Origin of the sequence: Neptunitalea chrysea (assembly GCF_027924145.1) — a bacterium.
GTDB lineage: Bacteria > Bacteroidota > Bacteroidia > Flavobacteriales > Flavobacteriaceae > Neptunitalea > Neptunitalea chrysea.
The window spans coordinates 1-45,585 of record NZ_BRVP01000024.1 but is presented as its reverse complement, the minus strand read 5'-3'; the positions used below and the strand labels follow the sequence as shown (position 1 = coordinate 45,585).

At 34.5% G+C, this 45,585-nt stretch carries 39 protein-coding genes, 1 tRNA gene and 2 CRISPR repeat arrays; of the genes, 15 read left to right on the top strand and 25 right to left on the bottom strand.

What is annotated here, in order from left to right; translation table 11 throughout:
- The 5 genes from NBRC110019_RS14455 to surE form a co-directional block, all read right to left on the bottom strand.
- Positions 1-183 (bottom strand): hypothetical protein (locus NBRC110019_RS14455; RefSeq protein ID WP_281756033.1); only part of this gene is annotated, 183 nt, incomplete at its 3' end.
- 159 nt (positions 184-342) lie between these two features.
- The gene (locus tag NBRC110019_RS14450; protein ID WP_281756031.1) at positions 343-945 is read right to left on the bottom strand and encodes a C40 family peptidase; all 603 of its coding nucleotides are present in this window, start codon (positions 943-945) and stop codon (positions 343-345) included.
- A gap of 32 nt (positions 946-977) precedes the next feature.
- Positions 978-2,090 carry a lipid-A-disaccharide synthase gene (gene lpxB / locus NBRC110019_RS14445; RefSeq protein ID WP_281756029.1) on the bottom strand — a complete coding sequence of 371 codons (1,113 nt, stop codon included), beginning with the start codon at positions 2,088-2,090 and terminating at the stop codon, positions 978-980.
- Positions 2,091-2,093: 3 nt separating this feature from the next.
- Entirely contained in the window at positions 2,094-2,387 is a 294-nt protein-coding gene (locus tag NBRC110019_RS14440) for a hypothetical protein (RefSeq protein ID WP_281756027.1), read from the bottom strand.
- Entirely contained in the window at positions 2,380-3,162 is a 783-nt protein-coding gene (surE, locus tag NBRC110019_RS14435) for a 5'/3'-nucleotidase SurE (protein WP_281756025.1), read from the bottom strand. The genes NBRC110019_RS14440 and surE overlap by 8 nt, the downstream gene beginning before the upstream one ends.
- A gap of 281 nt (positions 3,163-3,443) precedes the next feature.
- On the opposite strand from surE, the gene NBRC110019_RS14430 reads away from it, so the two are divergent.
- From NBRC110019_RS14430 to NBRC110019_RS14415, 4 genes are all read left to right on the top strand, one after another.
- Entirely contained in the window at positions 3,444-5,618 is a 2,175-nt protein-coding gene (locus tag NBRC110019_RS14430) for a carboxy terminal-processing peptidase (RefSeq protein ID WP_281756037.1), read from the top strand.
- A 15-nt stretch (positions 5,619-5,633) separates the two neighbouring features.
- Entirely contained in the window at positions 5,634-6,743 is a 1,110-nt protein-coding gene (locus tag NBRC110019_RS14425) for an ABC transporter permease (RefSeq protein WP_281756023.1), read from the top strand.
- 494 nt (positions 6,744-7,237) lie between these two features.
- Positions 7,238-7,600: direct repeats of the CRISPR family, unit length 36 nt; unit sequence GTTGTCACTGGTCTAATTTTGTAGACTATTCACAAC.
- A gap of 162 nt (positions 7,601-7,762) precedes the next feature.
- The gene (gene cas13b, locus NBRC110019_RS14420) at positions 7,763-11,230 is read left to right on the top strand and encodes a type VI-B CRISPR-associated RNA-guided ribonuclease Cas13b (RefSeq protein WP_281756021.1); all 3,468 of its coding nucleotides are present in this window, start codon (positions 7,763-7,765) and stop codon (positions 11,228-11,230) included.
- Positions 11,231-11,433: 203 nt separating this feature from the next.
- Entirely contained in the window at positions 11,434-11,661 is a 228-nt protein-coding gene (locus NBRC110019_RS14415; RefSeq protein WP_281756019.1) for a hypothetical protein, read from the top strand.
- Positions 11,662-12,105: 444 nt separating this feature from the next.
- Here NBRC110019_RS14415 and rimK read toward each other — a convergent pair whose 3' ends face one another.
- From rimK to NBRC110019_RS14375, 8 genes are read right to left on the bottom strand one after another with little or no spacing between them, the layout of a single operon-like run.
- Positions 12,106-13,476, bottom strand: coding sequence for a 30S ribosomal protein S6--L-glutamate ligase (gene rimK / locus NBRC110019_RS14410; protein ID WP_281756017.1), 1,371 nt, complete (start codon positions 13,474-13,476; stop codon positions 12,106-12,108).
- A 5-nt stretch (positions 13,477-13,481) separates the two neighbouring features.
- Complete coding sequence (locus NBRC110019_RS14405; protein ID WP_281756015.1) at positions 13,482-14,270, bottom strand: RMD1 family protein; 789 nt, start codon at positions 14,268-14,270, stop codon at positions 13,482-13,484.
- A gap of 4 nt (positions 14,271-14,274) precedes the next feature.
- The gene (locus NBRC110019_RS14400; RefSeq protein ID WP_281756013.1) at positions 14,275-14,688 is read right to left on the bottom strand and encodes a VOC family protein; all 414 of its coding nucleotides are present in this window, start codon (positions 14,686-14,688) and stop codon (positions 14,275-14,277) included.
- An 11-nt stretch (positions 14,689-14,699) separates the two neighbouring features.
- Entirely contained in the window at positions 14,700-15,113 is a 414-nt protein-coding gene (locus NBRC110019_RS14395; protein ID WP_281756011.1) for an NUDIX domain-containing protein, read from the bottom strand.
- A 2-nt stretch (positions 15,114-15,115) separates the two neighbouring features.
- On the bottom strand, positions 15,116-15,409 hold the full coding sequence (locus tag NBRC110019_RS14390; RefSeq protein ID WP_281756010.1) for a hypothetical protein: 294 nt from the start codon (positions 15,407-15,409) through the stop codon (positions 15,116-15,118).
- Between the two features lie 11 nt (positions 15,410-15,420).
- Entirely contained in the window at positions 15,421-16,395 is a 975-nt protein-coding gene (locus NBRC110019_RS14385; protein ID WP_281756008.1) for a deoxyhypusine synthase family protein, read from the bottom strand.
- Positions 16,385-17,323 (bottom strand): agmatinase, encoded by a 939-nt coding sequence (gene speB, locus NBRC110019_RS14380; RefSeq protein WP_281756006.1) that lies wholly within the window; start codon positions 17,321-17,323, stop codon positions 16,385-16,387. Before speB ends, NBRC110019_RS14385 begins: the two co-directional genes overlap by 11 nt.
- 2 nt (positions 17,324-17,325) lie before the next feature.
- Positions 17,326-18,780, bottom strand: coding sequence for a type III PLP-dependent enzyme domain-containing protein (locus NBRC110019_RS14375; RefSeq protein WP_281756005.1), 1,455 nt, complete (start codon positions 18,778-18,780; stop codon positions 17,326-17,328).
- A gap of 302 nt (positions 18,781-19,082) precedes the next feature.
- On the opposite strand from NBRC110019_RS14375, the gene cas13b (NBRC110019_RS14370) reads away from it, so the two are divergent.
- Positions 19,083-20,087 (top strand): type VI-B CRISPR-associated RNA-guided ribonuclease Cas13b, encoded by a 1,005-nt coding sequence (cas13b, locus tag NBRC110019_RS14370; protein WP_309297653.1) that lies wholly within the window; start codon positions 19,083-19,085, stop codon positions 20,085-20,087.
- 203 nt (positions 20,088-20,290) lie between these two features.
- The gene (locus NBRC110019_RS14365; RefSeq protein WP_281756003.1) at positions 20,291-20,653 is read left to right on the top strand and encodes a hypothetical protein; all 363 of its coding nucleotides are present in this window, start codon (positions 20,291-20,293) and stop codon (positions 20,651-20,653) included.
- Between the two features lie 121 nt (positions 20,654-20,774).
- Here the strand turns inward: NBRC110019_RS14365 and NBRC110019_RS14360 are convergent, their stop codons facing one another.
- Together NBRC110019_RS14360 and NBRC110019_RS14355 are read right to left on the bottom strand one after the other, a co-directional pair.
- Positions 20,775-21,131, bottom strand: coding sequence for a hypothetical protein (locus NBRC110019_RS14360; RefSeq protein ID WP_281756002.1), 357 nt, complete (start codon positions 21,129-21,131; stop codon positions 20,775-20,777).
- A 169-nt stretch (positions 21,132-21,300) separates the two neighbouring features.
- Positions 21,301-21,666 carry a hypothetical protein gene (locus NBRC110019_RS14355; protein ID WP_281756001.1) on the bottom strand — a complete coding sequence of 122 codons (366 nt, stop codon included), beginning with the start codon at positions 21,664-21,666 and terminating at the stop codon, positions 21,301-21,303.
- A 330-nt stretch (positions 21,667-21,996) separates the two neighbouring features.
- Between NBRC110019_RS14355 and NBRC110019_RS14350 the strand changes: the two genes are divergently transcribed.
- A complete protein-coding gene (locus tag NBRC110019_RS14350) occupies positions 21,997-22,545 on the top strand; it encodes a DUF4833 domain-containing protein (RefSeq protein ID WP_281755999.1) in 549 nt (182 codons plus the stop codon).
- A 93-nt stretch (positions 22,546-22,638) separates the two neighbouring features.
- The gene (locus NBRC110019_RS14345; RefSeq protein ID WP_281755998.1) at positions 22,639-24,627 is read left to right on the top strand and encodes a ComEC/Rec2 family competence protein; all 1,989 of its coding nucleotides are present in this window, start codon (positions 22,639-22,641) and stop codon (positions 24,625-24,627) included.
- Positions 24,628-24,803: 176 nt separating this feature from the next.
- Here the strand turns inward: NBRC110019_RS14345 and NBRC110019_RS14340 are convergent, their stop codons facing one another.
- The 4 genes from NBRC110019_RS14340 to NBRC110019_RS14325 are packed head-to-tail and all read right to left on the bottom strand — an operon-like array spanning position 24,804 to position 31,217.
- Positions 24,804-25,289, bottom strand: coding sequence for a thioredoxin family protein (locus NBRC110019_RS14340; protein WP_281755996.1), 486 nt, complete (start codon positions 25,287-25,289; stop codon positions 24,804-24,806).
- A gap of 41 nt (positions 25,290-25,330) precedes the next feature.
- Positions 25,331-27,442, bottom strand: coding sequence for a peptide MFS transporter (locus tag NBRC110019_RS14335; protein WP_281755994.1), 2,112 nt, complete (start codon positions 27,440-27,442; stop codon positions 25,331-25,333).
- 30 nt (positions 27,443-27,472) lie between these two features.
- Positions 27,473-29,032 (bottom strand): peptide MFS transporter, encoded by a 1,560-nt coding sequence (locus NBRC110019_RS14330; protein ID WP_281755992.1) that lies wholly within the window; start codon positions 29,030-29,032, stop codon positions 27,473-27,475.
- 19 nt (positions 29,033-29,051) lie between these two features.
- Positions 29,052-31,217, bottom strand: coding sequence for a S9 family peptidase (locus NBRC110019_RS14325; protein WP_281755990.1), 2,166 nt, complete (start codon positions 31,215-31,217; stop codon positions 29,052-29,054).
- 295 nt (positions 31,218-31,512) lie between these two features.
- Positions 31,513-33,713: direct repeats of the CRISPR family, unit length 30 nt; unit sequence GTTTCAATTCCAATATGGTGCGATTAATAG.
- Positions 33,714-34,303: 590 nt separating this feature from the next.
- Here NBRC110019_RS14325 and NBRC110019_RS14320 point away from each other — a divergent pair.
- The 4 genes from NBRC110019_RS14320 (at position 34,304) to NBRC110019_RS14305 (ending at position 37,189) form a co-directional block, all read left to right on the top strand.
- On the top strand, positions 34,304-34,513 hold the full coding sequence (locus tag NBRC110019_RS14320; RefSeq protein WP_373877005.1) for a GNAT family N-acetyltransferase: 210 nt from the start codon (positions 34,304-34,306) through the stop codon (positions 34,511-34,513).
- Between the two features lie 107 nt (positions 34,514-34,620).
- Positions 34,621-35,484, top strand: coding sequence for an SDR family oxidoreductase (locus tag NBRC110019_RS14315; RefSeq protein ID WP_281755989.1), 864 nt, complete (start codon positions 34,621-34,623; stop codon positions 35,482-35,484).
- Positions 35,485-35,495: 11 nt separating this feature from the next.
- On the top strand, positions 35,496-36,407 hold the full coding sequence (locus tag NBRC110019_RS14310) for a helix-turn-helix domain-containing protein (protein ID WP_281755987.1): 912 nt from the start codon (positions 35,496-35,498) through the stop codon (positions 36,405-36,407).
- A gap of 197 nt (positions 36,408-36,604) precedes the next feature.
- Positions 36,605-37,189, top strand: coding sequence for a CHAP domain-containing protein (locus tag NBRC110019_RS14305; protein ID WP_281755986.1), 585 nt, complete (start codon positions 36,605-36,607; stop codon positions 37,187-37,189).
- A 165-nt stretch (positions 37,190-37,354) separates the two neighbouring features.
- On the opposite strand, the gene NBRC110019_RS14300 is transcribed toward NBRC110019_RS14305, so the two are convergent.
- Genes NBRC110019_RS14300 through NBRC110019_RS14290 form a run of 3 tightly spaced genes read right to left on the bottom strand, consistent with a single transcriptional unit; the run spans position 37,355 to position 40,335 of the window.
- Entirely contained in the window at positions 37,355-37,987 is a 633-nt protein-coding gene (locus NBRC110019_RS14300) for a response regulator (protein WP_281755984.1), read from the bottom strand.
- A gap of 8 nt (positions 37,988-37,995) precedes the next feature.
- The gene (locus NBRC110019_RS14295; RefSeq protein WP_281755982.1) at positions 37,996-39,867 is read right to left on the bottom strand and encodes a tetratricopeptide repeat-containing sensor histidine kinase; all 1,872 of its coding nucleotides are present in this window, start codon (positions 39,865-39,867) and stop codon (positions 37,996-37,998) included.
- 6 nt (positions 39,868-39,873) lie between these two features.
- Complete coding sequence (locus NBRC110019_RS14290) at positions 39,874-40,335, bottom strand: hypothetical protein (protein ID WP_281755981.1); 462 nt, start codon at positions 40,333-40,335, stop codon at positions 39,874-39,876.
- A gap of 280 nt (positions 40,336-40,615) precedes the next feature.
- Between NBRC110019_RS14290 and NBRC110019_RS14285 the strand changes: the two genes are divergently transcribed.
- Positions 40,616-41,653: an alpha/beta hydrolase family protein gene (locus NBRC110019_RS14285; protein WP_281755980.1), complete on the top strand. Its 1,038-nt coding sequence runs from the start codon at positions 40,616-40,618 to the stop codon at positions 41,651-41,653.
- Positions 41,654-41,890: 237 nt separating this feature from the next.
- On the opposite strand, the gene NBRC110019_RS14280 is transcribed toward NBRC110019_RS14285, so the two are convergent.
- Entirely contained in the window at positions 41,891-42,409 is a 519-nt protein-coding gene (locus NBRC110019_RS14280; RefSeq protein ID WP_281755979.1) for a PepSY-associated transmembrane domain-containing protein, read from the bottom strand.
- Between the two features lie 455 nt (positions 42,410-42,864).
- Here NBRC110019_RS14280 and NBRC110019_RS14275 point away from each other — a divergent pair, with 455 nt between their 5' ends.
- The gene (locus tag NBRC110019_RS14275) at positions 42,865-43,278 is read left to right on the top strand and encodes a glycoside hydrolase family 3 protein (protein WP_281755978.1); all 414 of its coding nucleotides are present in this window, start codon (positions 42,865-42,867) and stop codon (positions 43,276-43,278) included.
- 150 nt (positions 43,279-43,428) lie between these two features.
- Complete coding sequence (locus NBRC110019_RS14270) at positions 43,429-43,830, top strand: fibronectin type III-like domain-contianing protein (RefSeq protein ID WP_281755976.1); 402 nt, start codon at positions 43,429-43,431, stop codon at positions 43,828-43,830.
- Between the two features lie 219 nt (positions 43,831-44,049).
- Here NBRC110019_RS14270 and NBRC110019_RS14265 read toward each other — a convergent pair.
- Positions 44,050-44,122, bottom strand: a tRNA-Phe gene (locus NBRC110019_RS14265).
- A 712-nt stretch (positions 44,123-44,834) separates the two neighbouring features.
- Positions 44,835-45,323, bottom strand: a complete 489-nt coding sequence (locus NBRC110019_RS14260; RefSeq protein WP_281755974.1) for a hypothetical protein — start codon at positions 45,321-45,323, stop codon at positions 44,835-44,837.
- Positions 45,324-45,585 lie beyond the last annotated feature (262 nt).

Below are 45,585 nucleotides of genomic sequence, written 5' to 3'. Positions count from 1 at the left end.
GTCAAACAATGATTTTGAAAACACCTTAGTAAAGGCATCGGTAAATTTGGCATTGGTTGCCAACTCATTTAAAGAATGGTGCCTAATTTTTACATTGGCATCTTCACCACTTTGCTCAGAATTGGCAAATACGGCATCATCTCTTTCGCAACTTGCTATACCTATAAGAGACAGTACTCCCAATAAGCAATACGCAATTTCTGTTTTCTCATAAAAACAATTAATATTTTGGTTAAATTTCGTACGAACATACCAAATAAAAATAACATTATTTTACTAGAAACCGTAATCACATACAATTTACGTATAAATACGTAATCCTACAAAATAATTTAAATAATCTTACAAATCCATTCTACGAGCAAACTTAAAGGCACTGCTCCAGTACCCTTCGTGTATAGACGATATAATAACCCCACGAGATGTGGTGCTATGAATAAACTTTACATCGGTTGGTGAGGCTTCTATAACCATAGCTACATGGTTAATACGTTTTCCTTTTCCGGTGATAAAAAATAGCAAGTCGCCAGGGAGTACTTTTTTAATAGAAACAGCAACACCTTCATTAGACATCCCATAAGAGGTACGCTCTAGCAGCACCTCCTGACTTAAAAAGGAGGTATACACCAAGCCCGAGCAGTCCATTCCTCTACTACTGGTTCCGCCATACTTATAACGGGTTCCTAAGTAGCCAAGCGCCTCATTAATCACCTTGTCTAAACGAAGTAACTCGGTGGTAGTACGTTCCCCTTTGGGGTTACCCCGGCCTTTAACCACTTTCATATCTGACGCCCCTACCGATACCGAATACGGATGCTTAGTAGTAGGTTTGTTTACCGTGCTGGTTGCGGGTGTTTTGATTCGTTTTTTGGCTGCCGCTTTTTTGGCAGAATGACAACTTGTTACTAAGCCAATAATTAAAAGTAAGTATGCTAATTTCTTCATGTAGGTTTCAGTTGCGCACTAAAATAGTAAACCTAACTGATTTTTGAAAATATCAGTTGTGCTGTTTTTTTGCTGGCTCCTTTGCCCCCAAGTTTTTGCTCCAACTCGTAATAGTCTAAAAACACCTTTTCTCTATGTACAGGATCTAAAATTTTCTTCAATTCAGCTTTTAAATTGTTGGTATTTAAATCACCTTGAATCAATTCTTTCACCACCTCCTTATCCATAATAAGGTTTACTAACGATATGTAGCTAAGGGTAATCACACGCTTTGCTATATGATACGATATCCAGTTACCCTTATAACACACTACCTCGGGTACTTTAAACAAAGCTGTTTCTAACGTTGCGGTACCACTGGTTACCAAGGCTGCATCTGCTATACTTAACAAATCATATGTTTTACCGGTAACAAAATGCACATTGGCATTGCCAATAAACTGCTGGTAAAACTCCGTATCTTGCCCCGGTGCTCCGGCAATTACAAATTGATAATCTTTAAAATCGTCTATAACGCTAAGCATTACCGTAAGCTTTTTGGTAATCTCTTGCTTACGGCTTCCCGGTAATAAGGCAATCACCGGTTTATCATCTAGTCCGTTTTCTTTTCTAAAGGTTTCAGGGGCTACCTGCTTTCTATGGCTAATTGCATCAATAAGCGGATGCCCTACAAAATGTACGGGAAACTGATGTTTCTGCTCGTAAAAATCCTTCTCAAAAGGCAATATTACATACATTTCATCTACATCGCGCTTAATTGCTTTAATACGGTTTTCTTTCCATGCCCATATTTGGGGCGATATGTAGTAATGGGTTCTATAGCCTTTAAGGCGTGCCCATTTCATAATTCTAAAGTTAAACCCAGGATAGTCAACAAAAATCAACACATCCGGATTATACGTTTCAATATCGGTTTTACACCGTTTAATATTGCCCAGAATGGTTCGTAAATTGGCAGCCACCTCAGCAAATCCCATAAAGGCAAGCTCTCTGTAGTGTTTTACCAAAGTACCGCCTACCTGCTGCATAAGGTCGCCCCCCCAAAACCTAAAATCGGCTTTCGGATCTTCTTCCAACAACGCTTTCATTAAATTAGAAGCATGTAAGTCGCCCGATGCCTCTCCGGCAATAATGTAGTATTTCATTACTTAAAATATAAACTGTTCAAAAAACGTTGCAATGGCAATAAAAATAACCGAAAAAATAACCCCTCGTGCTCTGTACTCTCGCCTCACCTTTAAAAATCCAAAAAAGGCGGCAATATTAAGTACTGCTCCCAAGGCTATAATTTTAGATAAACTCCCTTGTGCTCTGGCGCGTAACAAGGTTTCTTCTACCCCTGTATGGTACATAGAATATACTACCAAGCAATACAATAACACCCCCATAACATTGGCAATTACCCCTACCAAAAAACCAATAAAAAACTCTTTCTTAATCATTTAAGTTCCATGTATTAAGTCGTTGTATGGCATGGTGCGCCGTAAGGTCAAACTGTACCGGTACTACCGAAATATAATCATTGGCTAACGCCCACTCATCGGTATCATGACCTTTATCTTCGTTCACAAATTTTCCGGTAAGCCAGTAATAGTTACGGCCCTGTGGATTGGTACGCTTATCAAATTCTTCTTTCCAATATGCCTTTGCTTGTCGGCATACTTTAATCCCTTTAATTTTTTCCTTCTTAAGCTTTGGTATATTTACATTAAGTACCACATCAGAAGGCAATCCTTCCTCTAATACGGTTTGTACAATACGTTTTATATGCGCTTCCGCCTGACTAAAGTCGGCCTCCCAATTATAATCTAGTAATGAAAATCCTATCGCCGGAATTCCTTCTATACCCGCTTCTACTGCAGCACTCATGGTACCACTATAAATTACGTTGATAGACGAGTTAGAGCCGTGGTTAATTCCGCTTACACATAGGTCGGGCTTACGGTTTAAAATCTCGTTTACGGCAAGCTTTACACAATCGGCTGGAGTACCACTACAACTGTACTCAATTTGCATACCGTCATCTATAGTTAACGGACTGCAATACAGGGTAGAATTAATAGTTACGGCATGCCCCATTCCGCTCTGCGGACTATCGGGTGCTACCACAACCACATCTCCTAAGGTATTCATTATTTCAATTAACTTTCTGATTCCTGGTGCTGTAATACCATCATCGTTGGTTACTAAAATCAGTGGTCTCTCTTGTTCTTTCATGTGTATGTATGCGTTTTTTACAAAAATACGCTTTTCTTTAATGGTGCAAAGAGGAAATATTTTAATTCAGTATTAAGGTTTAAGGTTCAACTAAATAACGTAACTGAGTAAGCACTCCCCCTTTGTGGATTAGGGGGCTAACTTTGCATAATCTTCCCGCTTTTAACAAAAAATTAGTAGCACTATGCAAGGCTGGCATAGTTTTTTATGTAATTTCGAAGAATCTACAAAAATAATATGTAGATTACATGTTAGATTTTAAAAACAGAATATACGGAATGATGAAAAAGAATTTGTATTACTTGCTACTTGCTGTACTTATTTCTGCAGCATCGTGTAGCTTTACGGCAACGAAGTTTGATACTGATAGTACTGATAAAGATCAGGTTTTATTAGACCTAATCACTTATATATTAACACGTACGCATTACGATCCAAAGGATATAAACGATCAGTTTTCTGAAGATGTGTATGATACACATATCATGAACTTAGACCCTCAGAAACGTTACTTTTTACAAAGTGACATCGAAGAATTTAGTCAGTACAGAGATCTCATTGATGATCAGTTAAAGAATAGGAATATCGACTTCTTTAATCTTACCAACGAACGTTTATTACAACGTATGGAAGAAGCGAAAAGTTTCTATAAAGAAGTTTTAGCCAAGCCTTTTGACTTTACCGTTAATGAAGACATTAACGTAGATTTTGATAACATACCGTATGCTAAAAACAAAAAAGAGTTAAAAGAGCACTGGAGAAAATTACTTAAGTTTTCTACCATTGTAGGGTATATTTCACGTATGGAAGACAAAAAGGCTGCTTTAAAGGCAATAAGCGAAAAGACTGCTAAAGACCTTGATGAAATCACTATTAAAAATGCTGGTAAAACAGCGGCGCAAAACGAAGAGGAAGCGCGTGCTGCAACCCTTAAAAATTTAAATGAGTACTTTGATGTAATAAGCGATATGCAGCGTAAAGATTGGTTTACGATGTACTTAAATGTAATTATTGAAGAGTTTGATCCGCACTCATTCTATTTTGCTCCTGAAGACAAAGAAAAATTTGACACCCGTATGAGTGGTAAATTTGAAGGTATTGGTGCCCGTTTACAAAAGAAAAGAGATAACATTAGCATTGTAGAGGTTATTAGCGGAGGTCCGGTATGGAAAGATAAGTTACTGGAAGTTGGTGACGAAATTTTAAAAGTAGCTCAGGGAGACGAAACCCCTGTTGATATTGTTGGTATGCGTATAAATGATGCTGTAAAACTAATTAAAGGCCCTAAAGGTACCGAAGTGCGTTTAACTGTAAAACGTGTAGATGGTAGTATTGAAGTAGTGCCTATTATTAGAGACGAAGTAATGCTGGAAGAAAGCTATGCTAAAACGGCTCTTATTGAGAAAAATGGAAGACGTTTTGGTATTGTAAACCTACCGCAGTTTTATGTAGATTTTGACGACTATAAGAACAGTAGAAATGCGGCTTCTGATATGGCTAAAGAAATTGAACGTCTTAAGAAAGAAGGTATGGAAGGTTTAGTAATAGACCTTAGAGATAACGGCGGGGGATCTTTACAAACCGCTATAGATATGGCAGGATTGTTTATTAAGAAAGGTCCTGTTGTACAGGTAAAAAGTGCCGACGGACAACGAGAAGTGTATAAGGATACCGATGCTTCTATTGAATGGAATGGACCGTTGGTGATTTTAGTGAACGAATTGTCGGCTTCGGCTTCTGAAATTTTAGCGGCTGCTATGCAAGACTATGAGCGTGCTATTATTATTGGTAGTAAACAAACTTATGGAAAAGGTACCGTACAACGTTTCTTTGATTTAAATAAGTATATAGAAAATAAAACTTTTGGAGAAATGGGAGCTTTAAAAGTTACCTTCCAGAAATTCTACCGTATTAATGGTGAGTCTACCCAATTAGAAGGGGTGAAGAGCGATGTGGTTGTACCAGACAGATATAGCTATATTGAAATTGGTGAAAAAGATCAGCACAACCCACTGCCTTATGACAAAATTGCAAAAGCAACATACGAGGTTTGGGATGGGTATATTGATTATGATGAAACCATTGCTAACAGTAAAAAACGAATGGCTAACAATACACAATTACAGCTTATTGATGCCAATGCTAAATGGTTAAAAGAACAACAAGAAGATTATGAGTTTCCGTTAAATGCAGAAGCCTATGAAAATGAAATTGATATTGATAAAGCTTTTGCTAAACAGTTTGATGTTTTAAAAGAATATAAAAGTGATTTAACGTTTTCTGCTCTGCCATACGAAGTTGCAGAGTTTAAAAACGATAGCGAACTTAAAGAGAAAAGAACGCGTTGGTATAAGAGTATGACCAAAGATGTGTATATAGACGAGGCTGTAAATGTGTTAGAAGATTTACACATGTCTGTTGGTAAAAAAAATAAAATGGCCAAAAACCAGCAATAATCGTATTTTTCCCGTATGAATAACACGCAGGGATCATTAACAACATTGGCGCTCCAAAAGTTTAAAAAGAACTTTTGGGGCGTTTTTAGTTTGTCTATTGTAGCACTTTGCGGACTTATAGCGGTGTTTGCGTATGTGTTGGCTCCCGATAATTCGGAGAATGCCAACCAAATGCACTTGAGCATTCACTCTAAAAAACCGGGCTTTACCGTAACCATGCTTACCCTGCCCGATGCGGCTGCTACTAACGAATCGTTCTTTAAAAAAATGTTTTCGGGGGTGCATACCGCTGCTACCGAAATACCTGTAAACAGGTACCGCTTTACAGCCGATAGTTTACTGTATACCGAATACAACCCCGAACCAGCTATGGCTTTAGAAAAAGCTATTGCCCTGCAACCTGCTTTTAATACAGCTCAAAAAAAGGCTATTGAAAAAAGGTACATTAAACAACAAACCTTTATACTAGGCACCGACAAGTATGGGCGCGACTTGCTAAGCCGATTGTTAATTGGTACGCGTATTTCGTTTTCTATTGGGTTTGTAGCGGTGTTTATATCGTTAGTGGTAGGTGTTACCCTGGGTAGTATTGCGGGTTATTTTGGGGGGAAGGTAGATGCTTTTATCATGTGGATTATTAATGTTACTTGGAGCATACCAACCTTACTCTTGGTAATTGGTATTACCCTAGCCTTAGGAAAAGGATTTTGGCAGGTGTTTATAGCGGTAGGACTTACCATGTGGGTAGAAGTAGCCCGTGTGGTACGCGGACAAATGGTAAGCGCCAAACAAATGCAATATGTAACGGCAGCCCGTGCCTTAGGGTACTCTAATTTTAGAATTATTAGCAAACATATATTGCCCAATATTATGGCTCCGGTAATTGTAATTGCCGCCGCTAACTTTGCCGCTGCCATATTAGTAGAAAGCGGACTAAGTTTTCTGGGCATTGGCGCACAACCCCCTATACCTAGTTGGGGCGCTATGATTAAAGATCATTACAACTACATTATACTAGGCAAAGCCTATTTGGCACTTATTCCGGGGTTTGCTATTATGTTATTAGTGATGGCGTTTATGCTTGTAGGCAATGCCCTCCGCGATGCTTTTGATGTGAAGAATTAAAAGCCCCCTAACCCCCAATGGGGGAATTCTCACTCAAATGAGACCCTGAAATGAGTTTAAGGTTATTATCGTCATGCTGAATTTAGTTCAGCATCGCACAAGTAGCTCAAGTGCTGTTTGGCTCACTCAGATGAGACCCTGAACAGATTTCAGGGTGACGGCACGGGCGTTAAACCCGTCATGCTGAACTAGTTTCAGCATCTCACAAGTAGCTCACGTGCTATTTGGCTTACTCAGATGAGACCCTGAACAGATTTCAGGGTGACGGTACGGGCGTTAAACACGTCAGTTCTATGAATTTCGATAGCATTTTGTATCGAGAACGGGGAGTTTTCGTTGTCTTATTCCCCCATTGGGGGTTAGGGAGTGCTAATAGAAACAAAAAAATGCCGTACTTTGCACACACAAGTGTACTAATTGTTTCATTTTTTAAATGGTAAGAAGTTATGAAAACCCTTGTAAACACTAAAAATTTAAGACCTATTTTTAAGTGTGTTGTCACTGGTCTAATTTTGTAGACTATTCACAACCAACGTCCAAGTGTAGAATTCGATTTCGATGTTGTCACTGGTCTAATTTTGTAGACTATTCACAACAAAGAACAGGGGAACCCGTTTGCAGATAATGTTGTCACTGGTCTAATTTTGTAGACTATTCACAACAAGCGTAAAAAAAGTAAAATTTAACATTTAGTTGTCACTGGTCTAATTTTGTAGACTATTCACAACATGCTTGAAAAAGGGTCTCCCCTGTTAGAGTTGTCACTGGTCTAATTTTGTAGACTATTCACAACTGCACCCTCTAGGTCTGCACCCCTTAGGGTTGTCACTGGTCTAATTTTGTAGACTATTCACAACAAAAAATGCCTAGCTGTTTAGAGCAGCTAGGCATTTTTATTTTTTACACACTACGTTATTTACATAAAAAGTTAGTATCTTTAAGTTTCATACGGTTGGTAACTGCTGTAGTTAATACAGCCACCTACAGTTACTAACGGTAGCTAAAACAAAAAACGACTTATGGAACATACTATCCAGCCTGTTGGAAAAGGCATTTATTATACGTATACCAGTATTGCCGATAAACATTATTTTGCAGGTTTTTTAAACTTGGCACAAAATAATATAGATGCTGTTTTTACGGCTTTTGAAGAGCGTTTTAACCCTGAAAATAAAGGTGATCAAAAACAGAAAAAACATATAAGAATATTTGACCTTTATCTTACCGAGCAAAAAACCATTACCGATTATGAAATTGGGGTTGATTTTTTAAAACAACACCTACCGGTGGTACAGTACCTGTATTTACCTATACATCACAAAAAGTTTATTGAAGAAAAAGACCCAGATAAAGCGCGTAGAGCACATTTTAAAAACAGCATGCTTAACCTCTTAAGAGCTATAGAGAGTTTACGTAATTTCTACACCCACCATTACCGTGCGCCTATACACTTAAACCCCGACGTATACACCCTTTTAGACGAACTGTTTTTAAAAACCATTGCCGATGTAAAAAAGTACAAGGTAAAATCGGACGGTTCTAGGCATTTGCTTAAAAAAGAATTGGGTAAGGAGTTAGAAACCCTTGAAAAACTAAAACTAGCTACGTTAAAAGAACAGAAAGCAAAAGGTGAAAAAGTAAACTTAGAACCCTTGGCTATTAAAAACGGGGTACTAAACGATGCCTTTTGGCACCTTACGTATAAAGATGGCGTGAATGCCCATTACCAGTCGGCTTACAATAGTGAAACCCCTGCCGAAAACGGTATTGCTATTTCTGAGAGTGGCTTGCTGTTTTTGCTAGGGTTGTTTTTAACCCGCAAACAAGGAGAAGATCTACGCAGTAACATAAAAGGGTTTAAAGGCAAAGTAGTTAAAAATGAAGATAAAGAAATTGACCGTAACAATAATAGCTTAAAATACATGGCTACCCATTGGGTGTTTAGGCATTTAAGCTTTAAAGGGGTTAAAAACAGGTTAACCACCGGATTCTCTCAAGAAACCCTTTTGGTACAAATTATAGATGAATTAAGCAAAGTACCCGATGCTTTATACCAAACCTTTACACAAGCACAAAAAGACCAATTTGTAGAAGATATAAACGAATACCTAACAGAAGGGAAAAAGATAAATAATTTACAGGACGCTACGGTAATACATCCGGTGATTAGAAAACGATACGAGAATAAATTTGCCTATTTGGTATTGCGCTATTTAGATGAATTTGCCGATTTCCCTACCCTAAAATTTCAATTGCATTTAGGGAATTACATGCACGATGCCCGTACCAAAAAAATTGAGGGTACCAAGTATAGTACAGAACGGGTTATTAAAGAAAAAATAAAGGTGTTTGGTAAGCTATCGGAAGTAACCAACTTAAAAACCGACTATTTTTTAAAAGACCAAGCGCCAGCAGATACCGGTTGGGAACTGTTTCCTAATCCGTCATATAACTTTGTAGCAGATAACATTCCTATTTATATAGACCTTAGTCATAAAGTCTTTCCAGGGGAGTCCAAACGGTTAAATAATCGATTAAAAAATCACATTAAAACGTATAAAGAAAATAACCGTGCCGAAGAATACAAAGTTAAACAATCAGGTAAAAAAAGTCCATCGGAAGCAATAAAACTAATGGACATGGAAGCTTTAGCACCCACTGCCATGCTTTCGCTTAACGAACTCCCTGCTTTGTTATATGAATTATTGGTACACAAAAAAACAGGAACAGAAATTGAGACCATTTTGGTAAAAAAACTTGATACACGATATGATACCATTCGTAATTACAAAAATACCGATGCGCTTTCTTCTTCCGAGATTACCAAAAATTTACGAAGAGCCAAGGCACAAGAAACCATAGATACTAACAAACTGATAGCTGCTATACAAACCGAAATAAACGTTACCCAAGAGAAACTTACTCTTATTGACAATAATACGAAAGCGTTTAGAGATAAAAAAAATACAAGAAAGGTAATTTTTACCAACCGGGAATTGGGGCAGGAAGCCACCTGGCTGGCAGACGACCTTAAACGGTTTATGCCGCCATCGGGCAGAAGTCAATGGAAAGGGTATCACCATAGTCAGCTACAGGAATTGTTAGCCTATTACCAGCAAAAACCGAAAGAAGCGTTACATCTGCTAGAACAGTTTTGGAATTTTAAACAAGACCAACATATATGGAGCGTAGGTATTTATAAAGCATTTGAACAACGTTTCTTTGATGTTTTTTATAAAGCCTACCTTAGCAACCGAGAAAAAACCTTAAGCCATCTATTAACCCAGATTAAAGGTTTTAAAAATGAAAACAAACGTTTAAAACAGTTTATAAAACAACAACACATTTGGGATATTTTCTATAAACGCCTGTATACCATTGACAGTTTAGAAAATCAGAAAAAAAAATTACTAGCAAAGCCTTTGGTGTTTCCGAGAGGCATTTTTGATGCCAAACCCACTTACATACGTGGAGTACACATTGCCGATAACCCAGAGCAGTATGCCAACTGGTACAGCCATTTTTACCAACACACCAATTACCAACGGTTTTATAGCTACCCAAGAGATTACCAAGATGTTTCTCTAACCCAAGACAACCCCAATTGTAAGTCTTTCAAGCAAAAGCAAGACCTTAAAATTAAAAAAACACAAATACAAGATGTCTTTTTACTTATGGTAGCCAATGCGCTATTTGAAAAAAGTTTTAGGTCTGCTGCCAATATAACGCTAGAGCAATTGTACTTAACACAAGAAGAACGTTTAGCCGAAGAAAAGAAAGCCAGAAAACAAAGCAAGCGCGAAGATGGCGACAAAAGCGACAATATTGTAAAGTCTAATTTTGTGTGGAACATGACGGTTCCGTATGAACATGGACAAATAAAAGAACCTGCGGTTAAGATTAAAGAACTGGGAAAATTTAAAAGGTATCTGCAAGACGAAAAAGTACAAACACTATTGTCTTATGACACCTCTAAAACTTGGGAAAAGATAGCACTAGAAGAAGAGCTGGAAATAAAAGACTACTCGTATGAGGTAATCCGCAGGAATATATTATTTAAAGAAATTCAAGAGTTTGAACAATGGATTTTACAAAAGTGGGGATTTAACGGTACAAACCACCCCACCGAATTAGAACAGGATGGCAACCCTAATTTCAAAAAATATTTGTCTCAAGGTATTTTAAAAAAATATCAGCTTGCTAACTACGATGAAATTACTTGGTTGGATAGCCTTGGAGAATACTCAATCAACAACATGAGCGTTTCAGAAGTCGAAAGTAAATCAACTCTTGTCCAGAAAATGTTTTTAATAGTACTCATTCGGAACAAGTTTGCACACAATCAACTCCCTAAAAAAGAGTTCTATCATTTAATACAAATGCATTTAACGGAGCTTAATTTACCATCCCCTAGTGCTGTAATTCTTTCTTTCCTTAAACAAAGCATTAAAGAAATAAAAGAGACGGTAACTTCTAAGCTAGAGTAATCAACTTAAAAAACTGCCTATAAATTAGTTATTTTATCTACTAACTTTTGGGGTACCCTCATTAACTTTTTGCTTTTCCCCCTCTAATTTCACGTTAAAAAACACCATTCAAAACACTGTTAAACAACTAGTTAAACAAAATATCATTTCTTTGGCACGGTTGTTGAATTTTATGGGGTGTATAAAACTTAAAACTAAAGTATATGAAAAAGATGTTATTTATGTTAGTAGCTTTCGCCGGGATGGGAGTAGCTATGGCGCAACAAAACCCGCAACAGGGACAATATCAACAGCAAAATAATGATGGATACAACCATCAGCCAACGCAGGTGTACACATACCAACAAAACCACAACGGACACCCACAAGAACACAGTCAGGTACAAGGTAAGCAACCTCACCTGTTGTCGCTTAATGACGAAAAAGATTGACCTAAATAATGAATTATTCGTCTAAATTTTATAAGTTCATCTATTGTGAGTTCTGATTTTAGATGATTACTTAGAAATGAGTTTTCTTTGGTGACAGACTCAGCCCTCTTGTTTTTATAAGGCACTGTTTTTTAGTATTTTGTATCAATATTTTCAAATATGCACACCTCTTTTCTCACTAAAACCATGAAAAGAACTTTAAGACATAATTTGCTCTTCTTCTACATCATAAAAGTACAAAATAGGATAAATATTAATGAGCCTTTCTTAGCATAAGATAAATTATAGTACAAGTGTTGTCTCTAAACTAATTAGCGGTTTGCTTCTCAACGTTTTTTAAAAACAAAAGGAACTTTCAGATTTGCTCGATTTGGATGATGGTTCATAATGTATCTGATTTATTCAAGTTTCCTGAGGTCTTATGACTCTTATTTCAATCCCATATTAAGACTTGAACTTGAGCTTCTTTTCAATAGCTTCAATCATTACGTTGGCAATATCTAGTCCAGTTGCATTTTCAATACCTTCAAGCCCAGGAGAGGAATTAACCTCTAATAACAAAGGTCCTTTATTAGACCGAATAATATCTACACCAGCGACTGGCAAATCTAAAATCTTAGCTGCCTTAATAGCTAGCTTACGTTCTTCTAAAGTAATCTTAATTTTAGATGCAGAACCACCTTGATGGATATTTGCTCTAAATTCCCCTTTAGCAGCTTGTCGTTGCATTGAAGCAACCACTTTGCCATTAACAACAAAACAACGTATATCTTGTCCATTAGCTTCTTTTATAAACTCTTGAACCAAAATATTAGTTTTTACACTTTTAAAAGCATTAATAACGCTTTCCGCTGCCTTAGTAGTTTCAGCTAATACAACACCTTTCCCTTGCGTACTTTCTAATAATTTGATAATTAGTGGAGCACCATTAACCATCTTTATTAAGTCTTTTGTGTCTAATGGAGAATTTGCAAACCCGGTAATGGGTATATGTATATCATTTTTAGCAAATAACTGGGTTGCCAATAACTTATCTCTTGATTGTGTTATAGCATCTGCTGAGTTTAAACAATAGGTATTCATAGCATCAAACTGTCTTAATAAAGCACAGGCATAAAAGGTTACAGATGGTTTTATTCTTGGGATAATAGCATCAAACTCATCTATAACGTTTCCACCACGATAGCGTATTTGAGGCTCTTTAGCATCAAATTTCATATAAGCTTGTTGCACATTAAGAAAAATCACTTCATGTCCTCTTGCTTGTCCTGCTTCAATAAGACGTTTATTACTAAATAACTCTGGGTTGCTTGCCAATAAGGCAATCTTCAAACCTGTCTTTTCTTTGCGAAAAGCCACATACTTTTCATCTAAATCTTCTTGTGAGAATTCAGGTAAAAGATAAGTTGTCGATGGATTTACCAAATAGCGATTGTGTAATGCTTCTCGACCAAGTAGCATTCTAAATTCCATAGAATCTCGGTTAGCTAGTGTTAATTCAATATCAAAAATATCATCATCCAAGGTTATTGGGGCTTTTATAACAAGACGTTCTTCAGATATACCCATTGAACTCTTTACAGAACGTTTTGCATGAATCTTTGCCTCACAAATTATATCTATACTTCTATTGTTTTGAAGAGGATTGACATGAAAGCGCACCCATTCTTCAGTATCTTTATAGAAAACTTTAATCTTATTTGCTTGTATAGATGATGTTTTGGCACCTGAATCTACCCGTGCTTTTATGGCAGAAATACCAAAGGTTTCAAATGAACACCATTCTTCGCTTCCAATTATTTTTAAATCGTTCAATGTATTTATTTTATAATTTTTAAAATGACTAAATCAATTACCTCTATAACTATTAAAATGATGATAATCCATTCCAGTTTACTACTTTCCTTATGGAACATTATATCCTTAAAGAGGTCTAGGTTTTCTTTTACAATATTTACTTGTTGATTGATGATTTGGTATCTATCTTTTAAATCGAATTTTTTCTTTAATTCTGAATTTAGCTTATTGAGGTTTTCATCATCCCAAGCTGCGTCATGGGAATCGAAAATATATAGGTTTTCAGAAATCTTATTTTTTACATTTAAAACCTTGCCTATATATCGTTTTAATTTTTTCCCACCAATATTTAATCTACCATGATTCTCTAGATAACTTGTATGTCTTCTAGTATCTTCTAATAGCTGTTCTGCAATACTAGCGTAATAATCTAGTGCCACAGAATGCGATAGATTAAGCATCACCAAACGAAGTTTTTCCGCATCCTTATCTGGTAAGGTTACAGTATCAAAATCTGTACTAAAACATTCTCCTCCTGTAACTATTTGAAGTGTTTCAGAGATTACCGAATTAATAACAACATCTCCTTTTAAAGTTGGTTTAATTTTCTTTTTTAGAACATTAATTTCAGTTGAAGTGAAATTATAAACACAGATAATCCCGTATTTAAATGCATATAAATATTTGTCTTGGTCTAGGCAAAAAAATATTTCATCATTATCTGAAAATAAAGGACGTTGATTAAAAACCGTCTTTAATGATTTAATCTCAATGGATTCTGCTATTTGAATAGCAATAGTTGTTGTTTTCATTACTTTATGAGGTAAAAACCTCACCTTTGTCTTTAAAACTTTTAAATTCTATCATGTATCCATTCGGGTCTGTGATAAAAAAGGAAAGATGCTCTCCAACTTTATTTTCCATAAAAGTTGCCTTAGTTGTTACTTCTTGGTTAGATTGTAATAGTTTTTTATATAATGTCCCCCAAATTTCTATGCTCACAATAACACCAAAGTGAAAGGAAGGCAGAATGTTATCATCAAGTTTGTAATTTTTGAATTTAAAGTTAAAAGAACCTGATTCTGTAAAAGTAAGTTGATGGTTGAATAAATTTATATCAATCCATTTATTTGTCTGTCTGCCTTGAGTAGCGCCTATAGTGTTTATATAAAAAGCTTTTGTTGCTTCTATTCTCTCACAAGGCAATGCTAAGTGAAATTGTGCTTCCATAATTTCTGTTTTTAATTTATTTGTTTCCTAAACTGGTCAAAATATAATGTTATTGTACTTCGGTCATCTTTATCCAAATACTCAAGAGCATCATACCAAGGAATCCATAATGCTTTTTTAAACTTGTGAAGCTCTAATACTTCAATATTTTTAACAGGTTTTATCGTTATAAAGTAATGCTTGTATATCTCTTGTCGCTCCTTGTTAGTATTCTTTCTTGATAGAAAATAAGTCAAGTCTTTCTTTTTTAACTCTAATCCTATTTCTTCAAAAGTTTCTCTTATTAATGATTGATAATCTGTTTCCTTTTTCTTCTTCACTCCTCCAGCAAGAGAGTATTTTTTCTTAATACCTATCTTTTCAAGAACAAGAATCTTGTCCTTTTTAACTGCAATGAGTCTAGATTTATCAATTTTGTTTAACATGTTTAATCTAAGCCTTCTCCATTTAAAGTATCAATATCAACACTATCATTAGTAGAATTATCATCATCCAAATCATCATCATCTTCGTGTTCTTCCATAGCTCTCACTAATTTCATACCTACTTTAACAAGGTAAATAGTATCATCTGTTCTAACTTCAACAGCTTCAATAAGTTCATTATTAGCATTTCTGAATGAAATAATGTCGTCATCCTCTAAACCATAATGATCTTTATCCACTAATAGGTTTAAAATGTCCTCATTCAACTTTTGATAATCTACAATTTTACGTATCATTTCTTTAAGTGTTACATGCCTAACAAATAGGCAAAGATTAATGGAGCAACAATCGTAGCATCACTCTCTATTATAAATTTTGGTGTATTAATATCTAATTTTCCCCAAGTTATTTTTTCATTAGGAACTGCTCCAGAATACGAGCCATAACTTGTAGTAGAATCACTTATTTGGCAGAAATAGCTCCAAAAGGGTGTATCTGTACGCTCCATATCTTGATATAGCATTGGAACAACACATATTGGAAAATCTCCTGCTATTCCACCTCCTATTTGAAAGAATCCTATACCATTATCCGAATTATCAGAATACCAATCTGCAAGAAAGGTCATATACTCAATTCCAGATTTCATAGTACTTGCTTTTAGCTCTCCTTTTAGGACATAACTTGCAAAAATATTCCCCATAGTACTATCTTCCCACCCCGGGCAAATTATAGGTAGATTTTTTTCTGCTGCCGCATACACCCATGAATCTTTTAAATCTATTTCGTAGTATTCTTCTAAGACGCCAGATAATAACATTTTATACATATACTCATGTGGTAGATAGCGTTCTCCTTTATCATCTGCCTCTTTCCATATTTTATAAATATGCTGTTGCAATCTTCTAAACGCTTCTTCTTCAGGAATGCAGGTATCAGTCACACGATTTAGCCCCTGTTCTAATAAATCCCATTCTTTTTCTGGTGTTAAGTCTCTGTAGTCAGGGATACGTTTATAATGAGAATGTGCCACTAAATTCATAATATCCTCTTCTAAATTTGCTCCTGTACAAGAAATGATTTGCACTTTATCTTGTCGTATCATTTCTGCAAAAATCTTTCCTATTTCTGCTGTACTCATTGCTCCTGCCAAAGACACTAACATCTTTGAGCCTTTATTTAATTGCTCTTCATAAGATTTTGCTGCGTCTACAACTGTAGCCGCATTGAAATGCAAATAATATGTTTCTATAAAGTTTGAAATTGCACCTTTAGTAGTCATCTTCTTCTTTGAATTTTGATAAATTATTAGTTAGTGGTTTATTATTATAAGCATTGTCATAATCGTCTACTGTTGCATCCTTTTGAAACTTATAACTTAACATTTTGTAATACAGTTTTGCAGCAAGAAAATCTGAAGATTTATCTATTTCATTAGGGCATAATTCAACAATATCAAAACCAACAACATTTTTTTCTGTAAATACTTGCTTTAGAAAATCCATAGTTTCATACCAAAGCAATCCCCCTGGTTCTGGTGTGCCTGTACTTGGTAGTATTGAAGGGTCGAAAGCATCTAAATCGAATGTTATAAACACATTATCTGTCATCTGGTCAATAGCTGAATCCATCCAAGAATCATCTATTGCCATATCGTGAGCAAAATAAGTTTTGTCTAAATTCATAATAGATTTCTCTTTTATGTCCATAGAACGAATACCCACTTGAATTAAATTAGTGTTCTGATTAGCTTCATAAACGGCACAAGCATGATTGCAAGAACTACCATCATAACTTTTTCGCAAATCGGCATGTGCATCTATATGCAATACTGTTAAGTTTGAAAACATCTCATTAAATGCTCTAATAGTCCCAATCGAGATAGAATGCTCTCCTCCAAAAATGGTTACAAACTTATTTTTCTTAATGTATTTTTTTGTGACTTCATGTACTGCATCCACCATACTTTCTGGAGAGGTGTTTTCAGTAACTGCATCAGTTAAATAAACGCCTTGTTTATAAACTTCTGAACCAGTCTCAATATCGTAAAGCTCCATGTTTTCAGAAGCCTCTAAAAAGGCTTTTGGTCCTTTATCAGCACCTTTTTGCCATGTACTTGTTCCATCATAAGGAACTTGAATTAGTACAATCTTCGCATGCTCTAATTTTGCATATTCTTCTGATATTCCAGCGTAAGTTTTAGTTCCCATCTTTATTTATCTGCTAATTGTAATTCTGTATCTGTATTTTGAATTGTATTTGTTTCAAGCTTTTTATCGTAGCCTAAAATTTCAAGCAACTCTTCACTTTTTTGTTGTCCTCTAAATAATTGTGTTGTGATATTCCCATGGACATCTTTATCTATTAAAATATGCTTAGGAGCAGGAATTAAACAATGCTGTAAACCTCCATAACCACCTATAGATTCCTGATAAGCTCCAATATTAAAAAAGCCAATGTATAAGGGTTTATCTTTATTATATTTTGGTAAATAGATAGCGTTCATGTGTTGTTCACTATTATAATAATCATCACTATCACAAGTTAATCCTCCAAGTAAAACACGCTCATAAGAATCATTCCAACGATTTATTGGTAACATGATAAAGCGTTTGTTAATAGCCCAAGTATCTGGAAGTGTCGTGATAAATGAAGAATTTATCATATTCCATTTTTCTCTATCGTTTTGTTGTTTTTGATACAACACTTCATAAATTGCTCCACCACTCTCTCCAACTGTAAAACTTCCAAACTCAGTGAAAATATTAGGAACATCCACACCTTCCTCTTCACAGATAAGCTTAATTTGATTAATGATTTCATCAATGATGTATTCATAATCAAAATCAAATGCTAATGAATTTTTAATAGGGAAACCTCCTCCAATATTTAAACTATCAAGAGATTGACATATCTTTTTTAAACTTGTATATACTTTAAGACATTTTAAGAGCTCATTCCAATAGTAAGCATTATCTCTAATACCTGTGTTAATAAAGAAATGAAGCATTTTAAGCTCTACTTTGGGATTGTCTTTAACTTGTTTATTGTAAAAAGGCACGATATTTTTATAACCTATTCCTAATCGAGAGGTATAAAATTCAAATTTGGGTTCTTCCTCCGAAGCAATACGAATGCCAATATTATAGTTTCCATGTATTTCATTAGAGAGTAAATCAATCTCCTCATAGTTATCTATAATTGGAATGCAATTTTTATGTCCATTATTGATTAACCTCGCAATATTTGTTATGTATTGAGCACGCTTGAAACCATTACTGATAACAAATGTATTGTCATTTATTTTTCCTTCTTCTTTTAAAGTCTCAATAATATCTATATCAAAAGCTGAAGAGGTTTCAATATGGATGTCATTCTTCAAAGCTTCATTTAAAACATGCTTAAAATGTGAACTTTTTGTACAATAGCAATAGTTATAATTCCCATTATAGCTATGCTTCTTAATGGCATGTTCAAACCATACTTTCGCTTTTTTTATATTATCAGAAATTTTAGGTAAGTATGTGAATTTTAAAGGTGTTCCATAAGTTTCAACCAATTTCTTTAGGTCTATATCATGAAAGCGCAAGTGGTCTTTATCAAGAAGAAATTCTTCTTGAGGAAAATCAAAAGTTTGATTGACTAAATCAATATATTTTGTGTTCATTATGGATGTGATAAAAGTTATTAGAATACGAAAGCATCAAGGCCTTCCTAAAAAGAATTAATAACTAAAATCAAATCATAATTTGATACTGCATTTTGGGGACAAAACACAATTTATACTGAGTAGACATATTTGTTACAACGGAAGTTAGCTTTAAATTTCGATTACTCACTCCGTAAGCTTCTTTTGAATATGACTTCCTAATTTTCAAAAGACCGAACTTATAAACATGTTTCAATTTGTTCAGCTAAAAGCTCCTATGATAAAAGCTTTAGTATTACAAATAAAACATAAAAATTTGAATAATTAACCCAGAGCAGTATGCCAACTGGTACAGCCATTTTTACCAACACACCAATTACCAACGGTTTTATAGCTACCCAAGAGATTACCAAGATGTTTCTCTAACCCAAGACAACCCCAATTGTAAGTCTTTCAAGCAAAAGCAAGACCTTAAAATTAAAAAAACACAAATACAAGATGTCTTTTTACTTATGGTAGCCAATGCGCTATTTGAAAAAAGTTTTAGGTCTGCTGCCAATATAACGCTAGAGCAATTGTACTTAACACAAGAAGAACGTTTAGCCGAAGAAAAGAAAGCCAGAAAACAAAGCAAGCGCGAAGATGGCGACAAAAGCGACAATATTGTAAAGTCTAATTTTGTGTGGAACATGACGGTTCCGTATGAACATGGACAAATAAAAGAACCTGCGGTTAAGATTAAAGAACTGGGAAAATTTAAAAGGTATCTGCAAGACGAAAAAGTACAAACACTATTGTCTTATGACACCTCTAAAACTTGGGAAAAGATAGCACTAGAAGAAGAGCTGGAAATAAAAGACTACTCGTATGAGGTAATCCGCAGGAATATATTATTTAAAGAAATTCAAGAGTTTGAACAATGGATTTTACAAAAGTGGGGATTTAACGGTACAAACCACCCCACCGAATTAGAACAGGATGGCAACCCTAATTTCAAAAAATATTTGTCTCAAGGTATTTTAAAAAAATATCAGCTTGCTAACTACGATGAAATTACTTGGTTGGATAGCCTTGGAGAATACTCAATCAACAACATGAGCGTTTCAGAAGTCGAAAGTAAATCAACTCTTGTCCAGAAAATGTTTTTAATAGTACTCATTCGGAACAAGTTTGCACACAATCAACTCCCTAAAAAAGAGTTCTATCATTTAATACAAATGCATTTAACGGAGCTTAATTTACCATCCCCTAGTGCTGTAATTCTTTCTTTCCTTAAACAAAGCATTAAAGAAATAAAAGAGACGGTAACTTCTAAGCTAGAGTAATCAACTTAAAAAACTGCCTATAAATTAGTTATTTTATCTACTAACTTTTGGGGTACCCTCATTAACTTTTTGCTTTTCCCCCTCTAATTTCACGTTAAAAAACACCATTCAAAACACTGTTAAACAACTAGTTAAACAAAATATCATTTCTTTGGCACGGTTGTTGAATTTTATGGGGTGTATAAAACTTAAAACTAAAGTATATGAAAAAGATGTTATTTATGTTAGTAGCTTTCGCCGGGATGGGAGTAGCTATGGCGCAACAAAACCCGCAACAGGGACAATATCAACAGCAAAATAATGATGGATACAACCATCAGCCAACGCAGGTGTACACATACCAACAAAACCACAACGGACACCCACAAGAACACAGTCAGGTACAAGGTAACCACCAGCAAGCGCAACAACCTCAGGAGCATAGAGGAGGCAACGGACTACACCAACCTCAACACCAACATGCACCAAAAACCATAAAAGGTGGTAATAGTGGTAATAATGTACACCCTAGATGTCCGGAACAAAAACAACCAACCACCAGAAGAACTGCTGCCGTAAGAAGATAAATTGTATTGTATTTGATTTTAATTAGAATGAAGTTATGAGATCTCATAGTATTAATCACAAATAAGGCTGTCTAAAAAAGGCAGTCTTTTTGTTTGTAAAATGAGGGTAACTATACGAAAATTAAACAGCAGACATGCGTTTTTTTACGTTGGTAGTTGTTAAGTTTTTAGAATCTACCTCTTCTTTTTTACGTAACTGATCTACCGGAGAAGCACCATTCCAAATAATGTTTTCTACATCACCAATGGTAAAACAAGCCGTATATGTTACCATATTTTTACTAACAAACAGCATGTAATGATTGGGATACACCAATACTTTTTCAAAAACAAAACCATGTATTTCGCTATATTCCTTTACCATACCAATGGCCCTTTTGTCTAACAGATGCACCAACAACTTAATCCCCACCATTACTATTAGTACCAAACCAAAAAGTCCTAATAAAAGATATACTGCTATTGCTAATATAGTCATAACAACTCGTTATATATCCCAAATTTCTTTGCTTATATAACCGCTACAACAACTTCTAAAAGCGGGGGTGTTCTCTAACAGTAGTGCTTACATAAGCATATAAATATAACAAAATAATTTATACCCTGTAACAAATAAACTCTATTTTGCTTTATACCTTACATCAAAACTATCCTATTTTCTTTAAAATAGGATTCGGTGCATGTACGTTTAAACCGCGACGTACCTTTGTTTCTCTATAGTTTTCAAGAAACTCTCTAACCTCTTTTTCAGGGGTTGTTTGTATCCATCTAATGCGTTTGCCTTTATCCACATTAAACCCAACCATAAATAATTGTTTATGTGCTTTAAAGTGCAATACATACTCTTCTGGAGACACTGCTAATCTCACAAACTTATAACCGTGATCTTCACAATACTCCTTAGCCAATTTGTTGGTTACCTTATCCGTTACTAGAATAAGCAACTTTATACCAGCAAATAGCACCGCTACTAAACCAGTAAGTCCTAAAATAACAAGTAATGTTGTATCCATTATATTCTCTATTTATTTAACTTAATGCTTTATAGTACTGCTTGTAGGGGGGATATTAATGCATATAACAGTATTATATATAGGCCAAAAGTAATGTATCCGCCCGAAATATAAAATAAGTATTTATAGGTATTTTTAAACTTTAGGTACTAAAATAAACGTCTGCTTACAATTCAAAAGTAATTTTCAATTTAAAAAATATAATTATTTCAAAATAAAATCATTACACCTATACCTAGTTAACAAAATATAAATTTAGCACCATTAACCTCTCAATAAAAGTCGCTTTTATACATAAAATGGTTACCTTTCTACTGTTAAAATCTAGTTATGTTTACAACTACCTTGCACACAAACAAATTAAAAGCCCTGTTTACCCTGTTTTTACTATTGGTTAGTTCTATAACCATAGCTCAGAAAGGGTATCCGGTACCCAAGAAAGAGGCGCACCATTTGTTTTACATTCAGCACAGCAACAATCATAACACTTATGTCTATAACGCTAACATTACAAATGGAAATATAGATGCAGAAGATCCGGTAGAGGCTTATAGGGTAGTCTACACAGAAGGCGGAATTAGAAAATCGTTAAGTGCCATACAACAACGCTTGGCCTACGGAATGGTAGCTACCTATGTTTCGCCTAATAAATTTAAAATGCATTTAGCAGCTTCTAAAAAGCTTACTTTTCATTTAACTATGGTAGATGGTAAAGCGCAGGTATACGCAACAATCAACAACAAAAAGATGTACTTAACCCACATATTTATAGAACTAAAAAGTACAGGTATAGGTGCTAAAGCCAAACATGCCATTTTTTATGGGAACGACTATACTACTCACCAATTGGTTACTGAAAAAGTTTTTGTAGAAGATTAGTTTAGCTACGGTTTTCCGTTGGGTTAACCAAAACAACGGCGGTAGATTGCTTTTGTGAACGCTACCTTTCATTTTACACTTAGCAAACTCTGCTTGCTGCTTATTTTAGGAATCTGCTGTGGTTATTTTTGCCCTGCTCCTATCACTTATATTGCTACTGCCTTACTTGTTGTATTAATAGCCACATGGGTTTTATATAAAAAAACGAAACACCATTTTACGCAACAACCTTACTTTGCTATTGGCTGTTATTTGGCTACTTTCTTGTTAGGATGGTATGCCTATTTAGCCCATCAAGACACCTTATATGCTAGTCATTACACCCACTATAAAGAGGCTTACCACACCCCACAAAAGATACTAATTACGCTAACCGAAAATTTAAAAACTACTCCCTCCTATCAAAGTTATTTAGGTACCGTACAACAAATAGACACTACCCAAACCATGGGTACGGTGCTTATCTATAAAAAAGTAGGTGCCTCTGCAAATAACCTTACTGGTAAACAACTATGGTGCTACACCACCCTCAATACCATTAAAGCGCCTCTTAATCCTTTTCAGTTTAACTATGCCGCTTATATGCAAAAGAAGCAAGTATATGCTCAGATTAATTTAAAAGAAGGACATTATAGCATAAATAACACTCCTGCTACTGGTTTAAGATACCAAGCACAGCAGATTAGAAATACTATTACAGAAAACCTATACCACAACGGACTAAAAGAACAGGAGCTAGCGGTAACCACTGCCCTCTTTTTAGGAGAACGACAAGAAGTGTCTCCCGAACTCTATACAAATTATATAAACGCTGGAAGTATACACCTGTTGGCTATTTCGGGTTTACATGTTAGTTTATTAGCCATGCTTTTATATTACCTGTTTTTACCCTTACGCAATTATAAAGCAGGCATCTATATAAGTGCTGTACTCATACTGGTTATACTATGGTTCTTTGCATTTATAACTGGTTTGTCGGCTTCGGTTACTAGGGCAGTTCTTATGTTTAGTTTGGTTACCATAGCCATGCATATAAAACGACCACAAAACTCCTTACATATTATTTTTAGCGCTGCCTTTATACTCTTATTAATAGCTCCCAATACGCTTTTTACTGTTGGGTTTCAACTTAGCTACTTGGCGGTTATAGGTATTGTAGTACTTCAGCCTAAATTGGCCAATCTAATCACAGTGAAAAACAAATTGCTGAACTACTTCTATACCAGTCTTACCGTAATGCTTTCGGCTCAGGTGTTTATTATTCCGGTAAGTTTGTATTACTTTCATCAATACCCTTTATTGTTTTTTGTGGGAAATCTTGTTATTGTTCCCTTATTCCCTGTATTACTCGGGTACGGATTCATACTTATTACTCTTGCGTATTTTAATATACTATCGCCTGTTTTCGTAGAACCTTTTGCATATGGTATACGTACCATGAATATCTTTATAAACCAACTAGGCACCATAAAACACAGTGTAGTAACGTATGTATATTTTGATACCCCTATGCTAATTAGTATCTATCTTATTATACTTATAGGCTTCTATGCTCTTATAAAAAAACACGCCAAAGTATTACGCATAGCGCTTATTGGTATTGCATTAGTTCAACTATATGTAGGAGGTCGCTTTTTAAAAAATACCAAAACCGAAAGTCTAATTATTTTCAACAACTATGGCAGCCACCTCTTAGGCATACAAAAAGGCACCCAATTACATGTATTTACTAACGATAGCCTAAGTACGCATAACTATGTACTAGATAGTTATACCACCCATACACAAACAACCGTAGTACCGCACAAACCTCAGCACTATTACCAATACAATCAGTTTGGCATATTGGTTATAGATAAAAAGGCTACATATAAACTACCCCTTGCTAAAGTTGATTATGTGGTACTCACCGAATCTCCCTCCATAAATCCTGAAAGGGTATTTAAAACCTTACAACCAAAGGTTATAATAGCCGATGGATCTAATTACCCCAACGAAATTGCGCTATGGAAATCGGCATGTAATAAGCACCATATTCCGTTTTATGACACTACCAAAGAAGGAGCCTTTATACTCCCCTAAACAACTTTAATCTCTTTCGTATTTACATCATTAAAAATATGCTTTACCGTACACCATCATAAAAATATAATTTTGGCTCAGATTACCTATTACAAAACCGTATAAAGCAAAAAAGCGGAATAAGGAGTACCTTATTCCGCTTTTTGCTTTTGTTAATCCCTATACTTATAGGAAATTTATTTTTTGTCGTTCGCTAAAATTTTGTTAGCCTCTCCAATCCATTTGGTAGCACCTCCACTAAGATATCCTACTTTTCCTAAAGCTGCCAATTTAGCTTCCGTTTTTCCATTTTCGGTTTCGTTTTTAACACTAGTAAACCAAATAGTAGGGTATCCACGTACCTGAAAACGTTGTGCTAAATAATAATTCTGAGTTCTGGTAGCATCGTCAAGTTGTTTCGTTCTAGGAAAATCTAACTCAACTAACACTACATTCTTTTTAGCCCAAGTTGCGAACTCATCTTTTTTAAATACTTCCTTTTGCAATCTCTTACACCATCCACACCAATCGCTTCCTGTAAAAAATAACAACATAGGCTTATTTTGCTTTTGCGATATTTCTTTAGCCTTAGCAAAACTAGTATGCCATACAAGCTCATTATCCTGAGCTTGGCCTAGAGAAACCGCTCCAACAAACAGTAATAATAACAGATATTTTTTCATAAATAAGAGTTTTATAGTAAATAGAAACGGTATAAAGGCAATTACCTTACACCATGCATTAATTTTTTAAGTACCGGATTTAAAGCCATTATTAACAATCCGGCTGCAATAGGTACAATAGTAAATATTAAAAAGAATACCGATAACGAATACTCCTCTGTAATTTTTTCAATTTTACCACCTAATACCGCAGCAAACTTATTACCAATAGCAATAGCTAGGTACCACATACCAAACATTAAAGCAATCATACGTGGCGGTACCAACTTACTTACATACGATAACCCTACCGGAGATAAACAAAGTTCTCCCATGGTATGGAATAGATATGCTAAAATTAACCAAACCATACTTACCTTAACACCTTCTTCTACATTAGCACCATACGCTAACAGACCAAACCCAACGGCCATAATAATAAGTCCTAAAGCATATTTCATAGCGGCAGACGGATTGTATTTACTATCCCACCATTTAGAGAACATACTAGCCAACGCAATAATAAAGAACGAGTTTAAGATACTAAACCAAGATGTGGTAATTTCTACCTCATTAGAATTAATCTGAGCTACAGAAGCCTTAATTAAACCGTTGTCTCTATTTAATTCTGCCCCATGCGCACGGAAACCTTCAACTTCTTCTGTTCCAACATACGCAAAGTTTTCTTTATCTTTATCCTTATTAATAATTAAAACTTCGCTTCCCACGTTTAAAGCATCTAACTCGGTAATACCAGCAGTTTTATCTACCACCATAGCATCTACCGGAACCTCCATTGCTTCGGTTATTGGAATAAACTTATATGTAGGATTATTTTCTTCATCTAAAACAGGTTTCCCTTTATCATTCATCACCTGCTCCTTAATAGCTTTATAGGTAACGTCATAAGATGTAGAACTAAAGTCTCTGTTCAGCATCCAAATTACAATAGCCCAAATACCTGCAAAACACAACGATAATACGATATTAGAAGAAGCTATTTTATGGCGTGTTTGCTTAAATAAACGTACCAAAACATAGGTAATAATACCCAAAGGCACTACCGTTAATAAGGTATTTACAATATTGAATATTACAGCCGAATTACCACTAAGGGTACGGTCTACCGTATCACGGGCAAATAATACCAATGAAGTAGCTCCTTGCTCAAAACTCATCCAGAAGAATACGGTAAAGAATGCAAAAACAATAAACGCCAACATACGATCTCTAACCACGCGTGCATAACGTACTATTCTAGAAATAACCAATATTAAGAACACCAATAGCCCTATTAATACCACGGTATACTGCCCTTCCAAATCGCCTATCTTGGCAAACGAAAAGAGATCTACCCCTCCAATTTCAGAAAGCGGATCGTTAAACGCATACAATACCCCAATAATAGCACTTATAACAATTAAGATATAATCTAATTTTGTAAACGGATTTGGTTTTGCAATTTCTTTTTCCTTTTCCGTTAATTCAGCTGCATGTGCAATTTCTTCTTCTTTTTCTTCTTCGGCTCCTGGTTTATCACCTATACTACCAAACAATGGTTTTGCCAACCAAAACTGTAAGGTACCCAATAACATAAATATACCGGCTAAACCAAATCCCCAAGACCAACCAATTCTTTCGGCAAGGTATCCGCAAAGCATCATTCCAAAAAACGCTCCTGCATTTACCCCCATATAGAAAATGGTGTACGCACCATCTTTCTTTTCTGGCAAATCTTTATACATTTCAGAAATAATAGACGTAATATTTGGTTTAAAGAAACCTGTACCAATTACCAACAATGCGAGTCCTAGGTATAAAGAAACCTCGGTATCTAATGCCATAGAAGCATGCCCCAAGGTCATAATAGCAGCACCAATAACCACCGCTATACGGTATCCTGTATACTTATCGGCAATAATACCACCTAAAATAGGCGTTACATACAATAGCATGGCATACGTACCATACAATGCTGCAGCCTTTTCTGGCGACCACTCCCAACCAGGGTTAAACCCAATAAGGGTCATGGTTAAAAAGTTTACTAATAAAACACGCATTCCGTAGAACGAAAAACGCTCCCACATCTCTGTAAAGAACAACACAAACAAACCTGCCGGATGTCCTAATACTTTAGTTTTAAAAAACTCTGCTCTTGTATCTGCACTTGTCATTTTATATGATCTTATTATAGTAGTAATAGATTAAGCTTCTTCAAATTTTTCTATTTCCGGACCTTTGTTGTCATCGTGTACCAAATCACGTTCGTTATCCTCTGCACCGTGAGTAAGACGTTTAAGTGGTTTCATAATAGCCACGAAAAGGCCACCTATAACCACTGTAAATACAAAAATCCCTAAAAATATAGTATACTCTCCATATTCTGAAGCCGACTCACCAATAATACCAGCTACTTTATTACCAAGTCCTGTAGCTGCAAAATACACTCCCATCATTAAAGACGCATATTTAATTGGAGTTAATTTAGTAATAAAAGAAAGAGCCACAGGAGAAATACATAACTCTCCTAGTGTATGGAATAAATAAGCAAACACCAACCATAACATATTAGAACTTCCCGTTTGTTGATATTCTAATGCTGCAAATACCATAAACAAAAACCCAAATCCCATAATAATGATACCAAGTGCCATCTTAAATAAAGATCCTGCTTCTCTACCTTTTAGTTTACGTTTTGCCCAAATACCAGCTACAATGGTGGCAAAAATAATTATAAACGCGGCATTTAAACTCTGAAACATCACGGTAGGTATTTCCATCCCTAATAACATCCGATTTGTTTTTTCATCGGTATATAAATTCATCAAACCTCCCGCTTGCTCAAATGCTCCCCAAAAGATAATTACCATAATAAACGATAGCAATAACACCATAAATCTATCTTGGTACACTTTATTAGGAAGTTCTTTGTAAATCATCATCATTAAAGCTGCAATACCAGTAATAAACAAGAACAGCATACCGTAACCCCATCCCATAAAATACCATCCTAAACCACTTGCCAGCACTAACAATAATGTTATGAGAAACTGTGGTTTAGACGTTAATAAATCACCATATAATTGACCATAGGAAACCTCTTCATCTTTATTTACAGAAACTTCATGATTACCTACATGGGTAAGAAATTGTTGTCCCCAAATATAAACTACCAGACCAAGTACCATAGCAATTCCAGCTAAGCCAAAACCAGCATGCCATCCCTTTTTAGCAACTACAAGCGCAACAAATATGGTAGCTAATAAAGAACCTAAATTAATACCGATATAAAAAATACTAAACCCTTTATCTCTTCTAATATCTCCTTGTTTATATAAACCTCCTACCATAGTAGAAATGTTAGGTTTTAACAAACCTACTCCTAAAATCACAAGTCCTAAACCTGTATAAAATGCCCAAGTATCTGTTAAAACCAAAACACCGTGCCCTAAACACAAAACAATGGCACCAATTAATACCGATTTTTTCTGACCTATAAGTTTATCTGCAATCATTCCTCCAGGAATAGACATTACATATACTAGCATGGTATACCAACCATATAAAGCCAATGCATCTGTTTCAGACCATCCTAGTCCAGGCCCTCTATCATCACCTATTGTAGCAGTTGTCATGTACAATGTAAGTAACGCACGCATCCCATAGTATGAGAAGCGCTCCCACATCTCGGTAAAAAATAGTATATACAACCCTACCGGATGTCCGAAGAGTTCCTTTTCATGTTTATCAATAGTCTGACTCATATAGTTTAGTTAGTTGATTTTATAAATTTTCTTTAATAAAATTGGTTAGCTTCGTGTATAAATGTAGTCGGGTATTACCACCGTAAATACCGTGGTTTTTATCGGGGTAAATAGCCCAGTCAAATTGTTTGTTGGCTTGTACCAACGCCTCTATCATGCGCATAGAGTTTTGTAGGTGTACGTTATCATCTGCAGAACCGTGTACTAATAAAAATTTACCTGTTAACTGGTCTGCAAAAAACAATGGTGAGTTATCGTCATACCCTTCAGGGTTTTCCTGTGGGGTAGTCATATATCTTTCAGTATAAATAGAATCGTAAAATCTCCAGCTGGTTACCGGTGCTACTGCAATTGCCATGCTAAATACATCGTTCCCTTTTAACAAACAGTTGCTACTCATAAAACCACCATAGCTCCATCCCCAAATACCAATTCTACCAGCATCTATATAACTTCTTTTTCCTAATAATTTAGCCGCTTCAATTTGGTCTTCCACTTCGTATTTACCCAATTGCTTTTGCGTCACTTTTTTAAAGGCTGCCCCTTTAAAGCCAGTACCTCTGCCATCTACACAAGCTACTACATAACCTTGTTGTGCCAACATAAAGAACCAATAATCATTAATACCGTACCAAGCGTTAGCTACCTGTTGAGAACCAGGACCACTATACTGATACATAAATAATGGATACTTTTTATTAGGATCGAAATTCGCTGGCTTAATCATCCACATGTTTAAATCGTTCCCATTTACTTTAATGGTACTAAACTCTTTGTCTGATACACCGTAGGAGTTTAATTTTTCTTTTACTGCTGTATTAGCAACAATCTCTTTTAACTCTTTACCATCTTTAGCACTGTTTAACGTATAACGGTACGGAGTTGTTACACTAGAATACGTATTGATAAAATAACTAAAGTTGGCACTAAACGTAGCGTCATTGGTACCTACCCTAGTAGATAAATGCTTTTTACTTTTACCGTTTAGTTTAATAGAATACACATCTCTGTTAATAGACCCATTTTCTACCGATTGGTAATAAATTCTTTTCTCTTTTGGGTTGTACCCGTAATATGCCGTTACTTCCCAAGCACCACTGGTTACTTGGTTTAGCAATTTGCCGTTACTATCATAATGATAAATATGGTTGAAACCATCTTTTTCAGATGTCCAGATAAAACTATTATCCGCCAAGAAGGTTAGGTTATCTGTAATATCAATATAAGCTTCGTCTGTTTCGTGAAGTGTAACTGTTGCCTTTTTTGTATCTACATTGTAGAAATATAATTTTAAATCGTTTTGATGTCTGTTAAGCGTTTGAACCGCTAATAACTGCGCATCTTCCGTAAACTCAATTCTAGGAATGTACTCATACTCTTCTAAAGGAAGCGCTGCCGTTTCTCCGTTAGATACATTGTATACATGCAACGTAACATCCGAATTTTTCTCCCCTGCCTTCGGGTACTTAAACGTATCTTCAGTAGGATATAATTCTTTCCCAAAAATATCCATAGAAAACTCAGGCACCTCAGTTTCATCAAAACGTAAAAAAGCAATTCTATCACTTGTTTTGTTCCATTCAAAAGCTCTTACAAAAGCAAATTCTTCTTCGTACACCCAATCGGTAACACCATTAATAATGGCATTTTTTGCACCATCTGTAGTTACTTGCGTTACCTTACCATCGGTAAGACTCTTTATATAAATATTAGCATCTTTTACATAGGCTACTTTAGTTCCGTCTGGCGAAAAAGTAGGCTCCTGAATTGGGTCATCGCTTACTTTAGTAACCTTCTTAGTGGTTACGTCATAAACAAAATAAACACCCAAAGTTGAGTGTCTATAGATGCGATCTAAGCCGCCTGCTAATAATATTTTACTTTCGTCTGCACTAAACTTATACGATAAAAAGTATGGCATTTCTTCAATATCCGCAGAGCTTACAATAGTTCCTGTTTTTTCTAAGGTTTCATAATCGTACTTATCAACAGAAGTAGTACGTGTAGCACGATCAAAATTTAATACGGCATATTGTTTTCCGTTATTCAGGGAGTTTAATTCATCCATTCCCTGCGTTCGGAAACCTCCGTTCCATATTTCTTCTAAGGTAATCTGTTGAGTTTGTGCAAAAAGTTGCGTAGATACAGCTACAAACGCGAATAAAAATGCTCTATACTTGTTCATTAATCAAGGGATATTATAAAAGATTCCAAGTTTACTAATAATTTCACAATTTATTAAACTTTTTTAGTTAAACGTTAACTTTAAACAGGTTTCTATTTTCCCTATTTGACACCAAAGTATAAAAACAAAAAAACATATCACGCACATTTCTAAGAAATAAGAAACGTTTTACCCCTGTAAAAGCAAACACAAAAAAGTAAATAACAGAAATTATGCCAAAAAACAGTTCTTAACCTTCTGTTAATCGCATCAAAAAGTGCTACACAAGTAGCATTTACTCCGTTTGGTTTATAACAAGTTAATTCCAATATGGTGCGATTAATAGTAGCGGTAAGCGACTTGGCTATACTTTGCGGTGTAGAGTTTCAATTCCAATATGGTGCGATTAATAGAGAGAGCGCATTAATAGTATCTATGATGTGTACTCATGTTTCAATTCCAATATGGTGCGATTAATAGATCTTATGGTAAACTGCGGTATCAATTCCGCTATGAGGTTTCAATTCCAATATGGTGCGATTAATAGCTCTTACATGAAGTATTGGGAAGCTTGTATATTTCGTTTCAATTCCAATATGGTGCGATTAATAGAAAATTTAAAATCGGTTCCCTCAGGAAAGTCTACCGAGTTTCAATTCCAATATGGTGCGATTAATAGAATTTCTATGGTAGAAGGCGGGGTATCTGCTAAAAAGTTTCAATTCCAATATGGTGCGATTAATAGTCATGCCAACTTTTTAAATATTTAGCTGAGTTTTCAAGTTTCAATTCCAATATGGTGCGATTAATAGTTCAAAACCACGATTGCGAAATGCAATGGTAACAGCCGTTTCAATTCCAATATGGTGCGATTAATAGATTATAAATCAGGAATTGTTTAAAGAGTTCGTTCCGAGTTTCAATTCCAATATGGTGCGATTAATAGAAAAAAGTGGGAATAATGAGCTTGGTTTTGCATAGTTTCAATTCCAATATGGTGCGATTAATAGGCATATTATCTAACAGCCATTGTAATGCGGTTCCGCTGTTTCAATTCCAATATGGTGCGATTAATAGGCTAAAGAAGTTAAAGCTGCGTCTAACTGTGTTCCAGGTTTCAATTCCAATATGGTGCGATTAATAGAAGAATCTGTAGAAGTGTTAGGGGTAGTTGATGTGTTTCAATTCCAATATGGTGCGATTAATAGTACCCTACAATATTTTGCACCATCTCTTTTACCAACGTTTCAATTCCAATATGGTGCGATTAATAGCCTTCGGTTTCTGCCCAAGAATTGTAAATAGATTCAGGTTTCAATTCCAATATGGTGCGATTAATAGAAAATGCCTTTAAACGTGTTAATTAATATATGTAAGTTTCAATTCCAATATGGTGCGATTAATAGTAAGTTCTCCAACTTACAATACCTTCCCCATCAGTGTTTCAATTCCAATATGGTGCGATTAATAGTATATAATTGCTACTGATGGCAATGTAATAGACCAGTTTCAATTCCAATATGGTGCGATTAATAGCTTTATAAAACTAGCCGACAAAGCCGTACTAAACACGTTTCAATTCCAATATGGTGCGATTAATAGCTACAGGACTTTACAACTAACCAAACCAATTATTAGTTTCAATTCCAATATGGTGCGATTAATAGTAGTAGCAATATCCACCGCATAACCATTAATATGGTTTCAATTCCAATATGGTGCGATTAATAGGCAGACCTAACGCTGTGTTAGATTCTATCTGTATATGTTTCAATTCCAATATGGTGCGATTAATAGACGGAAATCATGGATTTAAAGCTAATTTTATTCCGTTTCAATTCCAATATGGTGCGATTAATAGTTTCTTAGAGAAACAAATAGACTTAATAATTATCGAGTTTCAATTCCAATATGGTGCGATTAATAGGATTATGATGTGGGGTTGGTGCCGGATATTACTTGGTTTCAATTCCAATATGGTGCGATTAATAGTATATTGTCTCTAATCGTATCTATTACCGTAGATGATGTTTCAATTCCAATATGGTGCGATTAATAGCCGCTATAGTGTCTCTTTCTGTGTGGTTACCTCCTGGTTTCAATTCCAATATGGTGCGATTAATAGTTTTCTTACCTATAGCTTTGTAAAGTAAATTATTCGGTTTCAATTCCAATATGGTGCGATTAATAGACCAACTAAGAATCTAATTAGTGTTTTTTCGAAAGTTTCAATTCCAATATGGTGCGATTAATAGAACACTAAAAAATCTAAGCCTAGTGTAATCTTTACAGTTTCAATTCCAATATGGTGCGATTAATAGCTTTAGTCTCACAATTACTAAAGTCATTTTCAGAACTGTTTCAATTCCAATATGGTGCGATTAATAGCGGAATTCGCAGGTCAATCAATAGGTAAGTTTGTGTTTCAATTCCAATATGGTGCGATTAATAGAGTTCATCTAACCTCCATGTAAGAGCCGTCTGTAAGTTTCAATTCCAATATGGTGCGATTAATAGCCGTCTTACCGACAACAAAAAAAAGCCTATTTACAAGGCTTTGATAAGATATAAAATCAATTCTGAAAACCCAAAAGTCGTCTACCTTCAATAGCTAGATTTTACCGGAGCTTCGACAACAACGTAAGTGTTTCATTTTCAAAAACTTGCACAAAACAAAACGTCAAAGAACTGCTTATATAATTAAAACCATAATACACCGACGCTTTATACCAACTTATAATAGTGTATTCTACTTGGTTTCTATTTACCAATTACTTCTTTTTATTCCTATGCTTAAATATAATGAAACTATCTTTGTACTTGCAACAAAAAATACAAAATTTCTGTATCTTAAAAAGGATTATAGGCACTAAGTGTATACGTAAGAGCTACTATTACTTAACCGAAAAGGTTTTGGCTTATTTTAAAAAACCACCAAATTTACAATTGAGTTGCTAATGAAAAGCTTTCCAAAAAGAGAAACTAAAAGACTGCTTTTGACCGAACTGAGAGCAGAAGACATTACTGAAATTGTATAATACACATCAAACAAAAACATTTCGATTTCACTCTAAACCTACCTTTTTCCATATTCTGAAAAAGATGCTATTTATTGGATAAATATAGCACATCAAGGATTTAAAAACGGTACGAACTTGATTTTAGCTATAAGATTAAAACCCGACAATAAATTTATTGAAGGAATTGAACAGAAGTTTAACAGAGCGGAAATTGGGTGTTGGATTGCAGAACCGTTTTGGCGCAAAGGCTATACAACCGAGACAACTAAATCAATCATAAAATTTGGATTTGAATAAATTCATTTCTTCACATTTAGCCAAAAACGATTATAAAAAGGCAAGATTTGACTAAATTTATGTGCTATATACCATAGAACTTTGCATAAATATAAAAGTAGATAATTATGCAACTATTAGTAACAGGCGCTACTGGAAATCTTGGCAGATCGATCATTGAAGCGTTATTAAACAACATTCCTGCTCAAAACATTACTGCCCTTGTAAGAAATGAAGAAAAAATAGTAGATATAAAAGCAAAAGGCGTAACTATTTTTGAGGGCGATTATGATAATGTACCCAGTCTTGAAAGTGCAATGGAGCATGTAGATACCGTTCTTTTAATTTCAGCAGGCGACCAAGGAAACCGAATACAGCAACACAAAAATGTTATTGATACCGCTAAAAAATTAGGCGTTAAAAATATTGCGTACACAAGTAGGGCAATGCAGCATAGAGAAACGCTTGCTCATCAACTTATGGAAGAACACTTTCTTACAGAAGATTATATTAAAAAAAGCGGCCTAAGCTACACCATTTTTAGAAACACCTTGTATATGGATGTTATTCCTCTTTTTATAGGCAAAAAAGTGTTTGAAACGGGTATTTTTCAACCTGCGGGAGATGGAAAAGTAGCCTTTGCATTAAGAAAAGAAATGGGAGAAGCCATCGCTAATGTGCTGTCACATGAAGATTGTAAAAACAAAACATATAAATTTACAAATAACGAAACTTATTCATTTTATGATATTGCCAAGGCATTAACAACACTTTCAGGAAAAGAAGTAAACTACCACCCAGTAGCTGTTTCTACATTTCAAGAAAGAATGCGACCTACAGGAATTCCGGAGCCAATGCTTCAAAAAATAGTGGAGTTCAATACCGATATAAAAAACGGACAAGAAGACGAAATAACCAATGAACTAGAAAACAAACTTGGTCGTAAACCAACAACGCTAAAAGACGGGTTAAAAACCCTTTTTGAATTCTAAAAATTTGCCCTATGTCAAAACCATATAATATAAAATCGATAACTGAATATCATAAGGTTATGGATTTGCAGAAACCCGAACATCCGCTTATTAGTATTATACAGTTTGAGGATATAAAGCGTCATCTATCTAGTCCTATAAATATCACTAACGATTTTTACTCCATTGCCTTAAAAAAAGATTTTAATGCCAAATTAAAGTATGGTCAACAAGAATATGATTTTGATGAAGGGGTGTTACATTTTATGTCGCCAAAGCAGGTACTTTCTTTTGAATTTAGAACAGATGAAGAATTAAACCATAAAGGATGGTTATTACTTGTACATCCCGATTTTCTTTGGAACACTCCACTGTCAAAAAAAATAAAAGAATACGAATATTTTAACTACAAAATCAACGAAGCGTTGCATTTGTCTGACAAAGAGGAAAAAATGATTATTGGTGTAATGGATAGTATTGCCCAAGAATATAAAGCAAATATGGATTCCTTTAGTCAAGATATAATCATTACACAGTTAGCATTATTACTAACCTATTCAGAACGGTTTTACCAACGACAATTTACCACCCGAAAAATTACAAATCATACAATCTTAAACCAGTTTGAGGAATTGTTATGGTCTTATTATAGTAACAGAAATTTAATAGAAAACACAATCCCAACCGTTCAGTATTTTGCAAATGAGCTGAATCTATCTGCCAATTATTTAAGTCGCTTACTAAAAAACATAACAGGGCAAAGCACCAAACATTTCATCCAAGATAAAATAATTGATTTAGCAAAAGAAAAGCTATCAACCACAGATTTGTCAGTTAGTGAAATTGCATACGAGTTAGGCTTTGAGCATATACAATCTTTTAGCAAATTATTTAAGAGTAAAACAGACTTTACCCCTTCTGAATTCAGGCAATCGTTTAACTAAAAATAAATACTTCAACCAACACCAGTACCCCTTGCACAACGTGTATAATTAATTGTTAATACTAGATTGCCCACAAAAATCTTATAGGAGATTCTACTAAGGTTTGGAGAGCGTTTGCTAAATTAGGTGCGTGAAACACGCAACGAAATTATGCGCAAAAACATTGTAAATAATACCAAAAAAACACTACAAACAAATTGAGAAAACGGCTTTTACTTATACTTGGATGTTTGATTTTTATAGTTGTTGGGGTTTTTGTGTCTAAAAAAATCAATCTAAATCCGAATTATGACGTTGGACAAAAAATTGATAGTTTGAATGGAATTGCTGTTTATTATAATGGCGGGATTGGAAATGTGGACGGACGAGCGCTAACAAAAGATGGGTATAATCTTGGACTGAAATATCAATGCGTGGAATTCGTTAAACGATATTACTACGAAGAATTAAACCATAAAATGCCAAATAGTTATGGCCATGCAAAAGACTTCTTCAACGCACAAATCAATGACGGAAAAATTAACGCTCAGCGGAATTTAAAACAGTTCAAGAATCCAAGTAAATCCAAACCGAAAATAAATGATATCGTAGTATACTCGGAAACAACGCTAAATAAACACGGACACGTTGCTATTATTACGAATGTAACTGAAAACGAAATTGAGATTATTCAACAGAACTCAGGGTCTTTTGGAAGTTCTAGAGAAAAATACGAGTTGACAAGCAAAGAAGGAAAATGGCAAATAGAAAACAACCGAATTTTAGGCTGGTTAAGAAAATAAAGAAAAAATACTCTTTACAAACATAAAAAACGAATTTGCTACACAGCACAAACAAACAACATTAATTACAGATAAAAATTAGATGATTTTAACAGACGCAAATGGTAAGCTGTTTTAGTGTGCTTTAATCTACTGTAAAACTAGCAAAAGTAAGATTCATACATACTAAATAACCCCTTTCTCATACGCCAACTTAATCAACTCTGCCGATGTTTTTACCTTTAGTTTGTGCATTATGTTTCTACGATGAGTTTTTACCGTATGCTCACTAATGTACAACTCTTTGGCTATAGAACGTGTATTAAGTCCTTCAGAAATACAACGCACCACTTGCTTCTCTCTTTCCGATAGCTGATCCGCTTTGGCAGAAGTACTATTTTTACCTCTGAAATAGTTAAAAATATGATCGTTTATTTTTCTATGAAAATAATTTTTTCTGGCACTAGTAGTACGTACCGCCTCTAGCAACTCTGCCTTTGAGGCATCTTTTAAAATATACCCTTGCGCACCTTCTTCTAACGCTGCCCGTACCTTTCTTAACGACTGGTGCATGGTAAGCATTAATATAGGAATATCAAACCCCTGTTGATTTAGCATTCGCATCGTTTCTATCCCGTCTATAACCGGCATATCTATATCCATTAAAATTAAATCTATCTCGTTATGCTGAAGAAAATCGGGCACTGCCTTACCATTTATTATATGGCGTACCACCTCTATATCTTCTTCCATATTAAAAATAGATTTAATACCCTCTGCAAACAAAGGATGATCGTCTACTATTAAAATACGTATCATTGTCTCTATTAGTAAGAAATAGTAATAAATGAAATAGGCAAATCTATATTTACCGTAGTTCCGCTATTAGGGTTACTATCATATTTTATATCTCCGTGCAAATCATGAATTAATTTCTCTAAACTCATAATTCCCATACCCCCAGAGTTGGTTTTGGTTACTTTCTCAAAATCAAATCCGGTACCGTTGTCTTCCACCAGAATGTTTACCATTCCTTCTTCTTCAAAACAAATAAGCTGTACACTCAACTTGGTTGCCTTGGCATGTTTTAGCACATTACTTACCAACTCTTGCACAATACGATAAATGACAATTTCATTTTCAGTAACTAATGTTTCTTCACACATAGTAGCCGAAAATTCTGCCTGTAAACCATTTACTTGTTTCAAATGGTTAATGAGTTCCTTTAATGCCGGTACCAATCCAAAATCGTCTTCAATACCAATATTTAACGAGTGCGAAAGGTTTCTAATATCATTACATGCCTGATCTACAAGAGTAGACAAGGTAGTATAGTTAGGCAAACCAACATCTTCCACTGCACTTAAATTTACTTTTATGGTAGCCATTAAACTCCCAAAGTGATTATGCAATTCTTTTGCTAGTCGTTTCCGCTCATTCTCCCTCCCTGTTACCATGGCCTGTAACGCCTTACTTTCTTGCGTTTTTAGCACATTAGTAATACGCTCATTATGAGATTTTCGTTGGCTTTCTGCTAACAGTTTAGAGTTCTTCCAACGTTGCCTAAAAAACAACAACAATACCACTGCCAGAATTAACAACAACAAAGATGTTATCATATATATACGGCTAATTAATTGTTTTTTTTCAAGTTCTATAATTTCTTTATCCTTTAAACTCACCTCATATTCGGTACGTAAATCGGCCATTTTTTTAGTATTAGCCGTATTTTCAATACTATCTTTATACGCCATATAATCCACTCTGTGCAAAAGAGCTTCCTCAAAATCACTTTCCTTTTCATACAATTGAGACAACAACAAATGTGCGTCTCTAAGTTGTTCTTTTAGATCTAATCGAGTGGCTATTTCAACCCCATTATCCAAATATTTAATGGCTTCGTCCATCAATCCTTTTTGCGCATACAAATGCCCTAACTGATTAGAGTAATCTGCAATTGCATATTCATCTCCTATATCCGCAAGCAACTCCAAAGCCTGCTTCAAATCTTTTTCGGCATTATCAAGATCCCCTTTTCTTTGGTATACCAAGGCTCTGTTCCCTATAGTATACGCTTTATAAATAGGCACATCTAATGAATCTGATAATACCTCTGCTTCATTGTAATAAACCAAAGCCTGTTCTAAATCTCCTAACGAAAAACTGGTATACCCAGCATTTATAAGTACACCCGTAAGCTCAAACCTACTCTGCTCTGCTCTTAAAATAACAATCGCTTTTTCTTCGTATACAGCCGCATTTGTTAAATCGTTATTAGAAGCATACACCGAGGCAATTTCTCCATAGGCCATCGCCATATCTTTCTGATATTGGTATTTATCTGCCAGCTTTGCACATTTAAAAAGATATTTTAACGACTCATTTAAACTGCCTTTTAAACGATACGCCACACCCATGTTCATATAAATTCCTATTCCTTTGGATTCATCCCCAATTTTAGTCACCTGATCGAGTGCTAATTTTGAGTAATACAAAGAAGAATCGGGTACACTCTCATAGGTAGCTATATCTCCTAATACATCAAGTAAATGCTTCTCGGAAGTATACAATTTTGAGTGCACTATAGATTTAAGACTATCTGCTTTTTGCTGATTTTGACACCAAGCCGATAGCCCACTAAAAAAAATTAGTATTACAAATACTATTAAAATATGTCGGTTAACAATATTGCTAATCACGCAAAATTATCTTTGTTTAATTTTTATTCTAGGATCTATAGTATAACTATACGAACTGTTTTCTTCATCCGTTAACTCAACCGAAAAACTAAAATCAAATACAGGTATATCGGTAGTAATATTTTTTTTAACCGTAAACATTAAATATGCCAAAGGGTCACCATTAGTAAATTCCGGTAATTCCGAAAAATATTGCTTAGAATCATCCTTGCCAAATTTACAAGAGGTAAATTTCAAATTTCCATATTTTGTCATATCAGATGGTTGAATAATAAAACAAAATGAATCTCCAGGCGCTACAATAATTGTAAAATCTTCTAACCTTCGGCCATTATAATGCTTTTCGGTAATGTATATAGTACTATTGATTAACGCACAATTATTATACAAATCCTTTTCAGAAGTTTTAATACAACTAAGAAACTTATCAGAATCTAATACATAAAAAACAAAATTTAAATTTCCCATGATTTATTTACTTTAAATGATTGATTAATAATTACCCTCAAATGTACCGAAGAAAATACCACCTCTAATACCCCAAAAGGGGTATTGATGAAAGTACTTCTTTTTAACGACCTAAACAACAGCCACATGTAAAACTCATAAAACAGAAAAAGCCCCGATAGCTAGAAGCGCTGCAAGAACAAATAATGGTGCATTTTCTAAAAAATTCATCAAAAAAATGCACTGTATTGTAACATTTATTTTTTTCGTTGGTCTTTAAAGTAGATAAAATAAATAATAAATGAAAAACACATCTTTAATCATAGTTGCATTATTCATTTTTTATTCCTGTACCCAACAGAAAGAAAAAATAGTTAAAATAGGTCAAAAATCAGTAACGTTTATTGATGAATCGAGAAATAGACCATTACCAATCGAAATATGGTATCCGACTCTAGACACTTTAGTCAGAAAAGAACCGAAAGAAAACAAAAACAAGCTTTTCAAAACCATAGAAACCATTCCAAACGCAACCATTCCAAACGAAAAATTCCCTTTACTAATCATCTCCCACGGAACAGGAGGAAATAGATTTTCGCTGACTTGGTTCATAGAAAGGATAGTAAAAGAAGGCTATGTTGTTGTTTCCCTGGACCACTACGGAAATTCCACTTTCAATAAAATACCAAGGGAATTTGTTAAATGGTGGGAAAGAGCTATTGATGTTCAATTTGTGCTTTCTCAGGTTTTGAAAGACAATGAAATTGGAACTAAAATAGACACGTCAAGAATTGGTGGAGTTGGTTTTTCATTGGGAGGCTATACCAATATCGCATTGGCAGGTGGGTATGTGGACAGGTCAATAAAGGAAAATCAAAAAATGGAAGACAGGGAAATGCCTGCCGAATTTCCCGAAACAGACGAAATTATAGATTTTGAAAATGACAGTCTTATCGTTTCATCTTACAATACATATAAAGACAACGTAAAAGATGATAGAATCAAAGCATTTTTTGTAATGGCACCTGCAATCGGATTTGGATTTCATTCCAAGGAACAGACGAACAAAATAACTAAACCCATTTATATAGTAGCAGGTAAAGGAGATTTGGTAGCTCCTGTTAAAAAGAATGCCGAAAATTATCACAAATTAATCAAGACCAGTAAAATACATCTTTTTAACAAAAATGTTGGACACTACGTATTCTTGAACGAACCCACAGAATTTGGTAAAAAAATATCACCCGAAATAACAGTTGACAACCCAACTGTAGACAGAAAAAAAATACATGAAAAAACATTAGAATTGGCGTTGGATTTTTTCAAAAAAAACCTGTAAACACTATAGCTAACAATAATAGCCATTGCAAAACCTCAACTAATACGGTTGTTAGAATAAATTTATGGCCTTTCTGTAATGCTAATTGAAGTTTTAAAAGTAAGCCTAGCATCTCACTACACTCTTGAAACGTTATTCAATAAACTTAAGGTGTTTTTTGAGATTATAGAACAAAATATCCAATCGCATACTGCATATATCGATAATGCTCGTTTCTATTTACAGAATTTTCCTTTTTTATATAAATAATAATACCAATGCTAATACGAGTCCGCCAACTGTAAAATACAATCCTCTTTTAAATATTTTTGACTTGGCATTAAACATCCAAAAACTAGAAATAACAAAAAAGAACAACGACACCCCAAACAACACATTTAAGGGAGACATGGCATTACCCGATTTTGCTTTGTGCAAGTGCGTCATTTTCTCTAAGATATAAGGTAACTCTTTAGTTGTATAGTTTACTTCTCCGCTAGCCCTATTATATGTACCTGTTTTGTTAAAATACACAACACCGTTTTCCGTTTTGTTTATACGTACTCCTTTAATATGAAGCGCTTTGCTTAATTGCCCTTTGTTTAAATTGGGAGCAATGGTTTTGTTTACCACCTTTTCTTTTTTAAGAAGATCGGTATCCCTGTACACTAGTACAATACCACTAATTGCATATACAGCCATAATACCGGCCATAAAATAACCCAAATAGCGATGCACTACTCGCATAAAGGTTTTTGTATTTCTAATTTCAGACATGAGTTTTGTTATTTATTAGTAAGACACAACATTAAACAAAAAGTTTAACGATTGCCTAAAAAAAGAAGTTATTGTTATGCAGATTAAGTAAAAAAGGATGGTATACATAATTAGTAAGCATGGTATTTCTATTTCGAGACAAATCTCGGAGCATGTAATTCCTTTAGAGCTATTTTAAACGAAAACAAGGTTTAATCAATGGAAAATAATTTCAGAAGATATTCCAAACTATAAACTTTTAGCATTACATGATTGTAGGCGTTCATGTATTGCAAATCTTTTAAACTATAGTATAAACAGGTAGCAAAGTTTATTCTTATTAACAGTTGTTAGAAAGATTACATAATGCAGGATTTTCTATAGATAAGGAGCTGCAACATGCTTATGAGCCTTTTGTTAAATAAGCTTTAGCTAAAGAACTAAAAAGAAGAGAAGAAAATGGGGGGTTGGGGTTATTGGCAGATGTAGAAAGAATTCCGGAAATGCCATTAGATAATGATTTAATTAAGGCAAAAGCAAAATCGAGTGCTATTGCAATAATAACTATTGTTAGAAATTCTGGTGAACAATATGACAGAACCATTGTTAATGATTTCTATTTGGGATTAGATGAGCTAGCACTCATAAAAAATGTATCAGCAGCTTTTCATGCAGAAAACAAAAAAGTTATTGTCATCTTAAACATTGGAGGCGTAATAGAAACGGCTTCTTGGAAAAATAATGTAGACGCCATTCTTCTGGCATGGCAACCAGGGCAAGAAGGCGGAAATTCGGTAACAGATGTGCTTTCAGGGATTGTAAATCCGTCTGGAAAGTTACCTATGACCTTCCCTATTGATTACAACCACCATGCCTCTGCCAATTATTGACCAGGATTACCAGAGAACAATCCTAAAGATGCCTTTTATAAGGAAGGTATTTATGTAGGGTATCGTTATTTTAATACATTCAATATTACACCATCGTACGAATTCGGTTATGGGCAGTCTTATACCACCTTTGAGTATTCTAACCTAAAATTGAACACCAATACGTTTACAGATAAGTTAGAAGTTTCTGTAACCATAACCAATACCGGAAATACTAGCGGTAAAGAGGTGGTGCAATTGTATCTTACTGCTCCGCAAGACAAAGTAGATAAACCTGTAATAGAGCTTAAAGCTTTTGATAAAACTAAAGTCTTAAAACCCAATTCATCTCAAACTGTAAAGTTTATACTTAACCCCAAAGATTTAGCTTCCTTTATTGATGATGACAGCGCTTGGGTTGTAGAAAAAGGGGTGTATACTATTAAAATAGGTACAAGCTCCTTACAAATAAAACAAACTGCAAATTTCACGGTAGCGCAAAATATTATAGCAGAAAAAGTTCATGATGTTTTCAAGTTGGATATCCCAATGAATGCTGTTTTGAAGTATTAGGTTAACTGTAGGGACCCGGCAATGCGTTGTGTCGGTCCTTTTCATTTTCTAACAATTCAAAATTTGTAGAATTTAGTACTATCTTATTTTAGACAAGGCTAAAGGTATCCCCTACCTTTTTATAAAGAGCTAAAAAACGAGATTTATAGAAAAGATTGTCCTGTTTTAAAACAAAAAACTCGCACTTTTCTAATTATTAGATAGTTACGAGTTTTTAAGTGGTACCTCCAGGAATCGAACCAGGGACACAAGGATTTTCAGTCCTTTGCTCTACCAACTGAGCTAAGGTACCAGTTGCTCAATGCGGGTGCAAATATAGCAGCAAATTTTAATTTTCAAATAACATTTATTAAAAATATCTCTTATTTTTTTATTTCCCCTCTTAGTAAGGTAGTTACAATAAAATAATAACTTCATAAACTATAGTTTATAACTCAGCTTGAACATTATAATTCTTGGTAAAATAAATATTCTGCTGTCAGAAATGATAAAGGCGTTAAATGAATTCTTCTGTTTGAATCTTACATCAAATATATTTGTTGCACTTATTTCAAACCTCCAAGGACTATCTTCTTTTTGAAAAAACAATGATGCATTCGCTGTATCAAAAGAATTGGTTGTCTCTTCCGTTATATTTCTATAGTTGTCAAACGTATAATCTGCTTTAAAGGTAAAACTCTTTAAAAAATCGTGTTCAAAATTGACTTCTAAGCGATCATTTTCAAATTCCCCTGTGATGCCACTAGCTTTGTATTAACTAAAATCTTTGGTATAATTAACTTCTATATTGGGGTAATTATTAAAAAAAGTTTCAATCCCTATTATAGATGACAACGATTTTGAAACATTAAAATTAGTAGTAGAATTAAGTAATTGATAATAATCATTATACAAAAACTTACTACTGAACTTGTATCTTATTTTATTAATTTTTTTGGTAACCCTGCCATTTAATGTCCAATTTTGTTCAGGCAAATCAAACATAACAGGTGTGCTATATGACTCTATACCGTTAAGTTCTGTATTATTTTTATGGTAGTTGTTCGTCTATTATAGTTAACACTCAAATTAAGGTTTAATCCCCTATATAAGCTAAACTTATAATAAGTTATAAAGGCAGTATGGTATAATTGATTTTCTAAGTTAGTATTTCCCTTAAACACGCTATTAAAACTTGATAAAATAAAATTATCTGCCAATTGATTAACCCCCGGAAAACGGGCATTTAAACTATATTTAAAGTTCAGTTTTTCACTATTATTAAAATCTATTTTAAATGTAAGCTGTGGCAGTAAAAGGTTTTTGTTAAATGTTCTCATTTCATCAAATTGCTGAGTACTCCATAAATAACTATGAAAGAATAGTGCAGGTTTAAAAGTAGCTATGCCCACTTGTAGCTTATATTCTAACCCTAGGTAAGTAGTAAAGAAATCATACCCAAAGTCATTCCCAAATCCTGAAGAGTTAAAGTTATTCATTGTTCCATCACTCAATGACTGTATATCTTGTTAAAAAAATTATTAAACGAAAAGTTTACCTCAAAACTTGAATAGATGTAATTAAAATTGTTTAACACCTAATAATCTTTTAAAATATGGATAGACTCAAGAATACAAATTAAATACGATAATCGATAAACTCTTTCTTTTTAACAGATTTTATATAAATGTAGGCTTACCCAAAAAATCAGACAGTATAAAATCAATTTATTAACTTTAAATTAAATACTGTCTTATGAAAAAAAGTAAGTTTAGT

What these genes read in the sequence shown, in the direction of transcription:
- NBRC110019_RS14450 (WP_281756031.1), bottom strand. Translation starts at nt 945, where the DNA reads ATGAAGAAATTAGCATACTTACTTTTAATTATTGGCTTAGTAACAAGT.
- lpxB (WP_281756029.1), bottom strand. Translation starts at nt 2,090, where the DNA reads ATGAAATACTACATTATTGCCGGAGAGGCATCGGGCGACTTACATGCT.
- NBRC110019_RS14440 (WP_281756027.1), bottom strand. Translation starts at nt 2,387, where the DNA reads ATGATTAAGAAAGAGTTTTTTATTGGTTTTTTGGTAGGGGTAATTGCC.
- surE (WP_281756025.1), bottom strand. Translation starts at nt 3,162, where the DNA reads ATGAAAGAACAAGAGAGACCACTGATTTTAGTAACCAACGATGATGGT.
- NBRC110019_RS14430 (WP_281756037.1), top strand. Translation starts at nt 3,444, where the DNA reads ATGAAAAAGAATTTGTATTACTTGCTACTTGCTGTACTTATTTCTGCA.
- NBRC110019_RS14425 (WP_281756023.1), top strand. Translation starts at nt 5,634, where the DNA reads ATGAATAACACGCAGGGATCATTAACAACATTGGCGCTCCAAAAGTTT.
- cas13b (WP_281756021.1), top strand. Translation starts at nt 7,763, where the DNA reads ATGGAACATACTATCCAGCCTGTTGGAAAAGGCATTTATTATACGTAT.
- NBRC110019_RS14415 (WP_281756019.1), top strand. Translation starts at nt 11,434, where the DNA reads ATGAAAAAGATGTTATTTATGTTAGTAGCTTTCGCCGGGATGGGAGTA.
- NBRC110019_RS14405 (WP_281756015.1), bottom strand. Translation starts at nt 14,270, where the DNA reads ATGAAAACAACAACTATTGCTATTCAAATAGCAGAATCCATTGAGATT.
- NBRC110019_RS14400 (WP_281756013.1), bottom strand. Translation starts at nt 14,688, where the DNA reads ATGGAAGCACAATTTCACTTAGCATTGCCTTGTGAGAGAATAGAAGCA.
- NBRC110019_RS14395 (WP_281756011.1), bottom strand. Translation starts at nt 15,113, where the DNA reads ATGTTAAACAAAATTGATAAATCTAGACTCATTGCAGTTAAAAAGGAC.
- NBRC110019_RS14390 (WP_281756010.1), bottom strand. Translation starts at nt 15,409, where the DNA reads ATGATACGTAAAATTGTAGATTATCAAAAGTTGAATGAGGACATTTTA.
- NBRC110019_RS14385 (WP_281756008.1), bottom strand. Translation starts at nt 16,395, where the DNA reads ATGACTACTAAAGGTGCAATTTCAAACTTTATAGAAACATATTATTTG.
- speB (WP_281756006.1), bottom strand. Translation starts at nt 17,323, where the DNA reads ATGGGAACTAAAACTTACGCTGGAATATCAGAAGAATATGCAAAATTA.
- NBRC110019_RS14375 (WP_281756005.1), bottom strand. Translation starts at nt 18,780, where the DNA reads ATGAACACAAAATATATTGATTTAGTCAATCAAACTTTTGATTTTCCT.
- NBRC110019_RS14365 (WP_281756003.1), top strand. Translation starts at nt 20,291, where the DNA reads ATGAAAAAGATGTTATTTATGTTAGTAGCTTTCGCCGGGATGGGAGTA.
- NBRC110019_RS14360 (WP_281756002.1), bottom strand. Translation starts at nt 21,131, where the DNA reads ATGACTATATTAGCAATAGCAGTATATCTTTTATTAGGACTTTTTGGT.
- NBRC110019_RS14355 (WP_281756001.1), bottom strand. Translation starts at nt 21,666, where the DNA reads ATGGATACAACATTACTTGTTATTTTAGGACTTACTGGTTTAGTAGCG.
- NBRC110019_RS14350 (WP_281755999.1), top strand. Translation starts at nt 21,997, where the DNA reads ATGTTTACAACTACCTTGCACACAAACAAATTAAAAGCCCTGTTTACC.
- NBRC110019_RS14340 (WP_281755996.1), bottom strand. Translation starts at nt 25,289, where the DNA reads ATGAAAAAATATCTGTTATTATTACTGTTTGTTGGAGCGGTTTCTCTA.
- NBRC110019_RS14335 (WP_281755994.1), bottom strand. Translation starts at nt 27,442, where the DNA reads ATGACAAGTGCAGATACAAGAGCAGAGTTTTTTAAAACTAAAGTATTA.
- NBRC110019_RS14330 (WP_281755992.1), bottom strand. Translation starts at nt 29,032, where the DNA reads ATGAGTCAGACTATTGATAAACATGAAAAGGAACTCTTCGGACATCCG.
- NBRC110019_RS14325 (WP_281755990.1), bottom strand. Translation starts at nt 31,217, where the DNA reads ATGAACAAGTATAGAGCATTTTTATTCGCGTTTGTAGCTGTATCTACG.
- NBRC110019_RS14315 (WP_281755989.1), top strand. Translation starts at nt 34,621, where the DNA reads ATGCAACTATTAGTAACAGGCGCTACTGGAAATCTTGGCAGATCGATC.
- NBRC110019_RS14310 (WP_281755987.1), top strand. Translation starts at nt 35,496, where the DNA reads ATGTCAAAACCATATAATATAAAATCGATAACTGAATATCATAAGGTT.
- NBRC110019_RS14300 (WP_281755984.1), bottom strand. Translation starts at nt 37,987, where the DNA reads ATGATACGTATTTTAATAGTAGACGATCATCCTTTGTTTGCAGAGGGT.
- NBRC110019_RS14290 (WP_281755981.1), bottom strand. Translation starts at nt 40,335, where the DNA reads ATGGGAAATTTAAATTTTGTTTTTTATGTATTAGATTCTGATAAGTTT.
- NBRC110019_RS14285 (WP_281755980.1), top strand. Translation starts at nt 40,616, where the DNA reads ATGAAAAACACATCTTTAATCATAGTTGCATTATTCATTTTTTATTCC.
- NBRC110019_RS14280 (WP_281755979.1), bottom strand. Translation starts at nt 42,409, where the DNA reads ATGTCTGAAATTAGAAATACAAAAACCTTTATGCGAGTAGTGCATCGC.